The following is a 42,367-nucleotide window of genomic DNA, read 5'->3' as shown; positions in this document are numbered from 1 at the left end:
ATAATTCATAATTCATAATTCATAATTCATAATTCTAAATCGTAAATTGCAACTTAGATTTTTAAAACTCAAAATATGCAAATCATCAAAACAGCTTTGTTGGCTTATGGCGGATCAGGAAAATTATTTCACGCTCCTTTTCTTAATGTTCATCATGGTTTTCAGTTAATCGGCGCTTGGGAAAGAAGTAAGAAAAACATTCAAAATGATTATCCAGATGCAAAAAGTTTTGATACTTTGGAAGAAGTTTTAGCAAGTGATGCAGAATTAATTATCGTCAATACGCCAATCTACACGCATTTCGAATATGCTAAAAAAGCTTTGGAAGCAGGTAAAAATGTTTTGGTAGAAAAGGCTTTTACAACAACGTCTGAGGAAGCAGAAATTTTGGATAAAATCGCAAAAGAAAAAAATCTAAAACTTTGTGTCTACCAAAATCGTCGTTGGGACAGTGATTTTTTAACGGTTCAGAAAGTTTTAAAAAGTGGAGAACTTGGCGAAATTTTGGAAGCCGAAATCCGATTCGAAAGATATAATCCTAACCTCAGCCCAAAAGCTTGGAAAGAAAAAAAACAACCGGGATCTGGAATTTTAATGGATCTTGGCGCCCATATTATCGATCAAGCTTTAGTGCTTTTTGGTTGGCCAGAAGCGGTTTTCGCAGATATTAGAAGTCTTCGTCCAAATACTGAAGTCAATGACTTTTTTGACATTCTTTTATATTATCCTGATAATCGCGTTCGATTAAAAGCGACTTTTTTTGCGAAAGAGCAACTTCCTGGTTATGTTTTGCAAGGTCGTAACGGAAGTTTTATCAAAATGCGTGGCGATGTACAAGAAGATGAATTAAAACTTGGAAAAATCCCAAATCGTGACACTTGGGGAACAGAAGATTCTAAAAACCAAGGTCTTATTAATGTTGGCGACAAGCGCGAAAAGCTAGAAACACTCCAAGGAAATTATCTGCATTTATTTGATGCGTTATATCGAAGCATCGTTATGGATGAGCCAGTTCCGGTTTCTGCAAGTGACGCTGTAAAAAGTTTAAAAATAATGGAAGCAGCAGAAGAAAGTTCAACAAAAGGAATTAAAATTCTCCTTTAATAAAGACGTAAAAAATCGAAAGTTAAAAAGCTTAAAATTGCTTATATTTACGATTCTAAAAAAATAAGTTCTATTATGTTAAAAGCTGGTCTTGTAGGCGCGGGACATTTAGGAAAAATCCACCTTAAACTTCTTAACCAATCCGAAAAATATGATTTGGTTGGTTTTTTTGACAACGATAAAGAAAACGGAAAAAAACTAGAAGCAGAATTCGGTTATAAATATTTTGACAATCTCGACGAATTGCTTTCTCAGATTGATATGTTGGATATTGTAACGCCGACTTTGTTTCATTACGAATATGCGCTAAAAGCGATTGAAAGTGGGAAACATTTCTTCATCGAAAAGCCTGTGACGCAGACTTTGGAACAAGCCGAAGAATTGATTAAACTTTCACAAGCTAAAAATCTAAAAGTCCAAGTTGGTCACGTAGAGCGCTACAATCCTGCATTTATTGCAACTAAAGACTATATTAAAAACCCAATGTTTATCGAGATCCATCGTTTGGCGGAGTTTAATCCTCGCGGAACGGATGTTTCTGTGGTGTTGGATTTGATGATTCATGATTTGGATATTTTGTTGAGTTTGGTAAAATCGCCTGTAAAAGATATCCACGCAAGTGGTGTTTGTGTGGTTTCTAAAACGCCAGATATTACCAACGCAAGAATTGAGTTTGAAAACGGTTGCGTTGCTAACCTTACAACTTCTAGAATTTCGATGAAAGCGATGCGTAAATCGAGATTCTTCCAGCAAGATGCTTATGTTTCTGTTGATTTTCTTGAAAAGAAAGCGGAAGTTATTCGTATGAAGGACGCTCCTGTCGATCCATCTCCTTTCGACATGATTATTGAAAATGCTGAAGGCGAAAAGAATCAGATTTTGTTTGAATACCCAAATATTCAACCTAATAATGCAATTTTGGATGAATTGGAAAGTCTTGCTGATGCAATTGAAAATAATGAGCCAATTCAGGTTTCGTTAGAAGATGGCACCGAAGCTTTGAAAGTTGCTTTAAAAATTATGGATTTGATTAGTAAGTAGTTGCTGGTTACTAGTTTTTAGTTTTTAGCAAAAATAATTCATAATTCATAATTCATAATTCATAATTCATAATTCATAATTTCATTAAATGAATCTTTCCAATAATTTAATACAAGACATCAAGCATCTTATTGCACAATCGAGAGAGCGGGCGGTTCGTGCAGTTGATTTTCAACGGACGGTTTTGTATTGGCATATTGGAGAAAGAATTTTCAACGAAGAGCAACAAGGAAAAGAGCGAGCAGATTACGGCAATTATGTCATCAAATACTTGTCGGAGCAACTTCAGCCAGAATTTGGAAGCGGTTTTTCTTACCGAAATTTACATTGGTACAGACAGTTTTATAGAACATTTCCAATTGTGAACTCACTGCGTTCACAATTGAGTTGGACACATTATCGCCTACTTTTACGCCTTGAAAACGAAGACAAAAGAGACTATTATATTGCTGAAACAGTCAAAAATAATTGGTCTGTTCGTCAAATGGAAAGGCAAATTAACAGCCAGCTTTTTGAAAGATTATTATTGAGCAACGACAAAGAAAGTGTTTTAGCAGTAGCGCGAAATGAGAAACTTCCCGTAACACCACAGGAAATCATCAAAGATCCAATGGTATTAGAATTTCTGGGGCTTCGCAGAGAATCAACATATTATGAAAAAGATTTAGAACAAGCCATTATTACTAATTTACAGGATTTTCTACTCGAACTTGGTAATGGTTTTTCTTTCGTAGCAAGACAAAAAAGAATTCATCTCGATGGCGATGATTTTTTTGTGGATTTGGTTTTTTACAACCGACTTTTACAATGTTTTGTTATTTTTGAAATCAAAACGCACAAGCTTAGTCACGAGGATTTAGGACAATTGCAAATGTATGTTAACTACTTCGACAGAGTTGAAAAAGTAGAACATGAAAAACCAACAATCGGTGTTTTGTTATGTGCAGATAAAAATAATGCAGTCGTGAAATTTTCGTTGCCCGAAAATAATAAAACAATCGTGGCAAGTCAATATGAGCTAATCTTACCAACCGAAGAACAATTGCTCACCGAAATAAAAAAAGAAATAGAAATATATAATACAAAATATACAGAATGAAAAACATAGTTGTTATCGGCGCAGGAACCATGGGAAATGGTATCGCACACACTTTTGCACAAACAGGTTTTAAAGTAAGTTTAGTTGACGTTTCGCAAGAAGCTTTAGACAGAGGAATTAAGACCATTACTACGAACCTTGACAGAATTATCGCAAAAGGTAACCTTACCGAAGAACAAAAAGCAGAAACATTAGGAAACATCACTACATTTACAGCTTTACAAGATGCTGCAAAAACGGCTGACCTTATCGTAGAAGCAGCGACAGAAAACCAAGATTTAAAACTAAAAATCTTCGGTCAAATGGATGAGTTTTCGCCTGAAAATTGCATCTTGGCTACCAACACATCTTCAATTTCTATTACTAAAATTGCTGCGGCAACAAAAAGACCAGACAAAGTAATCGGAATGCACTTTATGAATCCAGTTCCAATTATGAAATTGGTGGAAATCATCAAAGGTTATTCTACTTCTAAAGAAACTTTCGATACGATTTACGAAATGAGTAAAACTTTAGGAAAAGTTCCTGTGGAAGTAAACGATTATCCAGGTTTTGTAGCGAACAGAATCTTGATGCCGATGATTAACGAATCTATCGAAACATTATACAACGGCGTTGCAGGTGTTGAAGAAATAGATACGGTAATGAAATTAGGAATGGCACATCCAATGGGACCACTTCAGTTAGCAGATTTCATCGGACTTGATGTTTGTTTAGCAATCCTAAATGTAATGTACGACGGTTTCAAAAATCCTAAATACGCTCCAAACCCGTTATTAGTAAACATGGTAATGGCAGGAAAATTAGGTGTGAAATCTGGTGAAGGTTTCTACGACTATTCAGAATCTAAAAAAGCAGAAAAAGTTTCGAAAATGTTTTCGAAGTAGTTTTTAAAAATATTAGACTTAATGTTTAAAATAGAAAAAGACAAAAAACAATACTTCCTGTATTGTTTTTTGTTATTAATATTATTGATTCCGAATTTTGTAACAGCATTTTACGCTAGTGATTTGCAAGATAGTTTTGTCCTAAAATTATCGTATTTGCTATTTTCGATTTCAATTTGGCTTTTACCTTTAGCCATTATTAAACCTAAAATTTATTTTTCTATTTGTAGCATTTTCCTGCTTATTGCTCCGCTCGAAATTTCCTTTGTTAAAAGTGTTGGTCAGCCAATTTCGGACGGTTTTATAGAATCGCTTATCTACACAAACTACCGCGAAGCAACCGAACAATTGCCAGGACATTTGATAGAAATTGTTACATGTATTTTTATCATTATTATTTATTTTTTAATCTTAAGAAAAGCTCCAAATCTTAGAATACCAAAACGTGGTAAATTAATAATTGTCTCAATTTTTCTACTAGCGAACGTCGCTATTTTCGCAAAAATATACAAGATGACTTTTGCAATGAAATTCACACCAATCGGTGCTTTGCAATTTGCGTTAGAGTTTACGAGAACTAAGTACATAAAGACTTATCCAGCGAATTTATTTTTGAATACATTTACAGCTTACGAATCCATTTCTGAGTCAAAAGAATTCGAAAATAAACTTCAACATTTCTCTTTTAATGCCAAAATTGATGAGCATAAAAAAGAGTCTAAGCAGATTTTTATTTTGGTATTAGGAGAAACTGCAAGACAAGAAAATTTTGGATTATATGGCTATCATAGACCAACGACGCCAAAGCTTTCCAAAGAAAAAAATCTAGTAGCCTTTGACAACGTATATAGTGCAGCAACATTAACGATACAGTCTATTCCGCAGGTTATTACGCGCGCTAATCCGGACCACATCGATTTACAGTACAAAGAAAAAAATATTATTGACGCCTTTAAAGAAGCAGGCTTTTACACTGCATGGATCGATAATCAAAACATGTTGATTCCTATTACAAAAAGGATTAATAATATTGTTGATTTTCATTACAATACGAAAACCCAGAATGTACAAGATATGGAGGCTATTCCTATCATCAAGCAAGTTCTTAATAATACTGATAATAAGAAAGCATTAATCGTAATACATAGCATGGGAAGTCATTTTCGATATTCGAATAGATATCCCGATAGTTTTGACATCTATAAACCAAGCATTTCTAAAACTGGTTACGATAATATTAACATCAAAAACAAGGAAGCACTTGTCAATTCTTATGACAACAGCATTGTTTACACTGACCATTTTTTAGCTTCAATAATATCTTTATTAAATGATGAAAAAAGCGCTGAGTCTTGTATGTTGTATCTATCCGATCATGGCGAAAATCTTTATGACGATGGCAAAAAATTAATATTCCATGGTTCTATACAACCGAATATACACGAGTATCATATTCCGTATCTTGTGTGGACATCGGATTTTTACAACAAAGAAAATCCCAATATTGTTGAAAATTTAAGTAAAAACAAATCAAAAAAAGCGTCTTCAACTTCGACATTTTCTACATTTCTAAATATGGCCAATATCCGTTATGACAATTCGGATTCAGAGCAAATTAATAACTTAGCGTCTGACCAATACAACGAACCAAAAAACAGAAAAATCTTAACTGGTTCCGGAAAAGTAATAATAGTCGACTAATCAATCTACAACACCAATCCCTGTTATGGAACTCATTATCCTAATTGCATTAATATTACTGAATGGCGTTTTTGCAATGTCTGAAATGGCGTTGGTTTCTTCCAGAAAATTCAAGCTAGAAAGTTTGAAAAAGAAAGGAAGTCCAGCTGCTAAAACCGCTCTAAAATTAATGGACAACCCTACCCGATTTTTGTCAACAGTACAAATTGGGATTACGCTAATTGGTGTTTTGTTAGGTATTTTCAGTGGTGAAAGTATTACAAAAGATTTGAAAAATCTACTTCTAAAAGTGGATGTTCTTGCGCCTTACGCCAACCAAATTGCAGTTTCGGGAAGTGTAATTATCATCACTTATTTTTCTATTGTTGTTGGCGAATTATTCCCTAAAAGACTTGGGATGACTTTCCCAGAATCTATCGCTGTAATGTTAGCTAGACCAATGGATTTACTTTCTAAAATTGCTTCGCCATTCGTTTGGTTGTTATCCATTTCCAATGATTTTTTATCTAAAATATTTAGAATTGATGATAAAAACGACAACACGATTTCTGAGGAGGAAATAGTTTCTATGGTGAAAGAAAGTGCACAAGGTGGCGAAATCTTAAATATAGAACAAGACATTGTAGAACGTGTTTTTGAACTTGGCGACAGAAAAGCCAGCGCTTTGTACACGCCGAAAAGTGATATGATTATTTTTGACACTCAAGATTCTTGGGACGACATTCGGTACAAAATACAAGACGGAAAACATTCTGCATATCCCGTTTGCGAAAACAATAACGTAGATAATATTTTAGGAATTGTAATTTTAAAAGATTTATTTTTAGCCTCAAATACACCAGATTTTAAAGTGTCAAATTATATAAAAGAGCCTTTATATTTCAACGAAGCTGCAAAAGCTTATCAAGTCCTTAATCAGTTCAAAAAAACAAAAATCCATTACGGAATTGTAATCGACGAATACGGTAGCGTAAAAGGAATCATCACTTTAAATGACCTCATCGATGAGCTAGTTGGTGATACGATGCATGATGAAGAGAAAAATCCAGAGATTAAGAAAATAGATAACGACACTTGGATTGTAGATGCGGGAATGGATATTTATGACTTCCTAGATTATTTCAATAAAGAAGAGGAAGAAGAGCACATTAACAACCAATACAACACGGTGGCTGGTTACATTATCAACAATACCAACAATCTACCACAAGTGGATGACGAATTTGAAATAAAAGACCTAAAATACACCATTTTGGAAAAAAACGGACAACGTATTTCTAAGATTAAGATTGAAAAATAAGCATGAATTTCTCAACAAAACTATATAACCCAAAGCTTACCAAGTGTATTAATATTTTCTTGATTATTGCGACTTATGCAATGATTGTCGTTCGATTTTTATTGAATGAAAAAGGTCGTGTCAATCCAGATTCGATTCGATATATGCGACAGGCGCACATGTTGCCAGTTATAGACAATACAACAGCGCCATTAGGCTATCCTTTTGGGATTTGGTTGTTCACTAATTTTGGCTTGGACGAATTCTGGAGTAGTAAAGTAGTTGGTCTTTTAGCCTACACTGCAATGTTGGTATTCGCTTGGAAAAAAGATTTCTACTTCAAAGAAATCTCGATGATTTCGGCGCTTTTTAGTTTTGTATCGGTGTTTTCTTATACCATGAGCGAAGCACCAATTTTGCCATTTGTCTTTTTCCTTTTTTATTATTCTAAACAAGTTATAGCCGAAAATTTTAAAGGCTTAAAAGCTGTTTTGATACTGAGTTTGTTCTTGATTATTTGTTACAATATCAGATATAGCGCTTTGTTTTTGATGGCTGGTTTGGGTTGGTTTGGTTTACTGAAAATAAAAACAACTTATGGTAAATACTTTGTTTTATCGGCACTTTTTGGAATTTTGTTTGTGGTGCTTTTCAAGTTTTTGTATGTCGATTATTTTAATGAAGATTATGTCAAAGATTTTCTAAACATTGGACTAAAACCAACTTCTAAACTTCTAACCGAACTATGGCAAGGCCTTGCCACGACTTTTGATCCTTTTGTACATATTGCGGATCCGTCTGGCGGCATTGTCAATTATGGGATCTATGGTATTGGCTTAATCAACATTGGTGTTATTTTATATTTCGTTATTAAAACAAAACATTCGGATTTTGATTTGTTATTACTTTGGACAGGATTTGTTGGTATTGCTTGTTCTTATTTTGTACAATATTTTTATTCGGTTAACGCAATAGATTATCGATTGTTAGCGCCTTTTAGTCTTCCGATTTGGATGTATTATTTCCGAAGATTAGGGACGGTTTTTGGGAATTTGACTTACCTAATTCCGTTAGGAAGTTTGTTAACGGGATTTGCATTTACATGGTTATCAAAAGGAAATTATTTGGAAAACCGTGAAGAAATACAAACTTTTCTAAAAAACGAAAATAAAGAAACAGGAACGATAAAATTTTGGTTAAAATCTGAAGAAGATCTCGGAAATGTACGATCTGCAGAAATTATTAGTACGGTTAATCCGATGATTTATACTACTTTTTCGGCGAAAGACACTTTGGATCCAAAAGTCTTAACGCCTTATCGTGTTGATTCTAAACTAAAAATAAAGAGAAACCAGTTTCAGAAGTTTGATAAGAAATAGTTTGTCGATTTCAAAAAATATGATTTTCTCCGAAATCTGAATTTTCGGTTTTCGGAATAAGATTTTTTGTTATCTTTGATGCAAGGATTGAGTCTTTGGACTAAGAACTGAGGATGCTTATCGATAGCCCCGATTGGCGTGGAAATCCTTTTTGCGAGAGGCTTTGCCGAGCAAAAAGATTGTAACAAAAAGCGGGACAAATTGTCTAAAGTATGAGAAAATTGACTTGCTCCTAAAAAAAATTATTAGAAACTATTAAATTTTATAGATATGACTTTACCTAAGTTTTTATTAGCAGACAACACAGATTTCCCAGAAGATCTTTTTGTAGTACATACAGAATATCCTCGTTTTATCCTTAACGTTGAAGAGGAAGAAGTTGAGTGGTTGGATGATCTAGAAGGTGATGACGAAGAAACTTTGGCTAATGAGGCTACTAAAGTAGTTGAAGAGGCTTTCAAATTCTGCGATGCTGAGTTAGCAAAATACGATGACGAAGAAGAAGAGTAATCTAAATCGATATTAAAAAATGAAAACGGAACCCAAAATTGAGTTCCGTTTTTTTATTATTTTTTGTTGAATTTTAGCAACAATAGATTGTCTTTGTACAGCTCTAGACTTTCGCCATTTACGACATATCTGTTAGCTTGTTGTAGCATGTTAAGAAATCCTGTCTCAACACTCATATTCATACAAGCTTTTCTTGTAGATCCTACCTCGCTTGCTGCAAATGTACCTGCTTTGGCATCGATAGCAACGTTGTTAGAAAAATAATTGTTACATCCTGTGTTACCCGTAATTTTGCCTGCTTCTACAACCAAAGTCGGCTGCTCGGTGCTTACTTGCTCTGCCAAAACCCAAGAGCTGCCTTCTAATGCAACTTGGTTTCCACCCTTCTTAACAGAATAATTAGACGCGGCACATGATGCCAACATAACAGCTGCTGATATTGTAAGAAATAAATGTTTCATAATCTTAAATTTTTATGATGAGCAATGTCTTGCTTTTCTTTTTCAAAGATAAAATTAATTTTTAAAAAAATTAAACATTGTAATAAAAAGAGGCACCAAATCTACTATATGGTGCCTTTATTATTTTCAAAAAAGAACTAATTACCAAATTTTAACTCTTTCTTCTGGTTTTTTGTATAATTTGTCGAAAGCTTTAACGTCGAAAGCTTTGTAGAAAGCATCTGTGTTCACCGACGGTCCAAAACTTACTAAAAAAAGATTTTTTTGTAAGGATTAAAAATTATTGCTTAATAATCTTATGTGTGTATTGGGAACCGTTTGCATCTTTAAGAATCAAATAGTATATACCTACCTTCAAATTACTTATATTAATTTTTTCGATACGAATATGTTCATTTTGCAGCACCAATTTTCCATCTTCTGTTATAATTTGATAACTTTTAATATTTTGATTTTTTGATTGAACGAATACCTCATTCACTACAGGATTAGGGTATACAGATGTTTTTAACTGCTGTCCTAAATTTTCATTTGTTGACAATGAAAAGTCAATATTATTAAATCCTGCCATTACAATATCTGATGTCCCTGCTGGTCCTAGATTATTAAAAATAGGTGTATTAGTATAAAGGTATTTTGTTGCCTTAGAAGTACCAACCATTACATAGGACTGATCGTCTAATTGTATCACTGAATTAGCATAACTATCATCATTCCCTTTAAAAAAAATTCTTCCCAATAAATCCCCATTCCAATTAAGTCTAGCAAATGAAAAGGCATATCTAGCCGATCCTGCAGTGACATATTCATTATTAGAATTTATCATAAAGTCATACAAATTATCATTCCCATTATATGTATCATTAGTCATATTAGTGGTAAGAACCTTTATCCACATTTGATTGCCTAAGCTGTTATACTTTGCCACAAATGGTCTTAATAATGTACCTCCCGCATTTCCAGCAATTGCAAAAGTACCATCATCATTCGCTACGATATGACTTGCTTTATAGTACGAAGCATCATTTCCAAAAGAGGAAGTCCATATAACATCTCCTGAAAAGTTAATTTTAGCAATCTGTGTAGCATATTTATATCCACTAAAATCCAATGTACCTACTAGTAAAAAGCCGTCAGATATTGCTACAACATCATTATAAACTAAAGTACCTCCAATAGTTGTACTTTTATAAAATTTAGAATCAATCCAGTTACAGTTTTTGTCTGTAAACAATAAATAAGATTTTTCATCAATATAGGTAGTTAAAACGTAGCCTGTTGGAAAACTATCTATAGAATAAACTTCTCGGTCATAAGAAACTGGTGGAAGATCAAACCTTTTTTTATTCAATAAATTACCTTGTTGATCTAATTTAACAACCCATATTGACCTACCCGACGAAACGGACTCTAGAAAATCGCCATCATTCGAGTAAGAGTATAATACCATTACTAAATTTCCATCATCATCAACTATAACATTTTTGGAATAAGAAATCCCTTCATCCTTTGATCCTCCAATGTTTTTTTGCCACTCAACATTACTATTATCATCAAGCTTAATAACTTGTATGTCATCAGAAGAATTACTTACAACTCCTACTACAAAAAAACCATTATTCTTAATCTTTTTTAGAAAGTAACCATTGTCATTTTTGATTCCTCCAAATGATTTCGTCCATGTAAATTGTTGTGAGAATAGAAAACCACAAGAAAATAATACTACTAATAAAACTAGTTTCTTCATAATTAGATTTATTTATTTTTCAAATATAACAAAAAAACCACCCTAAAAAGAGTGGTTTTTTATTAATAAAAAGAACTAATTACCAAATTCTAATTCTTTCTTCTGGCTTTTTGTAAAGCTTATCACCTTCTTTAACATCGAAAGCTTTGTAGAATGCATCGGTATTAACCAACGGTCCAAAACTTCTGAAATACCCTGGAGAGTGCGGATCAGTTTTAACTTGGTTAATCATATACTTCTCGCTAGATAAAGTTCTCCAAACGGTTGCCCAGCTCAAGAAGAATCTTTGATCTTGCGTGAAATCGCTAATTTTACCAGGATTTCCTTTATCTTTAAGATACATTTGCAAAGCGTCGAAAGCGATATTAACACCTCCTAAATCTGCGATGTTTTCACCATTTGTGAAAGTTCCGTTTACGAAAGTTCCTTTTACTGGCTCATACTTGTCATATTGCGCTGCTAAAGCTTTTGTCGCTTTCTCGAAGTTCGCTTTGTCAGCTGGTGTCCACCAATCTACCAAGTTTCCATCTGCATCGAATTGCGCTCCAGAATCATCGAATCCGTGTGTGATTTCGTGACCGATAACTGCTCCAATTCCTCCGAAGTTAACGGCAGCATCAGCATTTGGATTGAAGAAAGGCGGTTGAAGAATAGCCGCTGGGAAAACGATTTCGTTATTTAATGGGTTATAGTAAGCGTTTACCGTTTGTGGCGTCATTCCCCATTCTGACTTATCAACTGGTTTTCCGATTTTATCTAAATCTCTTTGATATTGCCACTCTGTTACATTTTGTAAGTTGCTGTACAAGGTTCCACCTTCCGAACCAGCAGTAATATCTAGTTTAGAATAATCTTTCCATTTATCAGGATAAGCTACTTTAACCGTGAATTTATTTAACTTCTCTAAAGCTTTTACTTTAGTTGTTGATGACATCCACTTAAGATCGTTGATGTGTACCGCAAAACTTTTCTTTAGATAGTCGATAAGTTCAACCATTTGCGCTTTTGCAGACGCTGGGAAGTATTTATCAACATATAATTTACCAAAAGCTTCACCCAACACACCGTTAATTAATTGATAACCTCTCTTGTTAAGCGCTCTTTGCTCTTGTTGTCCACTTAGATATTTACCATAAAAGGCAAAACGTTTTTCGTCCAAATCTTTAGTTAAGTAACTTGCACTACCATTAATCATATGGAACTTAAGATAATCCTTAACTAATGGAAGATTTTTAGCATTAAATAATTTATCAAAATTTTTGTAATAGCCAATCTCTCCAATTATAGCTTTATCTGTGCTAACGCCCACACTTTTAAGATAAGCAGGAAGGTCAACATTTTTAACTAATGACTTTAGCTCGGCCATTGTTTTTGGATTATATTGCAAAGTTGCATCACGAATCTGCTCGTTAGTTAAATAGGTATTTGCAATTTGTTTTTCAAAAGCAACAATACTTTTCGCTGTAGTTGCTGAGTTTTTATAACCCAAAACATCTAGCATCGAAGCTACATATTTTTGATATTCAGCAATCGTTTCAGTATTTTTTTCATTAACTTTTTGATAGTAATCTCTTCCCAACCCTAATGAAGCGTCACCTAAATAGACAGCATTCATTTTAGAATCTTTAAGGTCAGCATCGATACCCCAACCATAAAGTGTATTCTCACCATCTTTAGTCACAGATATCAAATAAGATTGTAGATCAGCCATATTTTTGATAGCATCAATTCTATCCAAATTAGCTTGGATTGGCTTAATACCGTCCGCGTTACGCTTATCCATATCCATGTAAGTACCATAAAGATCTTGGATTTTTTTACCTTCGCTACCCGCTGCAAATTTATCCTTCAAAAGTGAATTCAAAATCGTCATTGAGTTGTTATCAGTATCTTCAGCAAGTTTATTAAAACTTCCCCAAGTTGGTTTATCTGCAGGGATTTTGGCAGTTTTCATCCAAGTTCCACTAACGTAATTGTAGAAGTCATCTTGAGGACGAACAGATTTGTCCATTAGACTAATGTCAAGTCCATTCTCTTTTGGTATTGTTGGCGTTGTTTTCACCTCTGTTACAGTTGTAGTTGTACTTTCTGTTTTGGTTGTAGCAGTCTTTGTAGAACCGCAAGAATTAAGAAATACTAAACCCGAAAAAGCTAGTATCCCAATATTGAGTTTTTTCATTTAATATAATTTGTTCAAATATGTCGTTATTTTTTTGTTTTTGTTACGGAATCAAATGTATTTATTTTTGAAATATTTTTGGATGTTTTGATTGAAATTTATTCTTGAAGTTGATTTAAAGGAAATCAAGCTAAGTCACCAAAATTTAATTCTTGCTCGAAGTCACAAAACCATCATCAGTTCGAATAGGTTTAAAAAAATCACATCGAGAACTTCTATGAAAAACTTCTCGATACGCTGCGCTACTCGAACGGACGCTTCGTTTCAACCTCAAAAAAAACGAGAAACCACCTTCATGATTTCTCGTTTTATATTTAAAATCCTATTGAGGATTGGTGGCAATATCTTTTACGTTTCCTGTTCGTTTTAGGAAGCCCCAAGTCTGTAATTCGCCTTGTAAAGCTTTGCGCAAACTTCGGAACAAAACGATGTACATCAACCATCTATAACCAAATCTTTGCGGAATAATGTAAAATAAATCTGTCCATTTTTCCTTTTGCATAAAGAATGCGATAAAGGCTAAAGCTGCATCCACAACCAAAAATAATAAATAATAGGTGAAAATCTTGCTGCCATTTCCTGACAAAATTCCAAAAAACATAATTAAGTCTGCCAATGGTGAGAAAAACGGAATAATATATTGGAACAACAAAATATTCGGCATCGCCCAAAGTCCCAAACCTTTGTATTTTGGATTTAGGAAAGTTTGACGTTGTTTCCAGAACATTTGCATAATGCCATAAGTCCAACGGAAACGCTGTTTCAAAAATTGTTTTACACTTTCTGGCGCTTCGGTAATTGCAACGGCTTTATTTTCGTTGGCAATAGTGTAACCGTTTTTTAAAATTTTAACCGTTAAATCGCAATCTTCCGCCAAAGTATCCGACGAATAACCGCCAACTTCATCAATCACAGATTTTCTGAAAGCACCAATCGCACCTGGAATTACCGTAATCGCATTGATGTTAGCATAAGCCAATCTATCGAAATTTTGACTCGTTGTATATTCAATCGATTGCCATCTCGTCAACCAATTGACGCGGTTTCCGACTTTTACATTTCCTGCAACAGCAGCGATGTTTTCGTCTTCTTTAGCATTTAAAAAACGAGCGATTAAATATTTTACAGCATCTTGCTCCAATTTGGTGTCCGCATCGATGCAAACAACATATTCGGCGTCAGTTTGCAAAATTCCATAGTTGAGTGCAGTTGCTTTTCCGCCATTTATTTTAGTTAAGATTTTAAGTTTAGATTCACTGGAAAAAGCGTCTTTCACCTTTTCCAAAGTCGCATCTTTACTACCATCATCTACAAAAACAATATCAAAATTAGGATAAGTTTGATTCAATAAATTTCGAAGTGACGAAACAATATTCACTTCTTCATTATAGGCAGGAACGATAATCGAAACTTTAGGATAAGTCTCTAAAATTGGGAATCCACCAAGTTTTTTTTCTTTTTTATGTTCACGAATTGCCCAATAAAGCATGAGCAATAATCGGATGATTCCAAGGCCTATGAAAATTGCAAATAATGCCACCAAGAAATGACTTACACCATAAATAACGGTTGCCAAAACCAAGTTAAGTTGCATAATATAATAAGCTTTTGTTTTTGGAACTTCGGGCATTAATTCGCTTTTACTTTTATGCAAAATACTTTCAAGATTCGTGAAATGATAGCCTTGTTTTTGCAGCATCGGAATTAAAATTTTCAAAGCTTTCACCGTTTCTGCGCGCGAATCACCACCAGCGTCATGAAGCAAAATAATGTTTCCACGTTCTCTTTTTAAACCATCCAAAACTCGGGCAACAATTTGGTCGGCTTTTACGCCTACTTCCCAATCTTCGGGGTCGATATTTTCGCCGATATCCAAATAATTTTGTTGTCTTGCCAAAGCCACAGGAATAATTTCCTCGGGCGTTGTAGGCTCGGAATCCGCATTATAAGGCGCACGGAACAAAATCGTGCTATGTCCAGTCACACATTCTATAAGAAGTCGTGTAAGTTTCAATTCCATTAAAGCGCGTTCTGGGGCGACTTTTGCAATATTTTCGTGTGTGAAAGTGTGGTTTCCGATTTCGTGACCTTCTTTGTAAATACGTTTTACGAGTGGCAAATTTTTCTCAGCATTAATTCCGACCAAAAAGAAAGCTGCTGGAACATGATATTTTGATAAAACATCCAAAATTTGTGGCGTATAAGTCTCATCTGGACCATCATCAAAGGTTAAAACCAGTTGCTTTTGTGGCGCTGCTCCATATTTTTTAACCTCGTAAGAACTTGGATAAGTCACATAATTTTCATCCGTGATAATTTGTTCGTTGGGGTCAACTTCTAACTTAATTTTACCATCGTGTGGTGTATTCAAAACATCCAAAACCTCGCCGTCTCCGATGTAATCGACCATGGTTTGACCTTTTACATTTTGAAGTTTTTGAACATTAAATTTCTGAATTCCGTCATAAGTTAAATCTTGATTATAATACAACCAAGTTCTGCTGTCTTCACTTCCCAAACGCCACAAAGCCGTACCTGCCAACGGATATTCCGAAGCGAAACGCATGGTATTAAACAACGACGCTGCGTCATTAAAATAAACGGTATGCGTATTTTTTTGACTGTCCTGATAAGAATAATTAAGATTAAAAGTATTATCATCAAAATTGATAGAAGCCTTACTGGCATTGGCTTTTGTAATGGCTTGCATGTAAGTTACTGACGTATTTTGGTCTTTGTTAGAACTCCAATCGTAACCATAAGCTCCAAGCCCCAAAATCACTTTTTGAGGACTTGTTTTTTTAATCATTTTGTCAGTTTGAGCTTCAATCCATTTTTGAGAAGAAACTGGACCAGCATCGCTATCCGATGAATATTCGTCGTAAGCCATCAACACAAAATAATCTACATAAGGATCGAGTTTTTGAATGTTATAATCGTCGTTGTCGGTCATGACATCCATCGTAATCAAGAGGTTATTTTTCTTGAAAACCGTACTCAAATCCTTCATAAAGTCCACTAAAACTTGGTCGGAACTAAGATTTAAGTCCTCGAAGTCGATGTTTATTCCTTTGAAATTATTTTTTACACATTGGGTCGCAACTTTATCAATTAAAGCCATGCGTTTTACAGGATCGCCCAAAATTTTTCCAATCCCTTCTGAATGGAATTCCTGATTGGAGTTATTACTCAAAATTGGCATCGCAGCGACACCAGTTCTTTTAATGATTTTGTAACCTTCGGGGTCCATTTGTGTTTTTAAATCGCCTGTTTTAGCATCAATAAAAAACCATTCTGGAAAGACAAGATTTAGGTTTTTGATATTTCTTTTTAGCGACATCAAAGATTGCGGATCCCACGCTACATAGAACGCAGAGCGAATTCCTGCAGGAAATTGATACCAATTTTTACTTTGATTTTTTACACGATCTTCTCTAGCTTTTGTGATTTTTTCTTCATTGGTTTTCATCCCTTTCGCATGAATAAAACTTCTAAAACCTTGATATTCTTTAGAAATTTTGTTCTCTTGCAAAAAAGGTTTATTAGCCGAAATTACAGCTTTGAAATCTTCACGAAAAGGAAGTTGGGGATTTTTATCTAACTTCATCATTAGCGCTAAAGCCCCGAAAAGTAGCACGATACAGAAGATAATGATACGACTACTCCACTTTACATTTCTCCAACGTTTTGTATTTTCCGTTTGAAAAATTTGTCTTGATTTTTCCACTTTCTACTCTCTTTTTTCTGATGTGCAAAGATTTACAAGAACCATGAAAAACAACTTAATTTGAACTTAAAATAAAATTAAATTTTAACAAAAAACTCGCTTCCCAAAATTGAAAAGCGAGTTAATATTTTTGTTGTGAAAAGCAATTTATTTCACAGCTGCATCGTAACGTTTTGAGATCTCGTCCCAATTAACAACGCTCCATAAAGCCGTTAAATAATCTGCACGTTTGTTTTGATATTTTAAATAATAAGCATGTTCCCAAACATCAATTGCAAAAATTGGTGTTCCTTTCACTTCCGCAACATCCATCAACGGATTATCTTGATTCGCAGTTGATGTAATTGCTAATTTTTTGTCTGGTGTAACGATTAACCAAGCCCATCCAGAACCAAATCTGTCAGCTCCAGCCTTTGCAATCTTCTCTTTAAACGCGTCCATACTTCCAAAATTATCTGTAATTGCTTTTGCTAATTTTGCAGACGCTTTTGTGTCTTTTTTCGGTGTTAAAACAGTCCAAAATAACTCGTGGTTATAGTGTCCGCCTGCATTATTTCTTACCGCTGGCGACTCTTTAGAAATATGAGAAAGAATAGTGAAAAGACTTTCCTTTTCCATCGACGTTCCCGCAATCGCCTTGTTAAGATTTGCGGTATATCCAGCCGCATGTTTGCTGTAATGAATTTCCATGGTTTGTGCATCCACAGCAGCTTCTAGAGCATTATACGCATAAGGAAGTGGCGCCTGTTTAAATTGCGCCGACATAAAACTTGAAGCCATCAAGAAACCGATAGCTGCTATTTTCAATATTTTCATTTTTAAAATTTTCGATTAAACATTAATTTAATTGTCTTAAAGATACTTTATTCATACCTTAAACAAAGTATCATTAACATTAATTAACGCCTATTTTAGAAGTTTTTTGATGTCTTCAATCAAAAGTTCACGGTCGGGATGATATTTTCCAACTAAACTGCTTTTGGTTCCCGCTTCATCTTCGTAATTAAGCCCAGAATAATACAAAATCGGCATGCCATCTTTCCCAAAACGACAACGGATGTTGCCGTCTTTATCTACCAAAGCGATTTCACCGCTATGGTTTAGACTTTCCGCTTTATCATTTTGGTCTCCAACGTAAATATCAAATTTCTTGGCAATGTCACCAATGTAAGTTCGATCACCCGTCAAAAAATGCCAATTCGGAGATTTTGCACCGATTTTTTTAGCATGCTCTTTCAGCATTTCTGGCGTATCATTTTCGGGATCGATACTTATGGAGATTATTCCAAAATTTGGATCGTTGATTTCTTCTTCAATGTGACGCATATTAGAATTCATCACAGGACAAATCGTTGGACAGCGACTAAAGAAAAACTCCACCAAATAGACTTTCCCGAGCATGTCTTTGCTGGTAATTGTTTTGTTATTTTGGTCTTTTAAAGAAAATTCGGGGACTTTCATCACTGTAAAAAGCGATGAATTCATGTATTGTCGAACACCAAAAACCAAAGCAGCAATCAGTAGAATTACCAAAATGGGAATCCATATTTTTTTTGATTTTGACTGAATGTTTTCGGTTGTTGACATTTTATTTTAAATAAGAATCTGGATTTTTTTTGAATTCATCTTTACACATCGAACTACAAAAACCATAAACCTGACCTTTATAAGTCAAGGTATCACTAAGATGTTCAGCGGTTTTCATGTGGCAAACAGGATCTTCATCATTTACCACTTTTGCCGAGATTTTAAATCCAGATTCCATTTCGGAAACGTGTTTAACTTCAAGATTTTTCTTTTCACAAGAAACCATTGCAAAAATGGTAGCTCCAATTAAAACTAAATTTTTCATAATTGAATTTAAAAACCTATCAAAGCTACAAAAGAAAATATTGATGTGAGAATTTCTTATAATGAGAATTATCAATGATTCTGCACCAACATCGCCACCAAATCTTGCAAAATACGTTGCGCAACGAAATTCATAAAATCTGTTCGTTCCATATAAGGCAAATATAAATGTGAAGCTTTTTCAATATCATGGATTCGAATTGAGTAAAAAACCGTTCCGACATCTTTGCCATCTTCGCCTTTGCTCGGTCCAGCAACGCCAGTTGTAGAAAGACAAATATTTGTTCCGAAAAGCTTTTGTCCACCTCGAGCCATTTCCAAAGCGACTTCTTCGCTTACGACAGTATGTTCAGCAACCGTTTCTTTCGAAACTTTTAGAATATCAATTTTCTTTTGGGTTGCATAAGTAACAATTCCGCCAAGAAAGTATTTAGAACTTCCCGAAACCGAAGTAATCAGTTTTGAAATCTCGCCACCTGTACAACTTTCCGTTGTTGAAATACTAAGTTTTCGATCTGTTAAAATTTCGCCTAAAATTTTTTCGATTTTATCTTCATAAGTGGCAATTACATTTTCACCAATAATTTTTAATAAAAATTGAATTTGCGTTTCAACATCATTTTCTAATTGCGAAAAATCCTTTCCAGAAGCTGTGATTCTTAATTTCACGCGGTTTCCGATTGGTAAATAAGACAACGAAATATGTGATGGCAAATGATCTTCCCAGTCTGCGATTCGTTCAGCCAAAATACTTTCGGGAACGTTGACCACTGAAACAATTCTGGTAAAAATAGAATCGAGCTCGAATTTTTCTTTTAAATAAGGAAGAATCTTGTCTTTTATCAAAGGTTTTACTTCGTAAGGAACGCCAGGCAACGAGAAAACCAATTTTCCGTTTTGCTCAATCATTTGGCAAGGCGCCGTTCCGAAATCGTTTTGAAAAACTATAGCTTTCGACAAAACGTCAGCTTGACTTTTATTTAATTCCAACAAATCTTGTCGATTTCTGGAAATCAAATAATCTGACAAATGCTTAAATGTTTTTTCATCCGAAATTAATTCATCATCAAAAAACTCAAGAAAAGCTTTCTTGGTTTTATCGTCTCTGGTCGGTCCCAATCCGCCCGTTGTTATCACCAAATCTCCTAAATCAAAAGCGTCTTTTAACGTAGATTTAATCACTTCTATTTCATCCGAAATCGTGAAAATTTGTTTTACAGAAATCCCGATGGATTTTAGTTCTGTTGCAATAAAGTTGGAATTGGTGTCAATTGTGTTTCCAGAAAGGATTTCATCGCCGATGGTGATGAGAATGGCGTTTTTCATACTTGAAATTTACGGAACAAATGTCGGTAAAAGTCCGCAATTCTTTTTAAATTTAATAAAGTTTAAAACAAATTTAAGATTGTTCATCTTCCATCCTTTGTTTAATTAAAAAAAATAAAAATATGCCTTGGAATCCTGACGTTTATAATCAATTTAAAAATATTAGATACAAACCGTTTTTTGATTTGATGGACATGATCGAAGATAAAAATAATATGAGCGCCATCGATTTGGGTTGCGGAACTGGTGAACAAACGTCGATTCTTGCGGAAAAATTTTCGACGTCCAAATTCTTAGGAATTGACTCATCACCCGAAATGCTAGAACAGTCGAAAGTTTTTAAAAAAGAAAATTTAAATTTTAAAATATCAACAACCGAAGCGATTATCAAAGATGATAAAACTTGGGATTTAATCTTTAGTAATGCGGCTTTGCAGTGGTCGGACAATCATAAAAAATTGTTTCCAAAAATTATTTCTAAACTAAATAAAGCTGGACAATTGGCCGTGCAAATGCCTTATCAACCCGAAAATAAACTTAACCAAATCCTTTTTGACTTGGCGGAAGAGCAACCTTACAAATCCCAACTTAATAATTGGAATCGCAAATCGGCGGTTTTAAGCATTGATGAATACGCGCAAATCTTTTTTGAAAACGGATTGTCCGATTTGAATTTATCGCTCAGAATCTACCCGATTATCGCTGAAAGTCATGATCAGCTTTTTGATTTTATATCTGGTTCTGCTTTAATTCCGTATTTAGAAAATATGAATGAAGCGCATCACGAGGATTTTATCCGAGAATTTAAAAATCGAATCGCCGACAATTTCCCAAAATTACCAGCGATCTATGCTTTTAAAAGACTTTTGCTTTATGGAAAGAAATCTTAGTTTGTTATTCGTTTTAGATTTAATAAAGATGAAAAAAGAACTCCTAGAAACATACTTGGGATTATAGTTACTATTAAATTTCCAATTCCAAGATTAAAGGATAAATAGCTTAATCTTACTAAAATTACGATAATGCTAACCACAAAAGCAGCAAACCAAAATCCGACATTAAAGAACATCGAATTGCTTTTACCCAAAGGTTTTTTGAAAATGTAAAACATTATTATCATCGCGCCAACAAAGGTGCTTACATGTTGTAAAATTTTAAAAACAGGAATTCTAAAGCTCCCAACTTTTAAAACTTCTTGTAAAAAAGGAATTTTCTCAACAAAAAAGCCTGTATCATGCGTAAAACTATCCCAAAATATATGGCTGAAAGCGCCTATAATTATTGAAAGCATTATTAAAAACCAGTTTTTTTTAAAATAGTCGTTCCAGCTAAAATCTATCACATAGTTAAACCTAGAATTAAGAAAGCTAGGTAAATTACGAATTAGCGCATCTCTGATAATATTATGATAAAGAAAACAGAGTAAAAGTGAAATCATCAAATCAAAATAGAAAATACCTGCGAAGGTATGTCCATGTTGATTTTCTAAATTCATTTTCAAAAAATATTCAAAATCTGGAGACATACTGCCAACAACTAAACCTGTTGTCGAAAACCATCTTTTAAAAGGGAGAGTTATTGCTGGATGCGAGAATGTAAATGGCATAGATAATATTCCTTATTAAATAAAATCACTATCTAAGCATAAGCTTTTTTAAAATCGCTTAAAAGTTCGTCAAGTTTGTGGCGTTCTACGAAGACTTTTTTCTCTTCGTTATAACGTGGCGATTTGTAAGTCACTTCATGAAAAGACATACTGCCATTACCAACTTTTTGGATTTTAAGAACCTGAATACCCAATTTTTCTAATTCTTGTTTAAATTCTTGAAACTCGTCTTCGATACTGAACATATTAATAATTTGTGTAAAAATAAAAAAAGCATCCATAACCCAATTGTTATAGATGCTTTTTCTTACTAACTAAAATTTTTAATCTTAATCGACAATTTCATATTCGATTGGAAGATGACCTGCTGATAGGCTACCAATCTCTTCAAAGGCTGCTCTCGACATATCAAACGCTCTACCTTTTGTAAAAGGACCTCTATCATTAATTCTTACCACTACGCTTTTACCATTACGAAGATTCGTAATTTTCACCTTTGTCCCAAATGGGATTGTTCTGTTAGCAGCTGTAAGGTCGTCGTTATCGAAAATCTCACCGCTTGCTGTTTTTCTACCTTCAAACTTATCGTGGTAGTACGATGCAAAACTTGTTTTAGCATCTGTGGCATCACTCTTGTAAGTAAAAGAGAAAATACCAAGTGTTGAAATCATCATTATGATTACTAGAATGAATCTTTTCATCATGTTGAACATTTTTTTATTTGTTTTGACTCCGCAAAGTTATCTCGAAATGACCTCAAGCAGCAAATTCGAGGGCGACAAGTCTTAAAATTATGTTAAAATTAAATTAACACAAGCTCTAAGTCTTTTATTTACAGTCATTTTCAAAGATTGTTAAAGAATGTTAATTTTATCTTGATTTTGTTAATTTTTAAAAGAAAATTTAATATTAAGAAAAGCTTAAAATCTGCTTAAAGCATTGATAAATAAGGCTTTTTAATATTTATTATGAATTTCATAATTTTAAACATATAATAAATCTGAAGCTGTTTTATAAAAAATTCAAAAATTAAAATAGATGAAAATATTATCATATTCGTAAAAATAATATCAAATAACAATCAATACTTTAAAATATTAAAATTTACAAACATTTAAAACAGATAAAATATTGATTTACAACAACTTAAGTCAAAAACAGACAAAATTTAAGAAAAACGAAAATTTGAGCATAAAAAAACCTTGAGGAAGTCTCAAGGTTTTGTGTTTATTTGGTTTTAAAACTAAACTAATTCACCATACAAATCGAACTCTTCAGCCGATGTAATCTTAACATCCGCAAACTCACCAATCGATATATAAGTATTCGTAGCCTCGACTAACACTGTGTTATCAACATCTGGAGAATCAAACTCGGTACGTCCAACAAAGTAATTTCCTTCTTTACGATCGAAAATACAACGATAAACCTTTCCAATTCTTTCCTGATTCTTCTCCCAAGAAATCTGCGATTGTATCTCCATAATTTCTTCCACACGCGCTTCTTTCACCTCTTGTGGTATGTCATCTTCCAGTACATGCGCCATTGTATTCTCCTCATGCGAATAAGTGAAACAACCTAAACGGTCAAAACGCTGCTCTTTAACCCAGTTTTTTAATTCTTGAAAACGCTCTTCCGTCTCACCTGGATATCCGACGATTAAAGTCGTACGAATGGCCATATCAGGCACTTTCTCACGGAATTTTGCTAAAAGCGCATCGGTTTTTTCATGCGTTGTACCACGCTTCATAGACTTCAATAAATCTGAGTTGATATGTTGTAAAGGAATATCTATATAGTTACAGATTTTCGGTTCCTCACGAATAATATCCAAAACATCCTCCGGAAATCCTGATGGGAAAGCGTAATGCAATCTAATCCACTCGATACCGTCAACCTTGATTAGTTCTTTTAATAATTCGCCAAGTGCACGTTTTTTATAAATATCAAGACCGTAATAAGTCAAATCTTGAGCAATAAGAATTAATTCTTTAGTTCCTTTTTTAGCTAATTTGGAAGCTTCTTCAACCAACTTTTCTATCGGTGTAGAAACGTGTCCTCCACGCATTAAAGGAATGGCACAAAACGAACATGGTCTGTCGCAACCTTCAGAAATTTTAAGGTATGCATAATGCTTTGGCGTTGTCGTTAAACGTTCGCCCACTAATTCGTGTTTGTAATCAGCACCAAGGTGCTTCAACAAAATAGGTAAGTCACGCGTCCCAAAATATTGATCAACATCAGGAATCTCACGAATTAAATCCGGTTTGTAACGCTCTGACAAACATCCCGTCACAAAAACTTGCTCTACCTCGCCTCTACTTTTTGCTTCAACATAGTCCAAAATCGTATTAATAGATTCTTCTTTGGCATTGTCAATAAATCCACAAGTGTTGATAACAACGATGTCACCTTTATCTTCATGAACAACCTCTTTGCCATTAGCTTGCAGCTGTCCCATAAGAACTTCGGAGTCGTAGACATTCTTAGAACAACCTAGTGTTACTATATTAATTTTCTTTTTACCTGTTGATTTTGTACGCATTATTAAGAATTTGAGTTTGCAAATTTAGGAATAAAAAAAGAACCAAAATTTGGTTCTTTAATATCTTTAAAAATTTCCTTCAAGAAAAGTTGGAGAAATCTTGTCTTTTTCTGATAAAACGACATCTTGCTCGGGCAATTGCCAATCTATATTAAGGTCTTTATCGTTCCATAATACAGAACCTTCGGATTCTTTGTTATAAAAGTTATCACATTTGTAAGAAAAAACGGCTGTTTCACTTAACACTGAGAAACCGTGACCAAAGCCTCTCGGAACGTACAGCTGAAGTTTATTTTCGGCAGTTAATTCAATACCGAAGCATTTGCCATAAGTTGGAGAATCTTTTCTAAGGTCAACTGCAACATCATAAACTTTACCTTCTAAACATGACACCAATTTTGCTTGTGCATGTTCTCCTTTTTGTAAATGAAGTCCACGAAGAACACCATAGGATGATTTAGAAATATTATCTTGAACAAAATGCCCATTCATTCCTGTTAATTCTTCGAATTTATTTTCATTAAATTTTTCGAAAAAATAACCTCTATCGTCCTCAAAAATTGTTGGTTCGATAATATAACAGTCTTTAAGTGGGGTATCTTTAATTTTCATAAATATTTAAATGTGATTAGATTAATCTTTAATAATTGCTAAAAATGTTTCAAAAATAATTTTCACATCTTTAAAAACACTATTATCTTTAATATAAGCTAGATTGATATTGAGTTTTTCAGGCATAATTACATCGATATAAGTTTTCTCAGGATCATCACTTTTTGCTAGTAATTCACTTTCGTTTCGATACTTAATTGATGCATAATCTGTTATCCCAGGTCGTACAGATAATACTTTTTTTTGTTCCTGATTATAAAGTCTAGTATACTTTTCTACTTCGGGACGAGGACCAACAAAAGACATATCTCCGAACAGCACATTAAACAATTGAGGAAGTTCATCCAATTTATATTTTCTCAGGAAATAGCCAACTTTGGTAACTCGTGGGTCACGATCACCGACCGTTAAAGCGCCTTTTGCAAAAGAGTCTGGTCGCATCGTTCGAAACTTCATAACATCAAAAGGAATATCGCCTTTACCTGTACGTTTTTGACGGTATATAACTCCTCCTTTGCTATCTATGCTGATTGCGATGGCTATAATTAAATAAATTGGGATAAGTACAATTATCCCAACTAATGAAAATATAATATCAAAAAATCTTTTCATTAAATTACTTTTTGATAAGCTTCTTCAATAACATTACAAATATAATCTACATCAGCGTCTGTTAACTGAGGATAAATCGGTAAAGAAATCTCTCTAGAATAATTATTGTAAGCTACTGGATAGTTCTCAATATTATAGCCTAAATCCTTGAACAATGTCAACATTGGCATTGGGATAAAATGCACATTAACAGATACGCCTTTATCAGCGATATGCTCCATCATTTTATCTCTTTGTTCCTCCGTAATATCATTCATACGAAGTGCATAAAGGTGATAACATGATGTTCTATCACTATCTTTTATAATAGGAAGCTGCGCCCAGTTTTTCTGTGAAAAAAAACTATGATAGCGCTCTGCAACACGTTTTCTTTCTTCCATTAATTGCGAAGTATATTTTCTAATCTGTGCCAAACCAATTGCTGCGCAAACATCAGGCATGTTAACCTTTAGACCCTGGAAAACAATATCATACTTCCAGCTACTTCCACCACCTTGCGATTTTGTAAAAGCATCTTTAGTTTGACCATTAAGTGTCCAAAGACGCATAGTAGCATACTCGGCGTCATTATCAAATGGTTTTGGTAAATTAATACAAATTGCACCACCTTCCGAAGTAGTAATATTTTTAACCGCATGAAAAGAGAAAATCGTAATATCTGCCCAAACACCGGTCTGCTTATCTTTATACAAAGCACCAACAGAATGCGCAGCATCTGATAACACTAAAATACGACCTAATTTTTCTTGATTTTCAGAAGTTGCGGTGAATAAGTTTTTGATACTAGGATCATTAACAATATCATTAACTGCATCGTAATCACAAGGAAGGCCAGCTATATCTACTGGCATAATAACCTTAGTTTTACTAGTAATAGCAGCTTTTACTTTTTCAGGATCGATAGTAAAGTCATCCTTAACATCAACCATCACAGGCGTTGCACCACAATGCAAAACTGCCAAAGCTGTTGCGCTGTATGTATATGCTGGTACAATAACTTCATCACCTTCTTTAACACCAAACCATTTAAGGATAAGGATAGCTCCAGACGTCCATGAGTTAACAGCTAAAGCTCTAGGCGCATGTGTCAACTTACATACTTCTTCTTCTAAAGCTTTAACTTTAGGGCCTGTTGTAATCCAACCAGACTCTAATGTATCTACAACTTCATTAATAACATCTTGATCCACAAATGGTGGAGAAAAGGGAATTTTCATATTTTTGTTTTTTTAATAAATCTATACATTTTTCTGGCATTATAACTTTCAAATTCATTGTGAATTTGATAACCAGAATCTTTGTAAAATTGCACTACCTTTTCATTACCAACAACGTCTGTCGTTAGCGAAATAGGTAGTTCAAAATTTTCATCATTTTTAAGAATCGTTTCAAAGGCAGACAAAAGAATTTTGCCATATCCTTTTTTATTAGAAATGGTGGCGATACTTAACAATTCTGCAAAATTAAGCATTTCTTGGCTAGATTTGCTAGCATTTGAGCTTAATCTTTTTAAAGCGAGTGGATTACTGAATAATATCACAAATCCTGCTTTTGCGAAGCCAAATAAATTGTTCTTCAAAAGCTTTTTAAAAAATGAATTATTATCATAGCTGCCCGCTGCAAAACCAACAACTTTACCTTCATCTTCTAATACCAACAACAATCCAGGTCTTTTAAGGAACCCACGATAGAACTCAATTAAAAAAATTTTCCCTAAGCTACTTAGGAAAAAACTTTGAAAACGATCCAGATGTATATCAACAACTTGATGTAAATCTTTACTAGTTGCTAGTCTTGTATTCATTAATTGACAATATTCTGTTTTAAAAAATTATCTACTTTTGTTGCCCCAGCTGCTCTCGAAAAGTCATCAGCATAGAGTTGTTTACTATTATTAAGTATCTTTTCAATAGTTGAAGCGTCCATATTATACAAAACCTCAATAGCTTTTAACATTGCATTATTATCTTCCGAGTTAAAAACTTCTCCTAAATTATTCGCACTTACAAGTTCGGCAGCTTCACCTTGTATCCCACCAAGAATAGGTTTGCCGACCTCTACATAAGCTTGGAGTTTTGATGGAATAATCGATTCATAAATGGGATCTGAAATTAAATGTAAAAAAAGACAGTCTGCAGCATTGAGGTACTTTGAGATCTCAGTACTTGAAACTCTTCCGTGAAGTTCTACATTATGAATTTGCTTCTCTTTTAATTTCGATTTCAACGCTTCAAAATCAGTACCATCTCCAAAAAAATGAAATTTAATTTTAGGATATTTTTCTTGAACTAGCTTGTAAGCATCTGTAAGCAAAGATAGACCTTGGTGTACACCAATATTGCCTGCATAGACAATGTTATAAAAATTTCCTGCAAATTGATAATTATCACTAGAAGTAGTACCATCAGCTTCAACCATAGACCAATTATACAAAGTTAACACCCGAGATTTGGAAATACCTTTGGATTGTACAATTTTATTAAAACTATTTGACACTGTTACAAAAAAGTCGAAAAAGCGATAATAAAAATTATTCAAGATAAAATCTAAAATATTAATAATCCATCCTTGTTTTATAACACCAGACACTCGTATATTTTCTGGAAATACATCTTGAATATCAAGTAACGTTTTAGACTTCGATTTGAAAAGCTTAACTGTCCAAGCAGTAAAAATTACAAACGGAGAAGATTGTAGAACGTAATAAAAACTCTCTTTTTTTCCGAACTTAAAAATAGCATAAGATGCTAAAATCCCAAAACATAAATAGTTAAGTATGCGTTTAAAAACATTAAGACTATGATCGGCATAGGTATAGGTACGTATCACCTTGATGCCTTCCATTTCTTCAATTTTAAATACAGAATTTTTGTAGCCAGAATATATTTCACCTTTCGGATAATTTGGAAATCCTGTGATAACGACAGGATCCCAACCTTTATCTTTAAGAGATTTAATAAAATTAATATCCTTAAGATAAGGCTCTGGTGTAAAGTATTGCGCTACATAAAACAGTCTGTTACTCATACTTATATTTCCTCCGACCAAACTGTTCTTTTGATATAATCTGCGTAAGAAATAATAATTCTAACAACTTTCTCAGAGACATTCGGCATCGAATAATCTGCAACTGGACGGAAGTTTCTTTCCTCACCTACTTTTTGTTGTAAAACCTGCACCAAACCTTGCATTATACGTTCTGGTGATAGCCCTACCATCATTACAGATGCTTCTTCCATCGCTTCTGGACGCTCATGCGCTTGACGAATATTTAATGCTCTGAAGTTAAGAATAGAAGATTCCTCAGAAATTGTTCCTGAATCTGAAAGACATGCATACGCATGCATTTGCAAAGCATTATAATCGTGGAAACCCAAAGGTTTAAGAAACTGAATTTCTGGACGCATCTCGATTTGCATCTTGTCAATCATGTTTTGCGTACGTGGATGCGTAGATACAATAATTGGATACTGATACTTTTCTGCAATAATATTTAGAGAAGTCATTAATCCTCGGAAGTTTTTCTCTGAATTAATATTTTCTTCACGGTGAGAAGACACAACGAAGAATTTTCCTTTTTCAAGATTCAGTTTTTCTAAAACATTAGATGCTTTAATTTCTGGCAAATAATGATTCAGAACTTCAAACATTGGAGAACCCGTTTTGATGATTCTGTCCGCAGGAAGACCTTCTCTCAACAAATATTCGCGCGCGATATCCGAATAGGTTAAGTTAATATCCGAAGTATGATCTACAATTTTACGATTCGTTTCCTCAGGTACGCGTTGGTCAAAACATCTATTTCCAGCTTCCATGTGGAAAATCGGAATATGTCTTTTCTTAGCGGGAATTGCACATAAACAAGAATTGGTATCTCCTAAAACCAAAAATGCATCGGGTTTCAATTCTTCCAGAAGAGGATCAATTTTAATTAAGATATTTCCAACCGTTTCAGTAGCTGTTTTTCCCGCAGCTTCTAGGAAATAATCTGGTTTACGAAGACCTAAATCTTCAAAGAAAATTTGGTTTAACTCGTAATCGTAGTTCTGTCCGGTGTGGACTATCGTATGTTCGATAGCTTCAGAATTGTCTAAAGCCATTAATACTCTTGATAATCTTATGATTTCTGGTCGTGTACCCACAACCGTCATTACTTTTAGTTTTTGCATTAGTTTAAAACTTTAAATTTAATGTTTTTAGAAACATTTACTTTTTTAACAAATAAGTTTCCAATGATTTCACCTTGAAAAGACGGATCAACAGTGATCTGATCATTAAAATTCTCAAAATATAATTTAGACGCCGTACTTTTACTTCCACTAATATAAGTTTCTGAGGAATCTGTCCAAACATTCTTGAAAGATCCTTGAACATTATTTGAAATTCTAAAGTTTTTGTCTTTATTTCCCTCAAGATGGATATTGTCAAATAAAATTTGCTCAACATCTCCTGTAATTTGAACTCCCAAACCATTGTATTCAAAAATTGAATTGCGAATACTATGTGTTACTAACTTATAATTTTCCGCAGTAATACTCAATCCTACTACCGAGCAGTGGGCGACCCAGACATTATCTAAATATGTACTTGTAGACGGCCCTGAACCTAAATCCCCTCTTAAAACAATTCCTTTTTTGCAATTTAAAACCTGAACATCTCTAATCTTCAAATTGATAGCCGAAGAAACATCAATTCCCAATTCTGTATTAAAGACTTTTACACTTTCAACGGTTGAATCATAAGCTCCTATTAATTCAATACCACCTCCATTAACAAATAATTTTTTGATGTTAATGGATTGACTCATTATATAATCTTTCCCATTTTGAATTCCTGTTACATTTGAAAAAGCTGTTGGAACTTGAGAGATAATTAAAGTATAATTGGTTCCCGCTCCTTCAATTGTAATATTATCTGGGATAAGTATCTTTTTAGAAATTTTATACTTACCAGCAGGCAAATACAATTTTCCACCTCCATAATTCCATCCATTTGTAATATTTTGTAGTGGAGAGCTTTTTTTAATATATTCTAAAGCTTTTTGAATAGCAGAAGCATCATCAACTATTCCATTACCTACAGCCCCAAACCACTTTACATTATAACCCGAGTCAGTATTTCGTTTATAATATTTTCCATTTTTTTTATAATAAACAATATTATCAACTTTTGAATCTGTCATTGGAGAAAGATCGGCCGCCAAAATTGTTTCTTCTACATTTGCATCTTGTGCAAAAATACTAATTGAAGAACATAACAACATAAAACAAAATAAAAATTTCATCATTCTAAGTTTAAACAGTTTCAAAATAAGTATCTGCATCTTCAGGATTGAATGGTTCATCAATCCAAAAAATAGTATATAAATCTTCAGTTCCTATGTTTTTGATATTATGCGTATACCAAATTGGCATATCCACATAAGCAGGTTCGGTTCCGTCTAAGTAAAAATCAAGAACTTCATCTGTATCAATTTTTCTTAATTGAATTAAAGCTTTTCCTTTAATCACTGCGAAACGTTCAATTTTACGCGTGTGGTAATGATTTCCTCTTGTGATATCTGGAACCGTTGTCGAGAATGAACATTGACCGCCAATTCCCAAACGAATCACCTCTACAAAAGCTCCTCTTGGATCTGTATGTTGTGTGAATTTAACTGGAAAATGCGTTTTATAATCAATGTACGAACGATAAGTATTGAATAAATTATGTTCGAATTTATCCGTTAAAACTGGAATTTCACCACCGTCGTAATATTTGGTTTTATAATCATTTAATAAAGCTAAAACTTCAGAAACTTTTTTAGTTGCAGTGGGCTCAACAAACAATTCTGGTTGATTTTTCTCTGAACGAATTTCATTAACAATCGTCATCACCAATTCTTGAACGTAGATTAGCTTAACCTCGCCATCGTTAGCAATTGTTGGTGTTTCACCATGCGTTAATTGATGACAAAACGTCGCGATAAATGAATTGTAGAAGGGTTTTCCGAACGCACCAAAAACGTTTGGAATAATAAGCCCTGTTACTTTTCCACCAGCCTCATTTGCCCAATTAACAATGGCTTCACGACCTTCACGTTTTGACTTTCCGTAAAGATTATCACGTTCTTCTTGTGTTGAAGAAGAAATTAAAACATGAGCTTTAGAATTTGTTCTTTTTAAAGATTCAACCAATTGTCTAGCTAAACCGACATTAGTTTCATAAATAAATTGTTCTGACTCGTGACGATTCATTGCTGCTAAATGAACAATTACGTCACATTTTGATGTAAATTCATCAAGCTTGGTTTCATCTTCAAAGAATTCTTTTTGAAAATCTACTCTTTCAAATTCTTCTGGGAATAAACCTAAAGTATTGTATAAATGCTTCCCTACGAAACCATTTTGTCCTGTAATTCCTATTTTTTTCATTATTCGTTTTTAAAATAATCTAATGCAAACCTATATTCATCTTGGATTTCACCCAAGGCATAATCTGCAAGAACCAACAATTTACATCCTTCTTTTTTTGCCTGAATAGCGGTAATATGTCCAGAAGGAATATGTAGGTAAGTTAAGGATTCGTCATTCAATTGATATTTCGAAATCTTTAAATCTTTCGAAGGCTGATCAAAATCATCAATTTCAATCAGGGAAATTTCAAATTCCCCCTTCATTGCGGCAAACCAACGTTGTTCAACTTTATGCCCTTGCCAACCTCGAACAAAATCTAAAGAATGATTCTCTATGGTGTAAATACGTTTGATTTCAGAAGTATCAAATTCATTATTAAATGTGATAATTCCTCTCTCATCCTTATGTTTTTTACCTTCAAAAATCATATTCTTGAAATTTCGAATTTAAAATTAATATGGATATTGCATTACATCCTCACCAAAAATCTCTTTACGGATTAACGGTAAAGTTGAAATTAATTTTTTAAGACCTTCAACACCTTGTTGTTCTGTATTATGTGAGTGATAATCTTCAATTTTAGAAACATCTTCTTCACCTTCGGAGAAGTATTTCGCATAATTAAGATCACGGTTGTCAGCTGGAATACGATAAAAATCACCCATATCTTCGGCTTTCATCATTTCCTCTCTTGTACAAAGGGTTTCATACAATTTTTCGCCATGACGTGTCCCAATTATTTTAACAGGAACTTCTTTACCCGTCATTTCGATTAATGCTTTAGCTAAATCTCCAATACTTCCAGCTGGTGCTTTGTTCACAAATAAATCACCTGGATTAGCATTTTCGAACGCAAATAATACCAAATCTACAGCATCTTCCAAAGACATGAAAAATCGTGACATATTAGGATCTGTAATCGTGATAGGTTCTCCCTTCTGAATTTGATTCAAAAATAAAGGAATCACCGAACCGCGAGATGCCATAACGTTACCATAACGTGTTAAACAAACCACAGTGTCAGTTAAGTTTCTTGCTTCTGCAACTGCTACTTTTTCCATCATTGCTTTGGAAATCCCCATGGCATTGATTGGATAAGCTGCTTTGTCGGTAGAAAGGCAAATTACCTTTTGAACTTTGTTAGATGCAGCCGCACGAATAACGTTTTGCGTACCTTCAACGTTCGTTTTTACCGCTTGCATTGGGAAAAATTCACAAGAAGGAACTTGCTTCAACGCTGCAGCATGGAAAATATAATCTACTCCACGAGTTGCTGGTTCTACTGATGCATAATCTCGTACATCGCCAATGTAATATTTTATTTTCTCATTTTTATAAAGGTTACGCATGTCATCTTGTTTTTTCTCATCACGAGAAAAAATGCGAATTTCTTTAAAATGATCTGTTGCCAAAAAACGGTTAAGAACAGCTGTCCCAAAAGAACCTGTCCCACCTGTTATCAAAAGTGTTTTATTTTTTATTGCTTGCATATAGTGTTTTTTTAAAAATATCTAAATATGACAAAGTTCTGTCCATACTTGTTCCAAAATTCTTAACATTTTCCAAACCTTTTTTAACTAGTATTTTTTCTAAAGTTTTATCTTTTTTCAAATTATAGATTGCTTTAGCATATTCCTCACCCTTCAGAGGAGCACAATACAAAGCATTATCTTTACATATATCTCTTGAAAATGGCATATCTGACGCAACAATAGGCTTTCCCATGTACATTGCTTCTAGATAAGTTGCGGAGAAAACTTCCAATAATGTCGGAATGAAAATAATATTCATCTGTTGATAAAGTGAGGGAATATTTGATAGTTCTATCTTTCCAATAAAGACAATATAACTATTGTACTCTTCGGGGAAATTAATATCTTGCTGCTCTAAGGTTATATAAAATTTAAATTTAAAGTCTTGATCAATTTTTTGTAAAGCATCAATGACTTTAGGAATTATAGCCAGATTTTTATGTGCATAATTTGCTGTTAAACAAAGTATATTTGCATTGGTTAGATCAAGTTGTGGTATATCAATTTTTTTCCAATTTTGCTTATTATAAAATACTTCATTTAAAGTATTACTAACTGTATAAGTCGCTTTTTTATAATTTTTCTTTTTTACAAATACTTCTCTTGCATTATCAGTTTCAAAAATTAAAGCGTCAGAATATTTTTTAAAACAATATGTTTTCAAAACATCAAGAGACTTATAATATATTTTTTCTTTTAAGGAAATATTTTTAAGAAATGGAGATTCTGGATATATAATATATGGAATTGCAAAACCTACAACTTTTGGAAAATTACTTTTATGATAAGATGGCCCAAAAACAGTAAAAATAATGTCAGGAGACACCTTATTTTCAAAATTTTTGAGAAACTTTATTTTCTTACTTTTGGACTTATCAGTTTCTTTATCTAGATTATAAAAACTAAAATTGGTAGGAAAGTCTTCTTTATTAATAGCGTTTGCAATATAATGAGATTGCACAACAATATATTGATCATCATGAGCTAAAGTAATTAAATCTTTAAGAAATGAAATCGCTACCTGTATCCCACCACCCGCAACTAGATTAGAATTATCAATTAATATTTTCATACTTTACAATCTTATTAAACAACATTATTATTTATCCGTTCTGAAAAAAAGACGTCTCATATAAAAATTTCCTGTATAAGACTCAGTTCTTTACTAAATTTTTCTAGTCTATTAGTATCACCAATAATCTTAGCTATTCTCATTTTGACTCTGTACTCAGAAACAAATGCTGTTAAAAATTTCTTTTTGTTAAGCCCATGCTTTTTAATATAATATAATAGGGATTTCATTTCATTTTTAAATCCAAAGTCAGAATATTCTATTCGATTACCAACAAGATGCATATATTTTTTTGACTTATCATATTGAATTTCATACCCAGCATTTAACAATCGATTAGAAACATCGGGCTCTTCAAAATACATAAAAATGTTTTCATCAAAAAGTCCTATTTTTTCAAACTTCTCTTTATCTATAAAGAAAAAAGCGCCAGATAAATAATGTTTTATGGCTGAAAAATTTTCAAACTTATTATATAATTTCATTTGAAATCCTGAAAAACTATTTCGAAATTCTGGTTTTAAATAAAATGAATAATCAAAACCTCCGGTTTGTTTATATCCTAATAATGCTAGTTGCGAATTAGATTGAAACTTTAGCAATGCATCTTTCATTAAAGGTTCTAAAAATAAAACATCAGGGTTCATTATGCAAATTATTTTGCCCTTAGCCTTACAAATACCTACATTATTACCTTGCCCATATCCTCCATTTTTAACATTATGAATAACATAAAGGTTGGACGCATTATAAAAATTATTTTCAATATTTTTTTTCAGCAATTGGTGTCCATCAAAAGGACTATTATCAACAATAATAATTTCAAACCTAGTTTTTGAAATATCTGCCAAGTTGTATATTGAATCTATAGCTCCTTTAATTAAATCTTGTGAATTATAGGTAACTATAATAATACTTATTTCTACTGTTTCCATAGCTTAATAAGATAATTTTCACGTTCTGTATTTTTTTCCTTTTCGAATATACTCCCATATGGAAAGAATACGGAATAATAATGATAATTTCCATAATTGGATATAAATAGTTTCACTAATAAAATACCAAATAATCCAACATGAAACGAGAGCTTAATAAAATTCGCCTTTACATGATATAGTAATTTCATTTCCGAATATATCAAATCAACAAAATAAATAATAATAGGAATATAAATGTAATTTAGCATTCTATCAAAACCAACCAAAACTTGCGATAATAAAGAAAGAACAAGAAAAGCAGCTAATAACCAGTCATTGGAATTTCCCTTTTTTATCTTTACACTATAAAATAAGAAGGGTAAAAATACAATTACACGTAAAAAATAAAAAAACAGAACCCCACTAACACTAAATCCAACTTTAGAATACACTTCCCCACGTTCTTGCATAGATTCTGTCACATAGAGTGCGCTTATCAAATCATAAAACAAAGTCTTTCCAACAATTAATGGTATAGATACCAATATTGAAATGATTATAAACTTATTAGTAAATTTTATCAATTTAAAAAAAGGCATTATAAACAATATTGTGGCTGAAATATGAAAATAAAATGCAATAATGGCAAAAATATAATACTTAATCCACTTATTTTTTTGGAAAGAATCATAACCCAATAAAAAGCAACTTATTGCAAACATCTCTCTTTGTACTTCATAGCCGAAATAAAAATACAACAAGTTAATAACTAAAATAAAAAGAACTGTAAATGGATTGTTAGAATGTTTTTTTATAAACCATAACCAAATCATGTTAAAAACAACGGAATACATAAATTGGTAAAAATAGTAATCCGAGTTAAAAGTTTTGCAAATCGCGACAAATAAGACCCAAAGAGGTTGATAATTGAGAAATACTTTATGATCAATAAAATATAAATAATTACTAATATCAGGATAAAGATAATAATAATCTTCGTATACTAAAGCATCTCCACCAACACGATACCGTAATCCTACCATCAAAGTACAAAAAACACCTACAAATATAAAATATGGATTCATAAAATGTTTACGCTTTAATATATCAAAGTGTAAAGCACCAAATCCAACTAAAAGAAATAAAACGATATAAACAACCATAACAATTTAGGCTTTATTATGAAATTTAGACTTTAAATTCGAAAATATATCCATAATAATAGCCTCTTTAACAAAAATCAAAAATAAGAAATATATAGCAAAACCAAAAAAAGTATTAATTACGAAAAAAATAGTATTATCATAGACACATAGCTTCTTGAGAATAACTGTTGTTAACAACATTAATGCACCAGCCACAAAATACTGATAGACATTATTGTCAAAAAAATTACTTAGCATATTCTTTCTGGTAATAAAAACATACATAGCAATTATAGCTATTAATTCTGATAATACAGCAACAACGGCAGCACCATTTTGCTGGTAGGTACTAATCGCAAAAAAATTAATAAGAATACTAAAAACAGCAGATAATACAACAGCCCAAGTATATACCTTTTCTTTACCCATTGGATATAGTACTAAGAACCCCATAAAATAAGCTATGCTTACAATAATACATAAAGGCGATAATATTTTCATTGTAACGACGGCATTTTCAAAATCCTTCCCAGCAAATAAATGAATAAGAGGCTCTGCAAAAACAAAAAAGTAAACAGTAAACGGAACCGAAAAAATCAGCATAAATGATAATGACTTTCTTAGATATACATGGTACTGCTCCTTATTAGCTGCATATAGAATAGAAAGTTTGGGCAACATAACAGACCCTATAATAGTAATAAAACCAATTACAAATCTTATTAGCTTATTGGAAACGGCATAATATCCAACATATTTATCTCCCACCAAGCTTCCAATCAAAAAATAATCTAACTGTAAATATATATTGACAGATATTGTACCTAAAAAAATCAACAATACAGGCTTAAAATGCCTTTTTACATTAACTTTCTTCCAATCAAATTCAACTTTTATAGTTTTTTTATATAAATAATAAATATTGAAAATATTAGCACCACAAGCAGTTATTACTAGGCAAAGTGCATAAAGAAGATAATCAGAAGGTGATTTAATGTATAATAATATAATTACTAAACTTATAATTCTAACTAAAACATAACGAACAGTTATATAAAGCTGATTTTCTAATCCTTGAAAAAACCATTCTGCTCCAATATTAGTTAAAAAGATCATAATACTCATCATTAATATTAGATCTCTATAATTAGAAAAATAATCTAATTGATAAATTACACCAAAAAGAGCAATGTAAGAGAAAAAAGTAGTAATCACTAAAATTGATAACAACTCAATAGTTGTTCGTGCCAAAAGTACAGGTTCATCTCTTACTTTAGAAATCTCTCTAATACCATACATTGGAATACCTAATGCCGAAAACATAAGAAAATAAGTAATCAAGGTGTTTACATATTCTACCTTACCTAATACTTCTGCTCCTAGAGCTTTGTTTATATAAGGCATTGTTACAATACCAATAAGAGCCCCCGAGAGGACTCTTGTAAGGTTTAGAATATAGTTAACCTTAACACTTTTCGAATTTAAGATACTAGAAACTTTATGTAACATTCTCTATCTAAAATTTGTCTTTAAATTTTTGAAACCAAGATTTTTCTTGTGCATTATAGCCATAGCCGTATTTATTACCATATCCGAAATTACTCTTATGCACATCATTAAGCACGAAAGCAACATTGTTAACCTTATGACTTTCAATATTTTTATTCGCAAAATCAATAAAGCCTTTATCTGTCGTTTCGGATCTTGTAACATATAAAGTAGTATCAGCATTTTCAGCAATTAGGAAAGAATCTGTTACCAACATCAATGGTGCAGTATCCAAGATTACATACTCATACATTTCTTTAACATGATCAACAAGCGTTTTATAACGACCATTTTCCAATAATGCAGTGGGATTCGGAGGTATACTACCAGAATAAATAATATCACAATTATCAGCAAATGAGCTAGGATATATTATATCTTCGATATTGTCAACGCCTCCAGCCAAATATTCTGTAAGACCAGCAACAGTCTTCTTAGATGGATCATATCGTTGTAATTGCGGATTACGAATATCCGACCCTACTACTAACACCTTCTTCTTTGGTGATGCTAATGCTAGAGCCAAATTAATAGAGATAAAGGTTTTACCTTCTCCTTTTACCGTTGAAGTCACCATAATCGTTTTACCCTTTTCCTTTTTAGGAAGCATAAAACTTAGGTTGGTTACCAAAATCCTAAACGATTCTGCCATCGGTGACACATCGTTTATTTGAATCAAATGCTCATCATTCTTAACTAATCTCGGTATCTCAGATAGTACTGGCACATTTGACAAACGTTCTAAATCGTGTTTGGACTCAATACTATTATTAAACAATGATCTCAAATAGATTATAGCAAAAGGAATTAATAATCCAAATACGACCGCAATAGCTAAAGCGATCAGTTTTTTTGGACTTTCAGGTTTTACTAAAGTATAAGCTTCATCTACCACTCTGGCTTTATTTGCAGTCATCGCCAAGGAAATAGCAGCTTCTTCTCTCTTTTCTAATAATAATAAATATAGATTCTCTTTAATCTGTTGTTGTCTTTCTATACTTCTAAACAATTTTTCTTGACGAGGTACTTTGTTCAATTTATTCTCTAAATCACCAACTTGACCTTGCACTTGATTTCTTGTCAAATTAAGTGAAGAAATACTTTTGCTAAGGCTTTCTTGTATAGAATTCCGAGTTTGTCTTATCTGATTATCTAAATCTTGTATTAAAGGATTCTCAGATGTTGCGTTTTCCAACAATTTATTTCGTTGCAACACCAATCTGTTATAATTTTCGACAATCTTAACAGCACCTTCATTATTGAGACCAATATTTACTGGTAGTAATTGATTATTTTTCTGTCCATTTAATGCGCTTAATAACATATTTGAAATCTGTAGTTGTGTTTCAATTTCTACATCTTTCGTCTTGGCCTGCATTGCATTTTGCACATTAATGCGCGCTTCTTGCATCAAATCAACAATATCATTATTAATTTTAAATTGTTCTTTTTGACTTTCAACATCACCTAATTCTTTAGATATTAAATCAATTCTCTCATCTATGAAATCTTTAGTCTTTTTTGATTCTAAATTTTTATCATTAGTTGCATCAAAATTATATTGCGTAATTAATGTATTTAATATATCCCTAGCTTTATCATTATTTGGATATATTAAACTTAAAACGATAATAGTTGCATCTTTATCAATAAGATCTACTGATATAGCTTTTTGTAAGTCATTAACAGCCAACTCTAAGCTGCTATATTCAAGAGTTAAATTCTCAACATCATCAAACTCTTTAACACTAGAACTATCAAAATCTTGGTTCTTTAAAAGCATAATATTAGCATACGGCAAACTCACTAGCTTGCCATACGTAGTAACTATATCACTTTTAAACTCTTCTGAACTTATAGTAATCTTATCTCCTTTTAATGAAATATTCAAAGGACCTGTTGGTTTCTTTGCTTTTTTTTCATTTATAACTTTTACAAGAATTGGAGCGGTCTGTTTATAAAGTTCAACCTTATTAAAGCCAGATTTCGCAAATAATTTTGTTTGTATATTAAGATCTTGAACTAAATCTATTGCTAATTTTTTAGATTTTAAAATTTGTATTTCATTCTCGATACTATTGGTCCCCATACCACCAAAACCTGCCAAACCTTGCAATACGCCAAAATCACCAGACGCACTAGACATTTTCTTTGCATCTTTGATCAAAACGGTGCTCTCTGACTTATATACAGGTCGTGTTAACTTAATATAAGTTATTGCTAATGCAATCATCACCAATAGACTTATAATAAACCAATGTATTTTCTTTACATAGGGTTTGATAATATCTTGCAAACTAATTGACTCTTCTACTTTTTTCTGATTATCCATCTTCTATTACTTTTACACTTAAACAGTGTCTAAAAAAAATTGTAATTAAATGTCTAGAAACATTTAATTACTTCTTAATTACCAAGGCTAAAATTGTTACCAATACTGACGCTACCGAAATCCAAACTCCTGTCTGAGGTCCAAACCAAGAAGAGTTTTGTTTTGCTTTATTGGCATTAACATAGATAACGTCATTTTGCTTTAACTGAAAATAATCAGAATTGAAAAGGTTCGCATCTGTAAGATTAATATATTGTTTTGTCATTTGACCATCAACATTTCTTACTAATAATACATTCTCACGTTCCCCATATATCGTAAGGTCACCAGCCATGCCCAGTGCTGTAAAAATTGTAGCGGTCTGTCCATCAGGCAACATATAATAGCCAGGTTTGTCAACTTCACCTAGCACAGTTACTTTAAAGTTAGTATTTTTAATATTAATCGAAGGATTTTTAACATAGCGAGATACCTTATCCCTTAAGAATGAACTAAGTTCTTCAATCGTTTTGCTCCTTGTATTAACAACACCTATTACCGGAAAGTCAATATCATAGTTAGAATCAACGGTATATGTTGGTCCAGAAACGGAGGTTTGAGCTTGTGTCGGGAGGTTAGTACTCGACTGCGAATATTGAGAGGTTTCACTCGATGACATTGATTGATTAAATGGTTTAACCACATCCATATCATTCGCACTAACTTTTATAATTAAGTTATCTCCTGGTTGGATAGTTGTCTTGTTAACACTACTATAAGAGGCTTCTATTGCAACATTCTCAATATTCTTTAAGTAGTTAATATTTTCTTTTGATTTACAAGAGTAATTAAAACATAATACACCAAGCAAAACCATGTAGAAAACTTTTTTCATAAGCGATTTTTATTCTTAATTTGCAAATATAATATAAAGTTATTTATCTAACGATTCATATTCCGAATTATTACTTTTAAATTCCTTTACTATCGTTTTGATTTTAGCAACTGCTTCAAATTTTGTATCTGTCTCCAAACTAGCTAACATATCCATAACCAAACCATTAATATCCTCAAAACTCATCACAGGATCTTTTGATATTAATATTTTTTCATGATTAGTGGGAAGTGTTTTTGCATCATCACTCAAAAGCTCTTCATACAATTTTTCTCCAGGGCGCAGACCAGTGAAAATAATTTTGATATCAGTCTCTGGTTCAAAACCTGAAAGTTTAATCATTCTATTAGCCAAATCTAAGATCTTAACTGGTTGCCCCATATCAAACACATAGATTTCGCCCCCATTCCCCATAATACCAGCATGCAAAACCAATTCGCAAGCTTCAGGAATAGTCATAAAATAACGTACAATATCAGGATGGGTGATGGTAATTGGTCCGCCTTTCTCGATTTGTTTTCTAAAATGTGGGATAACTGATCCATTAGACCCAAGAACATTCCCAAACCTTGTTGTGATAAACTTCGTCTTATTCTCTGGTAGATTTTGTAAAGATTGTACAAATAATTCTGCCACACGTTTGGTAGCCCCCATAACATTAGTTGGGTTAACGGCCTTGTCGGTAGAGACCATTACAAATCTGTTGACATTATATTGACTAGAAAGCGTAGCCAAATTTTTTGAACCTAAGACATTGACTCTTACTGCTTCTTGCGGATTACTCTCTACCAACGGTACATGCTTGTATGCTGCAGCATGATATACCATGGAGAAATTATATTTTTTAAATAAAGGTTCTATTCTTTGTTTATTCGAAATATCGGCC

General features: G+C 32.9%; 38 protein-coding genes (1 of these 38 running past the window's edge). 9 read left to right on the top strand and 29 right to left on the bottom strand.

Annotation, left to right across the window (positions count from 1 at the left end):
- Nucleotides 1–75: 75 nt before the first annotated feature.
- The 8 genes from B5X62_RS07745 (at nt 76) to B5X62_RS07710 (ending at nt 9,000) form a co-directional block, all read left to right on the top strand.
- Nucleotides 76–1,104: a Gfo/Idh/MocA family oxidoreductase gene (locus B5X62_RS07745; RefSeq protein ID WP_079666848.1), complete on the top strand. Its 1,029-nt coding sequence runs from the start codon at nt 76–78 to the stop codon at nt 1,102–1,104.
- A gap of 75 nt (nt 1,105–1,179) precedes the next feature.
- Complete coding sequence (locus B5X62_RS07740) at nt 1,180–2,145, top strand: Gfo/Idh/MocA family protein (protein WP_079666847.1); 966 nt, start codon at nt 1,180–1,182, stop codon at nt 2,143–2,145.
- An 88-nt stretch (nt 2,146–2,233) separates the two neighbouring features.
- On the top strand, nt 2,234–3,244 hold the full coding sequence (locus B5X62_RS07735) for a PDDEXK nuclease domain-containing protein (RefSeq protein WP_079666846.1): 1,011 nt from the start codon (nt 2,234–2,236) through the stop codon (nt 3,242–3,244).
- Nucleotides 3,241–4,131: a 3-hydroxybutyryl-CoA dehydrogenase gene (locus B5X62_RS07730; protein ID WP_079666845.1), complete on the top strand. Its 891-nt coding sequence runs from the start codon at nt 3,241–3,243 to the stop codon at nt 4,129–4,131. Before B5X62_RS07735 ends, B5X62_RS07730 begins: the two co-directional genes overlap by 4 nt.
- Nucleotides 4,132–4,152: 21 nt before the next feature.
- Nucleotides 4,153–5,832 carry a phosphoethanolamine transferase gene (locus tag B5X62_RS07725; protein WP_079666844.1) on the top strand — a complete coding sequence of 560 codons (1,680 nt, stop codon included), beginning with the start codon at nt 4,153–4,155 and terminating at the stop codon, nt 5,830–5,832.
- 25 nt (nt 5,833–5,857) lie between these two features.
- Nucleotides 5,858–7,132 (top strand): hemolysin family protein, encoded by a 1,275-nt coding sequence (locus B5X62_RS07720; protein WP_079666843.1) that lies wholly within the window; start codon nt 5,858–5,860, stop codon nt 7,130–7,132.
- A gap of 2 nt (nt 7,133–7,134) precedes the next feature.
- Complete coding sequence (locus tag B5X62_RS07715) at nt 7,135–8,490, top strand: hypothetical protein (protein WP_079666842.1); 1,356 nt, start codon at nt 7,135–7,137, stop codon at nt 8,488–8,490.
- Between the two features lie 270 nt (nt 8,491–8,760).
- Nucleotides 8,761–9,000 (top strand): hypothetical protein, encoded by a 240-nt coding sequence (locus B5X62_RS07710; RefSeq protein WP_079666841.1) that lies wholly within the window; start codon nt 8,761–8,763, stop codon nt 8,998–9,000.
- A gap of 56 nt (nt 9,001–9,056) precedes the next feature.
- On the opposite strand, the gene B5X62_RS07705 is transcribed toward B5X62_RS07710, so the two are convergent.
- The 8 genes from B5X62_RS07705 to B5X62_RS07670 form a co-directional block, all read right to left on the bottom strand.
- A complete protein-coding gene (locus tag B5X62_RS07705) occupies nt 9,057–9,461 on the bottom strand; it encodes an META domain-containing protein (protein WP_079666840.1) in 405 nt (134 codons plus the stop codon).
- A gap of 280 nt (nt 9,462–9,741) precedes the next feature.
- Nucleotides 9,742–11,208: a T9SS type A sorting domain-containing protein gene (locus B5X62_RS07700; protein WP_079666839.1), complete on the bottom strand. Its 1,467-nt coding sequence runs from the start codon at nt 11,206–11,208 to the stop codon at nt 9,742–9,744.
- A gap of 79 nt (nt 11,209–11,287) precedes the next feature.
- A complete protein-coding gene (locus tag B5X62_RS07695) occupies nt 11,288–13,387 on the bottom strand; it encodes a M13 family metallopeptidase (RefSeq protein ID WP_079666838.1) in 2,100 nt (699 codons plus the stop codon).
- Between the two features lie 322 nt (nt 13,388–13,709).
- Nucleotides 13,710–17,114, bottom strand: coding sequence for a polysaccharide deacetylase family protein (locus B5X62_RS07690; protein ID WP_079666837.1), 3,405 nt, complete (start codon nt 17,112–17,114; stop codon nt 13,710–13,712).
- A gap of 147 nt (nt 17,115–17,261) precedes the next feature.
- On the bottom strand, nt 17,262–17,930 hold the full coding sequence (locus B5X62_RS07685; RefSeq protein WP_079666836.1) for a superoxide dismutase: 669 nt from the start codon (nt 17,928–17,930) through the stop codon (nt 17,262–17,264).
- Nucleotides 17,931–18,020: 90 nt separating this feature from the next.
- Nucleotides 18,021–18,701 (bottom strand): SCO family protein, encoded by a 681-nt coding sequence (locus tag B5X62_RS07680; RefSeq protein WP_079666835.1) that lies wholly within the window; start codon nt 18,699–18,701, stop codon nt 18,021–18,023.
- 1 nt (nt 18,702) lies between these two features.
- Nucleotides 18,703–18,966 carry a YHS domain-containing protein gene (locus tag B5X62_RS07675; protein WP_079666834.1) on the bottom strand — a complete coding sequence of 88 codons (264 nt, stop codon included), beginning with the start codon at nt 18,964–18,966 and terminating at the stop codon, nt 18,703–18,705.
- 71 nt (nt 18,967–19,037) lie between these two features.
- Entirely contained in the window at nt 19,038–20,291 is a 1,254-nt protein-coding gene (locus tag B5X62_RS07670; protein ID WP_079666833.1) for a CinA family nicotinamide mononucleotide deamidase-related protein, read from the bottom strand.
- Nucleotides 20,292–20,413: 122 nt separating this feature from the next.
- Here B5X62_RS07670 and B5X62_RS07665 point away from each other — a divergent pair, with 122 nt between their 5' ends.
- Nucleotides 20,414–21,181, top strand: a complete 768-nt coding sequence (locus B5X62_RS07665) for a methyltransferase domain-containing protein (RefSeq protein WP_079666832.1) — start codon at nt 20,414–20,416, stop codon at nt 21,179–21,181.
- Here B5X62_RS07665 and B5X62_RS07660 read toward each other — a convergent pair.
- The 21 genes from B5X62_RS07660 to B5X62_RS07560 all read right to left on the bottom strand — a co-directional run.
- Nucleotides 21,178–21,897: a DUF4184 family protein gene (locus B5X62_RS07660; RefSeq protein ID WP_079666831.1), complete on the bottom strand. Its 720-nt coding sequence runs from the start codon at nt 21,895–21,897 to the stop codon at nt 21,178–21,180. The two genes, B5X62_RS07665 and B5X62_RS07660, sit on opposite strands and share 4 nt — an antisense overlap.
- Before the next feature lie 32 nt (nt 21,898–21,929).
- On the bottom strand, nt 21,930–22,178 hold the full coding sequence (locus B5X62_RS07655) for a hypothetical protein (RefSeq protein ID WP_245797171.1): 249 nt from the start codon (nt 22,176–22,178) through the stop codon (nt 21,930–21,932).
- 48 nt (nt 22,179–22,226) lie between these two features.
- Nucleotides 22,227–22,601 carry a septal ring lytic transglycosylase RlpA family protein gene (locus B5X62_RS07650; protein WP_079666931.1) on the bottom strand — a complete coding sequence of 125 codons (375 nt, stop codon included), beginning with the start codon at nt 22,599–22,601 and terminating at the stop codon, nt 22,227–22,229.
- A 539-nt stretch (nt 22,602–23,140) separates the two neighbouring features.
- Nucleotides 23,141–24,442 (bottom strand): 30S ribosomal protein S12 methylthiotransferase RimO, encoded by a 1,302-nt coding sequence (rimO, locus tag B5X62_RS07645; RefSeq protein WP_079666830.1) that lies wholly within the window; start codon nt 24,440–24,442, stop codon nt 23,141–23,143.
- A gap of 66 nt (nt 24,443–24,508) precedes the next feature.
- Complete coding sequence (gene rfbC / locus B5X62_RS07640) at nt 24,509–25,054, bottom strand: dTDP-4-dehydrorhamnose 3,5-epimerase (protein ID WP_079666829.1); 546 nt, start codon at nt 25,052–25,054, stop codon at nt 24,509–24,511.
- A gap of 21 nt (nt 25,055–25,075) precedes the next feature.
- Nucleotides 25,076–25,666, bottom strand: coding sequence for a sugar transferase (locus B5X62_RS07635; RefSeq protein ID WP_079666828.1), 591 nt, complete (start codon nt 25,664–25,666; stop codon nt 25,076–25,078).
- Nucleotides 25,666–26,883 (bottom strand): DegT/DnrJ/EryC1/StrS family aminotransferase, encoded by a 1,218-nt coding sequence (locus B5X62_RS07630; RefSeq protein ID WP_079666827.1) that lies wholly within the window; start codon nt 26,881–26,883, stop codon nt 25,666–25,668. The genes B5X62_RS07635 and B5X62_RS07630 overlap by 1 nt, the downstream gene beginning before the upstream one ends.
- Nucleotides 26,880–27,470 (bottom strand): GNAT family N-acetyltransferase, encoded by a 591-nt coding sequence (locus B5X62_RS07625; protein ID WP_079666826.1) that lies wholly within the window; start codon nt 27,468–27,470, stop codon nt 26,880–26,882. Before B5X62_RS07625 ends, B5X62_RS07630 begins: the two co-directional genes overlap by 4 nt.
- Nucleotides 27,470–28,693: a glycosyltransferase family 4 protein gene (locus B5X62_RS07620; RefSeq protein ID WP_079666825.1), complete on the bottom strand. Its 1,224-nt coding sequence runs from the start codon at nt 28,691–28,693 to the stop codon at nt 27,470–27,472. Before B5X62_RS07620 ends, B5X62_RS07625 begins: the two co-directional genes overlap by 1 nt.
- 2 nt (nt 28,694–28,695) lie before the next feature.
- Nucleotides 28,696–29,835, bottom strand: a complete 1,140-nt coding sequence (gene wecB, locus B5X62_RS07615) for a non-hydrolyzing UDP-N-acetylglucosamine 2-epimerase (protein ID WP_079666824.1) — start codon at nt 29,833–29,835, stop codon at nt 28,696–28,698.
- Nucleotides 29,835–30,953: a glycosyl hydrolase family 28-related protein gene (locus tag B5X62_RS07610; protein ID WP_159447638.1), complete on the bottom strand. Its 1,119-nt coding sequence runs from the start codon at nt 30,951–30,953 to the stop codon at nt 29,835–29,837. The genes wecB and B5X62_RS07610 overlap by 1 nt, the downstream gene beginning before the upstream one ends.
- 7 nt (nt 30,954–30,960) lie before the next feature.
- On the bottom strand, nt 30,961–32,079 hold the full coding sequence (locus B5X62_RS07605; protein ID WP_079666822.1) for a polysaccharide biosynthesis C-terminal domain-containing protein: 1,119 nt from the start codon (nt 32,077–32,079) through the stop codon (nt 30,961–30,963).
- Nucleotides 32,079–32,489: a WxcM-like domain-containing protein gene (locus B5X62_RS07600; protein ID WP_079666821.1), complete on the bottom strand. Its 411-nt coding sequence runs from the start codon at nt 32,487–32,489 to the stop codon at nt 32,079–32,081. The genes B5X62_RS07605 and B5X62_RS07600 overlap by 1 nt, the downstream gene beginning before the upstream one ends.
- Before the next feature lie 24 nt (nt 32,490–32,513).
- The gene (locus B5X62_RS07595) at nt 32,514–33,551 is read right to left on the bottom strand and encodes a polysaccharide biosynthesis protein (RefSeq protein ID WP_079666820.1); all 1,038 of its coding nucleotides are present in this window, start codon (nt 33,549–33,551) and stop codon (nt 32,514–32,516) included.
- On the bottom strand, nt 33,532–34,665 hold the full coding sequence (locus tag B5X62_RS07590; protein ID WP_079666819.1) for a glycosyltransferase: 1,134 nt from the start codon (nt 34,663–34,665) through the stop codon (nt 33,532–33,534). The genes B5X62_RS07595 and B5X62_RS07590 overlap by 20 nt, the downstream gene beginning before the upstream one ends.
- A gap of 56 nt (nt 34,666–34,721) precedes the next feature.
- Nucleotides 34,722–35,600: a glycosyltransferase family 2 protein gene (locus tag B5X62_RS07585; RefSeq protein ID WP_079666818.1), complete on the bottom strand. Its 879-nt coding sequence runs from the start codon at nt 35,598–35,600 to the stop codon at nt 34,722–34,724.
- Nucleotides 35,588–36,745, bottom strand: coding sequence for an EpsG family protein (locus tag B5X62_RS07580; RefSeq protein WP_079666817.1), 1,158 nt, complete (start codon nt 36,743–36,745; stop codon nt 35,588–35,590). Before B5X62_RS07580 ends, B5X62_RS07585 begins: the two co-directional genes overlap by 13 nt.
- Nucleotides 36,746–36,751: 6 nt before the next feature.
- Nucleotides 36,752–38,236 carry a flippase gene (locus B5X62_RS07575; protein WP_079666816.1) on the bottom strand — a complete coding sequence of 495 codons (1,485 nt, stop codon included), beginning with the start codon at nt 38,234–38,236 and terminating at the stop codon, nt 36,752–36,754.
- A 7-nt stretch (nt 38,237–38,243) separates the two neighbouring features.
- Complete coding sequence (locus B5X62_RS07570) at nt 38,244–40,607, bottom strand: GumC family protein (RefSeq protein WP_079666815.1); 2,364 nt, start codon at nt 40,605–40,607, stop codon at nt 38,244–38,246.
- A gap of 67 nt (nt 40,608–40,674) precedes the next feature.
- Nucleotides 40,675–41,481 (bottom strand): polysaccharide biosynthesis/export family protein, encoded by an 807-nt coding sequence (locus B5X62_RS07565; protein WP_079666814.1) that lies wholly within the window; start codon nt 41,479–41,481, stop codon nt 40,675–40,677.
- Between the two features lie 39 nt (nt 41,482–41,520).
- Nucleotides 41,521–42,367: the end of a nucleoside-diphosphate sugar epimerase/dehydratase gene (locus B5X62_RS07560; RefSeq protein ID WP_079666813.1), read on the bottom strand. 1,091 nt of this gene lie beyond the right edge of the window; only the last 847 of its 1,938 coding nucleotides appear in the window; the start codon falls outside the window, past its right edge — the gene reads right to left on this strand; it ends in the stop codon at nt 41,521–41,523.

Origin of the sequence: Soonwooa buanensis (assembly GCF_900167905.1) — a bacterium.
In the GTDB taxonomy this organism is placed as follows: domain Bacteria; phylum Bacteroidota; class Bacteroidia; order Flavobacteriales; family Weeksellaceae; genus Soonwooa; species Soonwooa buanensis.
The sequence above is the reverse complement of the archived record's forward strand: the minus strand, read 5'-3'. Positions and strand labels throughout refer to the sequence as shown.

Bases quoted from the DNA above. Each gene is read 5' to 3' on its own strand.
- B5X62_RS07745 (WP_079666848.1), top strand. From the start codon at position 76: ATGCAAATCATCAAAACAGCTTTGTTGGCTTATGGCGGATCAGGAAAA.
- B5X62_RS07740 (WP_079666847.1), top strand. From the start codon at position 1,180: ATGTTAAAAGCTGGTCTTGTAGGCGCGGGACATTTAGGAAAAATCCAC.
- B5X62_RS07735 (WP_079666846.1), top strand. From the start codon at position 2,234: ATGAATCTTTCCAATAATTTAATACAAGACATCAAGCATCTTATTGCA.
- B5X62_RS07730 (WP_079666845.1), top strand. From the start codon at position 3,241: ATGAAAAACATAGTTGTTATCGGCGCAGGAACCATGGGAAATGGTATC.
- B5X62_RS07725 (WP_079666844.1), top strand. From the start codon at position 4,153: ATGTTTAAAATAGAAAAAGACAAAAAACAATACTTCCTGTATTGTTTT.
- B5X62_RS07720 (WP_079666843.1), top strand. From the start codon at position 5,858: ATGGAACTCATTATCCTAATTGCATTAATATTACTGAATGGCGTTTTT.
- B5X62_RS07715 (WP_079666842.1), top strand. From the start codon at position 7,135: ATGAATTTCTCAACAAAACTATATAACCCAAAGCTTACCAAGTGTATT.
- B5X62_RS07710 (WP_079666841.1), top strand. From the start codon at position 8,761: ATGACTTTACCTAAGTTTTTATTAGCAGACAACACAGATTTCCCAGAA.
- B5X62_RS07705 (WP_079666840.1), bottom strand. From the start codon at position 9,461: ATGAAACATTTATTTCTTACAATATCAGCAGCTGTTATGTTGGCATCA.
- B5X62_RS07700 (WP_079666839.1), bottom strand. From the start codon at position 11,208: ATGAAGAAACTAGTTTTATTAGTAGTATTATTTTCTTGTGGTTTTCTA.
- B5X62_RS07695 (WP_079666838.1), bottom strand. From the start codon at position 13,387: ATGAAAAAACTCAATATTGGGATACTAGCTTTTTCGGGTTTAGTATTT.
- B5X62_RS07685 (WP_079666836.1), bottom strand. From the start codon at position 17,930: ATGAAAATATTGAAAATAGCAGCTATCGGTTTCTTGATGGCTTCAAGT.
- B5X62_RS07680 (WP_079666835.1), bottom strand. From the start codon at position 18,701: ATGTCAACAACCGAAAACATTCAGTCAAAATCAAAAAAAATATGGATT.
- B5X62_RS07675 (WP_079666834.1), bottom strand. From the start codon at position 18,966: ATGAAAAATTTAGTTTTAATTGGAGCTACCATTTTTGCAATGGTTTCT.
- B5X62_RS07670 (WP_079666833.1), bottom strand. From the start codon at position 20,291: ATGAAAAACGCCATTCTCATCACCATCGGCGATGAAATCCTTTCTGGA.
- B5X62_RS07665 (WP_079666832.1), top strand. From the start codon at position 20,414: ATGCCTTGGAATCCTGACGTTTATAATCAATTTAAAAATATTAGATAC.
- B5X62_RS07660 (WP_079666831.1), bottom strand. From the start codon at position 21,897: ATGCCATTTACATTCTCGCATCCAGCAATAACTCTCCCTTTTAAAAGA.
- B5X62_RS07655 (WP_245797171.1), bottom strand. From the start codon at position 22,178: ATGGATGCTTTTTTTATTTTTACACAAATTATTAATATGTTCAGTATC.
- B5X62_RS07650 (WP_079666931.1), bottom strand. From the start codon at position 22,601: ATGATGAAAAGATTCATTCTAGTAATCATAATGATGATTTCAACACTT.
- rimO (WP_079666830.1), bottom strand. From the start codon at position 24,442: ATGCGTACAAAATCAACAGGTAAAAAGAAAATTAATATAGTAACACTA.
- rfbC (WP_079666829.1), bottom strand. From the start codon at position 25,054: ATGAAAATTAAAGATACCCCACTTAAAGACTGTTATATTATCGAACCA.
- B5X62_RS07635 (WP_079666828.1), bottom strand. From the start codon at position 25,666: ATGAAAAGATTTTTTGATATTATATTTTCATTAGTTGGGATAATTGTA.
- B5X62_RS07630 (WP_079666827.1), bottom strand. From the start codon at position 26,883: ATGAAAATTCCCTTTTCTCCACCATTTGTGGATCAAGATGTTATTAAT.
- B5X62_RS07625 (WP_079666826.1), bottom strand. From the start codon at position 27,470: ATGAATACAAGACTAGCAACTAGTAAAGATTTACATCAAGTTGTTGAT.
- B5X62_RS07620 (WP_079666825.1), bottom strand. From the start codon at position 28,693: ATGAGTAACAGACTGTTTTATGTAGCGCAATACTTTACACCAGAGCCT.
- wecB (WP_079666824.1), bottom strand. From the start codon at position 29,835: ATGCAAAAACTAAAAGTAATGACGGTTGTGGGTACACGACCAGAAATC.
- B5X62_RS07610 (WP_159447638.1), bottom strand. From the start codon at position 30,953: ATGATGAAATTTTTATTTTGTTTTATGTTGTTATGTTCTTCAATTAGT.
- B5X62_RS07605 (WP_079666822.1), bottom strand. From the start codon at position 32,079: ATGAAAAAAATAGGAATTACAGGACAAAATGGTTTCGTAGGGAAGCAT.
- B5X62_RS07600 (WP_079666821.1), bottom strand. From the start codon at position 32,489: ATGATTTTTGAAGGTAAAAAACATAAGGATGAGAGAGGAATTATCACA.
- B5X62_RS07595 (WP_079666820.1), bottom strand. From the start codon at position 33,551: ATGCAAGCAATAAAAAATAAAACACTTTTGATAACAGGTGGGACAGGT.
- B5X62_RS07590 (WP_079666819.1), bottom strand. From the start codon at position 34,665: ATGAAAATATTAATTGATAATTCTAATCTAGTTGCGGGTGGTGGGATA.
- B5X62_RS07585 (WP_079666818.1), bottom strand. From the start codon at position 35,600: ATGGAAACAGTAGAAATAAGTATTATTATAGTTACCTATAATTCACAA.
- B5X62_RS07580 (WP_079666817.1), bottom strand. From the start codon at position 36,745: ATGGTTGTTTATATCGTTTTATTTCTTTTAGTTGGATTTGGTGCTTTA.
- B5X62_RS07575 (WP_079666816.1), bottom strand. From the start codon at position 38,236: ATGTTACATAAAGTTTCTAGTATCTTAAATTCGAAAAGTGTTAAGGTT.
- B5X62_RS07570 (WP_079666815.1), bottom strand. From the start codon at position 40,607: ATGGATAATCAGAAAAAAGTAGAAGAGTCAATTAGTTTGCAAGATATT.
- B5X62_RS07565 (WP_079666814.1), bottom strand. From the start codon at position 41,481: ATGAAAAAAGTTTTCTACATGGTTTTGCTTGGTGTATTATGTTTTAAT.